Source organism: Lacrimispora sp. (assembly GCF_031982545.1).
Lineage (GTDB): Bacteria > Bacillota > Clostridia > Lachnospirales > Lachnospiraceae > Lacrimispora.
This window is the reverse complement of the sequence record NZ_DALYXB010000023.1, coordinates 1-57671: the sequence shown is the minus strand read 5'-3', so window position 1 is coordinate 57671 and position 57671 is coordinate 1. Positions and strand designations below refer to the sequence as shown.

The following is a 57671-nucleotide window of genomic DNA, read 5'->3' as shown; positions in this document are numbered from 1 at the left end:
CACTCACAGCTGTTAATGCGGCTCCATCCAGAATCGGTGGTATAGAAGCTTCCACTTCAATAAACATGACAGCCGGTACGGACTTCACTCTTGATTTAAATACAATCTTCGAAGACGCGGATGAGGATGCTCTGGCTTATATAGTAAAAGTAAACGAGGAAGCAGAGCAGACAACAAGCAACAGCTATTCCTACACACCGGCGGCACCGGGAACATATATGCTGGTATTTAGAGCCACTGACGGAAACGATGTCTCAACAGATACCTACACCGTGACCCTGAATGTGGAAGCACTAAATACGCCACCCTCAAGAAAGACCAGCGTAAATGCAAGCGTAACAGGCAGCGTCCCAGTTAAAAAAGCATACCCAATTAGCCTGAATACAATATTTGAGGATATTGACAATGATAATTTAACCTATAAGGTAAAGATAAACGGAGGAACGGAAGTGGCCGCTGATGAGAGCTATTCCTACACTCCCGCCGTAATAGGAACGGATACACTGGTATTTAGAGCCAATGATGGAAAAGCAGATTCCACAGATACCTATACGCTGGAACTTTCCGCGGTTAATACAATACCAGTGAGGAAAAACGGAGTGGGAGCTGTTCAGTCCCAAAATATTCAAGTCAATAACACATATACGCTTAATTTAAGTACTATATTTGAAGACGAGAACATGGATGCTCTCAGCTATAAAGTAAAAGTAAATGATGGAGCCGAAATGGCAGCTGATGAGAGCTATACCTTTACACCGCCATCAGTTGGAACTTATACACTCGTATTCAACGCCAATGACGGAATTAGTGATTCAACAGAGATCTACACCGTAACTCTTAATGTGAAAGCACCGAATACTGCTCCTGTAAGAAAGAGCGGATTAGAAGAAACGTCTACATGGGAAAACCCTGTCAACACTACAATTAATGTGACCTTAATGGATCTGTTTCAGGATGCAGACAATGATCCTCTGACCTACAAGGTAAAGATTGATGGTGGACCGGAAGAGACAGCAGACAATATCTTTTCTTATAAGCCCACCACCACAGGTTCGCATACCTTGGTATTTAAAGCGAATGATGGAATTGCAGATTCCACCGAAACTTATACCATAATCTTTATAGCAACCGAAAATCCTGTCATGTCAATTCCTTCCCCTGATCCTGTGACGGGAATTGCCAATGGTACAGCAAAAACAGCTTCTGCGCTTGGGCTGCCTGGACATTTAGATATTTCTACTTATACAGGTAATGTACCCGCGGATGTAATCTGGGATGTAGAAGCAAGCTCTTATGATCCAAATGAGAAAACAGAGCAGACCTTTGTTGTGGAAGGAACCGTGACATTGCCCTCGGGAGTCTATAATCCTGACGGTTTATCGCTGGATGTAACAATTAATGTAACTGTAAAAGCAGAAGTGCTGGTGGATAAGGTTCTGGAAAGTATTTCACCGTTGTCCCCTGTAACAGGAATTCCAAACGGTACAGCAAAAACAGCCACGGCACTTGGCCTGCCTGTAACTGTGGACCTTGAGACGGATAACGGAACCGTTTCCGCCAATGTAACCTGGAAGGTGGCAGCCAGCTCCTATGATCCAGACCTGAAAACAGCCCAGACCTTCGAGGTAGAAGGAACCGTGGCTCTTCCCGCCAAGGTGATTAACCCTAATGGTGTATCGCTGGATATTACAGTCGAAGTAACAGTCGATGCAGAGTCACTGAATGATAAAATCCTGGAAAAAGTTTATCCACTGCCTTCCATAAAAGGAATTACGAACGGAACTGCCAAAACAGTTACTGCCCTGGGAATTCCATCCAGAGTTACGCTGGGAACCGATGCCGGAAACGTCCAGGCGGATGTAATCTGGGATTTGGATTCCAGCTCCTATGATCCGCTCATCAGTGAAGAACAAACCTTTACCGTAGACGGAACCGTAGTACTGCCAGACAACGTTGCTAATCCCGATGGAATTTCTCTGGAAGTAACCATTCATTTAACAGTTCTGGAAGAAGAGGAAGAACAGGAGTATTATACCATTCGGATCAAAGTGACGAAAAGACCGGATAAAGTCAGCTATACACTGGGAGAGGATTTAGATACACAGGGGCTTGAGGTAACCGAATATCAGAAAGCCAGTCCCTCAAATGCAGTCAAAAAAACAGTTTTGTCAGAGGGTCAGTATGATCTGGAATATAATCTTACCAGAACAGGAACACGAACGGTTAAGGTTATTTATTACGCAGCCGACCGGTATGGAAATGAAAAAGAGTTTACAGATGAGTTTACAGTCAGAGTGAAAGAACCGCCGAGAGATGGCAGTGATGACGATGATGACAGAGACATTACAGAGCCTGGCATGCGAAAAGGTGGGGACGATGACCATTATTACCCCGGGAACTGGCAATCGGACCAAAATGGCTGGAGGTTTACTGGAAAAGATGGAAACAGCCCGGCAAACAGGTGGGTGTACACCGACTGGAAGGGATCAAACGACTGGTATTTTTTTGATGAAAAAGGTTATATGGTAACTGGTTGGTTTGAGTACAAAGGTAATAAGTATTATTTAAATCCGGTCAGTGACGGAAAGAAAGGCTATATGTATACCGGCTGGAATCTGATTGAAGGAAAATGGTATTATTTCAGTGAAGCAGCAGACGAAACAAAAGGTTCCATGCTTAAGGACGCCACAACTCCGGATGGGCATCGTGTGGGATCGGATGGGGAACGTATTTCTTAAAACAGAAGGATAAAATCTTCATTAACCCATTTGCACTGTAATAGCATATAAGATTCTTCAGATACGAAAAGGAAAGAGAGTATGCGGCAAGAAACTTGTCCGTCGGCTCTCTTTCCTTTCATTTACAAAGTGGTAAAATATTTATATTGCTATATTTTTCCAGAAATAGTAAAATAAACAAAAATGCATGGTATTTGAAACATGAGGGGTATCGGGTTCGGGGGAAAAATTAAAATATAATGAAAGAAAAACACAAGAAGAACAGAAGAGCCCTGTTATTTTTAATTTTGTCAGTATGTTTGATATCAGGGCTGGTAAGTATCCGGAATCAATATGTTTCCTATCCCATATCCGATGGATTTTTGGACCTGTCGGATAAAAATGTGGAAGATAAGGCAGTTCAGTTAAATGGTACATGGAAGTTTTATGAAGATACATTAGAGGATACCGTCCCCCAGACAGCAGGCAGCCTGGACGTTCCGGGAAGCTGGCGGGGAAAAGTAATGAATGGAAAGAAGCTGGCTAAGCACGGCGTCGGTATATATGAACTCCGTGTAAGCGTTCCATTGCCCGGTGATTACTGCATGAAGCTTAACTATGTTTCCAGTGCTTACCAGCTTTACATAAATAATAAAAAGATTATAGAAAACGGAAGAATCGGTGCAGATAAGAATAAAGAAATTCCAAGCTGGGCCCCGCAGTTTGTGTACTTTCATACAGATCAAAAAGATGTTGTGATCAGACTTAAAGTATCTAATTTTCATTGTAATAATGGGGGAATCGTACTTCCCGTCTATTTTGGAAAACAGGCGCCTCTGTTCCGGTTCCATCTTCTCAATCTGATGAAAAATATTGGATTTATTGGTATTCTCGCTGGAATGGCGTGCTATCTGTATGTTTTCAACTGGTGTTTGAATAAAAAAGCACAGTCTGTATCTCTGTGGATTTTTTGTATCTCTGTGCTGGTTTCTGCGTCTATTATAGATGGCGAGAGTCTGGTCAGTATTTTATCATTCCTCTCCATCGATGCAGTTCTGAAAATAGAGTATGTGTCCTTTATGGTTCAGATTACATCCATTCAGTTCTTTCTGTGGAGCATGTATCCGGAGCTGGGAACAACTCATCCGATCCGCTTTTTAAAGATTATGGATTTTTTCTATGCTGCAATTCTTATTTGTCTGCCAGTCATGCCTGCTTTGTACGACAATATGGTATTTATACCGATTCTGTTTATTAATGCGTTTTGTTATTTTTTGAAGATTTCCAGAGCGTTCCAGCTGAAAAAGCCCAATGCCGGACCGGTTTTGCTGGGCTTTTGTGTATATGTGATGTCTTGTGCCCTGCAGCTTGTGGATATCCAGCACAATATTGAAGTAAAATATTTAAGCGATTTTAATTTCTACTATTTCGGAGTGCTTTTTTTTCTTCTCAGTCAGGGATATGTTCTGGCAGTCAATGTGGAAGATACCTTCCGCCAGTCCGAACTGGCCCATGAAATGGAGATTGCCTCTTTACAGGCCCAGATTTCCCCTCATTTTCTGTTTAACATTCTTCATAACATCTACTATCTTATGGACACCAATGGGAAGACAGCAAAAAATATGCTCATGTGTCTGTCTGATTTTTTGAGAGTAAAATACCGGTTTGATTACAGAACTTATACTCTGTATCAGTTACGGGAGGAACTGGATCTGGTAAATGCTTATGTGGAACTGGAAAATGTGAGAATGAATGGTGCCTTAAAGCTTACCATCGATGCACCTGATGAGCTTCTCACAAACAAGATTCTCCCTCTTACCCTTCAGCCGCTTGTGGAGAATTGCATCAAGCATGGATATAGTTCGGGTGAGCTGAATATCCGTATCACGGTTATGCAAAAAGGGGAGATGCTGCTGATCAGTGTAGAGGATAACGGAAGAGGAATCAGACCCGAAATTCTTGAAAACGTTGGCAGGAGTGATGCTTCGAAAAGAGGAGTTGGAATCAGCAATATCAATTACCGGCTTAATATCTGTTTTCAAAGCCAGCTGGTCATTGAAAGCCAGTGGTTAATTGGAACAAAGATCAGTTTTCAGATACCAAAGAGGGGGTAATATGCAAGTATGCAGGTTGTAGTCATTGATGATGAAAAGAATTCAATTGAATATCTTACGGATATACTGAAGAAAAAAGAGGAATTTTCTTTGGCAGCGGCTTTTTCTGATTCCAGAGAGGGGCTGGCGTATTTACTAAAAAACCCATGCGACCTGTTGTTTCTGGATATTGATATGCCGGGAATTAACGGAATGTATATCGCTGAGCAGATCAGCAGCCTTTATCCCCAAACTAAAATCTGTTTTGTAACTGCGTATAATGGTTATGCAGCAAAGGCATTTGAATTAAATGCGGTGGATTATTTATTAAAGCCCTACACAGAAGAACGGTTTTACAAGTGCCTGAATAAATTAAAGAGTACCACAGCCGGACAAAATGTATACCAGGAGATCAGCGGACAGTATGATTATAATTTAGATATGATCTGCGGGTTCAACGAGGAAGACATTGTTCTGATTCCGGCGTCTGATATATTTTATATAGAAGCGTTACAAGGGGGTTGTATGATACATACCAGGGATCACGTATTCCGTGGAAATAAAACTCTGAATTTTTATGAGGAAAAGCTGAAAAAGAATTCATTTTTCCGCACTCATAAATGCTATCTGGCTAATTTATCCAGAGCAGACAGGTTCCGGCCACGGATTAATTATACCTATGATATGTATTTTAAGGACATTTCCGATGTAATACTGGTCAGTCGGAATAAAGTAAAAGAACTGAAACAATATTTTAATTAATTCAGGAGGAAAATACGATGGGTGAAAAAGTCAAAGTAAGTGAACTAAAGGCAGGAGATATCCTTTTACTGGAGCCGAATAACGAAAAGATATCCCAAATTATTGCCTGGGTTACCAGATCAGAAGTAAGCCATACCGCCTTAAGCTGCGGACCGGACAAGCCTGTAGGAACCGTGATTGAGGAAACGCCCCCCAATGCACTCGAGGACACCATCCTTACCAGAACAGCAAGAACCGCCTATGTGATGCGGTTAAATCCAGGAAATAACAATTGCCAGCCAGTCATAGATATTGCAGCCCGCTATGTCAGTGAGAAGCTGCCCTATGCACATGCCCAGCTTCCGTTTATCGGTCTTTATTGTATCACCAACAACATACTGGGTGATACAGGGCTTCAAGGCCTTGTAACAAGGATTGTGAAGCTTTCCATGGGTATCTTAATGGAACTGGAAGATGCCTTAATATACAAGGGCAGAGAAGCAATGATGTGCTCCCAGTTTGCTTATCATTGTTATAAGGAAGCAGGAGATGCGTATGAGATTCAATTAAAGGGCACTCCAGGGTTTCCCCTGCTTGACCGGATTATTGAAATCATACAAAAGGATCCTTCCAGCTATAACAACCGAATATTTCAGGCAGATGTGGAAAACAGCCCCGTATCCGACGAAAATGTGGATGAGGCAATTGACCAGCTATATGAAGCGCTTAGTAACAACCAGAATGAAACGGAGCTTTCGGCCTCTTATGAACTGTCGGATGACCTTATTATAGAAGTAACCCGTTTTTGCATTCAATTTGTAAAGACTTTTGCCAATGGAATAGACGGCGGTAACAATGATGCAGTACCTTATTTACAAAAGTTAGAGGATATGTATGAATACTTCATCTCTCCAGGAGACCTGTTAAAAAACACCTTAAACCTAACCTGTATCGGCACGGTTGATTACGACGGTTATCAGGGTTAAGGTAGTTTCTGATAACCTGTGATAAACCGTTTAACCCCACTGATTTACCAGTTAGGGCGGTTTTTCGCATCTTAGGGATATCCCCCCTCCAATTAAAAAAATGCAGATATAATGTAGCCAGCTGATAGTCACAAATCAGCTGGCTTCTTTTTGTACAAAAAACCACACAAAATAGCGGTTTCAGGAAGGCGGGGGAATGAAATGGATTATGAAAAAACTAAACAATGGCTGGATGATCATGGCGTAATACTGGAAGAAAGCTTCTACACTGCATTAAATAATCTGGCCAAAGACTATAAGAAAACAAATGATTTAAGGCTGCTCGAGGAGGTCTATCAGAAACTGGGAGTTAATAAACAGGCCGTTTCCTGGTGGAAAAATCACCCATGCAGCACTCAGACGAGGCAGTCCAAGATACAGTTGATCGCCTCTTGCGCAGAGATATTTCATTTAACAGCAGAGGAAACCGAGCTTCTGGCTAATAAGGCAGGTCTTTCACTAAGCAGTGATCATGATTTCAGCGGGTATTTCAGACAATTGTTAAATGGCAGGAGAGGAAGGTGCAAGTCCATCTGTGACGCGGCCAACGTCAGTGAACGGATGCTGCAATACATTAAGCGCTATAAACAGCCGTCGAAGGAGACATTGCTGGCGATTGCCATTTCTCTTGGACTTGGAATTGATGAAATACAGCATCTGCTTAAAAAAGCGGGATACGCGTTGTCTGCATCTCTTCCCAATGATGCAGTTGTCTGCTGGTTCCTTTCCGGTGACAGAAAGACGGATGGAACGATTCCAGTGCTGTTTTATATTAACGAAGTGCTAGACGAGCTTAAGCTCCCTCTTCTCATGACGAGGCTTAAAAACTCGTGAGTATAATAGTACAGAAAAATAGAACTCTTTTTTTCAGCCGGACTTAGTGCCGGCTTATTGAAGTTGGACTATCAATAAATAGATATATAGCATTATATATGTGAAAAATCTGACGAGATCAAAAGAGCGTGTGATAAATTAAAAAATTATCGGAAAAACCTTTATAATTAATATCAATTATGTCGACAATATAAGATTGATGGCAATCGCATATCTAGTGCCAGACTAATATGGACAGGGCATATGTAGTACTTCTTTTAAAAAGATCATAGATTAAAAGATTAAATTGGCTAAAATATAGTAAAAAATGTCGAATAATGCGATAAAATTCACTTTTCAAACACTTAGAAAGGACTTATATTGATTACAAGAAAAGCAGAAGAAGGAGGGGGTATCTTTATGACAGATGCTGAGAAACTGCGGATTGTAGAGATGGAGAATGAGAAGCTGATGGAAGAAAATTCGAGACTCCATAAAGTGATTGAAAGGTTGAATCAGACGCTGAACAGATTGATCGGACGTTACATAAGTACTGACAAAATCGCCTGACAGGGGGATGGCTAAGGAGTGCAGGGGGGCACTCCCGGAATGTCCCTGTCAGGGATCAATCCCCTTATGGGATTCATCCTGATCATTTATATTTAATCCTTTGTTTTTACGTACCATTTCCCAAATTGTCTGGTGCATCCATTCAATGGTTTTATTCAGTTTTTCATTTTCAATCTCCAGTTCGGTGATGCGGTCTCCCATTCGGGCAATGATTTCCCGGTTATTATTCACTTTGTGAGGCACAAGAATGCGCTTTACATAGGGAGACGATGAAGCAATGATTTGAGAGGAAAGCAATTCGTCCCTTTCTTCACAGGACAAATCCATGAAAGCCTGATAGCTGATGGACAAAGCAAGCATGTCCACCTTGCACTTTGGGCATACCGCATTCCTCTCCAGCTGATAATAACCATAATACCCGCATTTGGAACAATAGTACACGGACAGTTCTCTCATTGGTCTCCTCCTTTTTTTATAGATTGATAAACAATCTACTCCTATATATATAACGTTAAATCGACAAAAATATAACGCAAAAACAGGAATATCGATAAAAAAATTACTATTTAGGCATTTTGTATAGTTACAACTCTTATAATTGTTAAAAACAAATAAAAGCCCGCAGCTGTTACGCTGCGGGCTTTTTGGCAATTGAACGGATGTTTCATTTATAAAGGTGTTCTATTTACTGAATAATACCATTTACATCAACAACATAAACTTTTTCATTGGTGTCTTTGAAATCTCTGAAGCCTGCGCCAAGCTCTGGTTTTGCTGTGGATTTAGATGTGGAGGAAGCTTTCTGAAGAACACCGTTGGTATTCACCAGATAGTTTTTGCCGTTAAGTGTGAATGCCTCAACTCTTAAATCCGCATCAGCCTGTTTTCTTAAACCATACTCATAAAGTGTATCGTCAAGAATACCGTGGAAGCCCTGACCTTTCTTGCTTCCGGAAGTTACAAAGTACCAGATCTGATTGTCGCCTGAATCTTCATTCGTAATGGACTGTTTTCCAGTGTTGATCACGCCGTTGTCTGCGAAATAGAAGTTTGCAGTATTTCCGTCTTCCAGATTAACAACCTTAAGACCGGTCTGCATTTCACCTTTTGTATTAAATCCATATTTCTGGGAGTTTACAGTGAATAATTCAATACCCTTTTTCGCAAAGTAAGGAGCACCGTTTTTAAAGAAGAACCAGTGCTGTTCGCCTTCTGCGCTGATGCCCTCGATGCCTTCGATTTCTCTCCAGCCATCGACTCTTGCACCGCTCTCATCATAGTACTGATAGCCTGCTGCGGAAGTCTTGTTGTCAGTATTTTCGGCCGCTTCTGAAGGAGTTGCTGTTACAGGAAGTTTGTACCAGCCGGTCTGCATTTCGCCATTTACAAAGGTGAAGTAAGAACCGTTAATTTTTTTATCTACCTGATCTTTAACCATAACGCCGTCTTTGTCAAAATAGTACCAAGCATTTGTATGGTCGGAATCTTCTGTCGCACTTTCAAGCTCAAACCAGCCTGTTTTCTGTGCGCCGTCATTTTCGTTACCCAGGTAATAAGTAGAACCAGCGATTTCTACCTTGCCAGTAAGCATCTGACCCTGTTCGTCAAAATAATACCAGTTGTCATTGATCTTCTGCCATTTGGAAACGACTTCTTTTCCGTCTTTTCCGTAATAATGCCAGTAATTTTCCGGTGAATCAGGGGAGTCCCAGTAGCTGTCATTGGTAACAGATACCCAGTAATTGGATACTCTCTTTCCGCTCTCGTCTACATAGTACTCATCAACTTTCTGACCGACAGCGATTTCGCCATCCTCATTTAAGTAATACCAGTCTTCTCCGTACTTCTTCCAGGAATCAGTGGCGTAGTAATCACCCTCCTCATAGAATTTCCATGTACCGTTTTCTTCTACCCAGCCAGTTGCTTTGGCATAGACAGTAGAGGCTGTGTTTAAGATGCCCATCTGTGGGGCAGCTGCAGTTAAAATACCGGCAGCGGATAATACAGCCATCAATTTAATTTGCTTTTTCATAAATATGTTCTCTCCTTTTTTGCAGTAAGTTTTATCGTGGCCGAAAATCCATAGTTGCATTACTCTGCGATTATAACGTAAATGAAAGGAACAAAGAAAGTGTGGTTTGATGGCAGATATGGAAGGAGCTAACAGAACAGGAGAAAAGTTGTTGACAGGCAGGGGTTACCCTTAATGCGCCAAAACGCTGTAACCAAGAGAGTACCGGCAGTTGCCTGTAATAGAAGGCTGAGCGGGCAAACAAAGGTTACATAACTGGTAAAGTTGCCAAAGAAAGCATGTTTTTTGGAAAAATGGAAGCTTTTAGAAAGTAAGAAAACTTTAATAGGAAAATAAAGTACGGTGTGGTATAATCACAGACAGATAATTACCATTCCTTAATAAAGGAGAAAATAACATGAGAATGAAAATATCCAATTATATAGCCCAGAGGCTGGTGGAGCTTGGGATCTCCCAGGTGTTTACGGTAACAGGAGGAGGTGCCATGCATTTAAACGATGCATTGGGACATCAGGAAGGGCTTACCTGTCTCTATAATCATCATGAGCAGGCATGCGCCATTGCTGCCGAATCCTACGCCAGAATCAAGGGTCAGATAGCCGCTGTCTGTGTGACCACAGGCCCGGGGGGTACCAACGCCATAACCGGAGTTTTAGGCGGCTGGCTGGATTCCATTCCCATGCTGATTCTGTCAGGGCAGGTTCGCTACGATACCACCGCCAGATGGTCCGGCGTAGGAATCCGTGCCATGGGAGATCAGGAATTTGACATTACAAAAGCAGTTGACTGCATGACCAAATACAGCGAGATGGTGATTGATCCCATGCGAATCCGATACTGTCTGGAAAAAGCAGTTTATCTTGCGTATTCTGGCCGTCCGGGACCTGCCTGGTTAGACATCCCTTTGAATGTGCAGGGTGCTTACGCAGAAATTGACGATCTCATTGGCTTTGACCCGGAAGATTATGAAAATGGGGGAGACGGATGGGTTTCTGCCAATGATGCCAGGATAACTGAGGACGAGAGCGGTTTTGGAGAAAAACGTCAGATACTGCCCCCAAAGCCGGATAAGAAAGCAGTACGTGAGGTCCTTTTAAAGATGAAAGCTGCCGCCCGCCCTGTGATTAATGCAGGGAATGGTATCCGCATCGGACAGGCTCATGATGCCTTTATGCGTGTTGCAGAGAAGCTGGGCGTTCCTGTTGTAACCGGCTGGAACAGCCAGGACTGCATCTACGATGCCCACCCTCTTTATACCGGAAGAGGTGGTGGAATGGGAGACCGTCCCGGTAATTTCGCCATTCAAAACAGTGATCTGGTGCTTTCCCTGGCCAGCCGTTTAAGTATCCGTCAGGTTGGATATAATTTTGCAACCTGGGCCAGAGAGGCTTATGTGATTGTGAATGATATTGATCACGAGGAGTTAAAAAAACCATCTGTACATTCCGATATGCGGATTCATGCAGATGTGAAAGATCTGCTGGCAGTGATGGAAGATCTTTTGGATCATGAATTTATGGCAACCAGGGAAGATCCTCTCTTTAAAGGCGGAACAGGAATTGAATCCCTTACCTGGAATGAGACATGCCGCATGTGGAAAGAGACCTATCCAGTGGTTCTTCCAAAGCATTACAGCCAGGATGACCACAAGGAAGTAAACATTTATGCATTTATATATGAACTGAGCTCCCGTCTTCCTGAAAACAGGATTACCGTGGTTGGCAATGGATCAGCCTGTGTGGTAGGCGGTCATGCTTATGTGATAAAACCGGGCCAGCGCTTTATTTCCAATTCTGCTGTGGCCTCTATGGGATATGATCTGCCTGCAGCCATCGGTATTTCCAAGGCAGATCCGGGAGAAGACATCATTCTGGTGACAGGAGACGGAAGTATCCAGATGAATCTGCAGGAGCTGCAGACCATTATACATCATCGCCTTCCCATTAAGATATTCGTTATTAATAACGGCGGTTATCATTCCATTCGCCAGACCCAGAAGAATTATTTTGGAGAACCCCTTGTAGGAATCGGAGATGACAGCAGAGATTTAAGCTTCCCCGATATGGAGAAACTTTCTGCTGCATACGGTTATCCCTATGTCAGAGCCCGCCACAACGGTGAGATTGACCAGGCGCTCCTTCGCACCCTGTCTGTAAACGGTCCGGTGATTTGCGAAGTATTTGTCAGCAGAGATCAAAATTTTGAACCCAAATCAGCGGCAAAGCGGCTTCCCGATGGAACCATGGTTTCTCCTCCCTTAGAGGATTTGTCCCCGTTCCTTTCTGAGGAAGAGATGGATCGGAATATGATTATTCCCCGGATCAGGGACTAGATTTTTATACAGGGAGGAAATAAGGTGAACGTTGTTGTAACAGGAGCGACCAGCTTCCTGGGAAGAGCTGTGGCGGACTGCCTTTTAAAACAGGGCAGCAGGGTATATGCGGTGGTTCGCCCCGGTTCGGGGAATTTAAGACATCTTCCGTCAAATCAAGACGGTCTGGTAATAATAGAACGGGAACTTGGTGAGCTAGATACACTGGATCAGGTGATTGTTGGACCTTGTCAGGCTTTTTACCATTTTGGCTGGGATGGATCCGGAAGTGAGAACCGGATGAAACGGGAAGTCCAGCAGAAGAATGTGGTGGATGCTTTAAAGGCATTAGAGGGAGCCAGACGTTTAGGCTGCAGCCGTTTTCTCTTTAGCGGTTCCCAGGCAGAATACGGAATTCACAAAGGCCCCCTTTCTGAGGAAACTGACTGCAGCCCGGTTTCTGAATATGGAAAGGCAAAGCTGGACTTTTTAAAACAGGCAACAGAAAAGACGAACCAGTGGCAGCAGGAAGGGATATCATCCATGGAGTATATCCATGCGCGAATTTTCAGCGTGTATGGACCGGGAGATCATCCCTGGTCTCTGGTGGAAAGCTGTTTAAGAGCATTTGGTAGAGGAGAATACATTTCTCTAGGGGAATGCACCCAAATGTGGAATTTTTTATATCTGGAGGATTGCGTCCGGGCGCTGATACTTTTAATGGAACAGGAAAAAGAATCGGTTTCCGGAATTTATAATGTAGCAGCGCCGGAACGGGAAACAAAGCCCTTGCGGGAATACATACGGCAGATGTATGAAACCATGGGATTTCATGGCAGCTACAGCTACGGAAGAAGACGTCCCAATGCAGAGGGACTTGCAAATCTGATTCCGGACATCAGTAAGCTGGAGAAAGACACGGGATTTTCCCCTCTTGTAAGCTTTACTGAGGGAGTGAAAAAGACCTGCGGCTATTAAAAGGGATTGACATGGAGGAAATTTTGTGGTATGAGAGATAGGATTTGTATTGTATGCGGACAGGAGCTTAATGGGCAGCCTTTGATGACCCTGGATCACATGCCGGCTTCAGCACAGGATATCCCGGGTATGGAAGATCTGGCAGAAGACACAGGAATCAGTTTAAATCTGCATCAGTGCAGCTGCTGCGGTCTGGTTCAGTTTGATTGTGAGCCTGTACCATATTATAAGGACGTTATCCGGTCAGGCGGATTCAGCACCACTATGGTGGAACTAAGAAAACGCCAGTACCGGCATTTTATTGATTTCTGCCACCTGGAAGGAAAGAAGTTAATTGAGGCTGGCTGCGGTCAGGGAGAATTTCTTTCTGTTCTTTCCCGGTTTCCCGTTACTGCATGCGGGATTGAGCACAGGGAGAGCCTGGTTTCACTTGGGAAAGAAAAAGGACTGAACGTCTGGAAGCAGTTTGCAGGGGTGGGAGAGATCCTTATGTCTCCCGATGGAAGTACCAGTGGCCCGTATGATGGATTTTTGTCCTTTAACTATCTGGAACATCAGCCGGATCCGGTGGGGATGCTTTGCTGCATTGCAGATAATTTAACAGAGGATGGCGTGGGACTGATTACCGTGCCCAGCCTTGAATATATTCTGGAATACGATGGCTACTACGAACTGATCCGGGATCATATCGCTTATTATACCTTTGACACGCTTCGTTTTGCAGCAGATCAGGCCGGTTTCGAAGTGCTTGAAGAGGAGATGGTTAACCGGGACACCCTGTCCGTGATTGTCAGAAAGAAAAAGACTGTAAACGAGAACGCGGGAAGGAAAAATCCCGACAGACTGGATGTCTCCAGTCTGCTTAAAAGCCGGGTGGTCATCGATGAGGAACTGAAACGTCTGGTTGATGAATTAGAGTCAGAAGGAAAAAGCCTTGGGATCTGGGGAGCCAGTCATCAGGGATTTACCCTGGCATCCACAACGGTAATCGGGAATTTCGCCAGATATATTATCGATTCAGCATCCTTTAAACAGGGACGGTTTGCACCTGCTTCCCATTTGCCTATCGTCGCACCGGATCATTTCCTTACGGATCCGGTAGATGCCATTTTAATCGTGGCACCAGGCTATACAGAAGAGATCGCTAAATCCATTGTGGAAAAATTTGGACGGAATGTGGAGATTTTAGCGTTGAAATCCAATCATTTGGAAAGGATATAAGAAAAAAGTATGAAAGCATTTGTTTTAGTTGAACCGGGAGTAGTGGGCTGGCATGATGCGCCGGAGCCGGAGCTTACGCCTTATGGGGCGATTCTTCGACCTGTTGCTGTGACACCCTGCTCCTCAGACGTTCATACCGTTTACGGCGGAGGTTCAAGAAAAGCTCCGAATCTCATTTTGGGACATGAATGTGTGGCGGAGATTTTAGAAACCGGAGATCTGGTAAAAGATTTTAAGCCTGGAGAAATTGTTGCAGTTCCTGCCATAACACCCGACTGGAGAGCCATGGGCATTCAGGAAGGAAATTATAAGCATGCCTCTGCTCCGTTTTCCGGTCATCAGCTGGGAAGATCCATTCCCGGCGTATTTGCGGAACGTTTTCTCATACCAGATGCGGATACCACACTGGCAAAGATTCCTGAGGGAGTTACTCTGGAACAGGCTCTGATGTGTGTGGACGTTGTGACTACCGGCTTTACAGGAGCGGAATACGCAGATATTCAGTTTGGCGATACGGTAGTGGTTATGGGAATTGGTCCCATCGGTCTGATGGCCATTGAGGGCGCCAGACATTTGGGGGCAGCCCGGATCATTGCAGTGGGAACAAGACCTGTCTGTACCAGCCTTGCCCTGGAATATGGGGCGACAGAGGTTTTAAGCTATAAAAACGGCAATATCGTTGATCAGGTGATGGAACGGACCGGCGGTCTGGGCGCTGATGGCGTTATCATCTGCGGAGGCGGTGATGAGGTATTTACCCAGGCTGTTGATATGGCCAGATATGGAATTGGAACCATTTCCAATGTAAATTATTTCGGCGGTACGGGAAGTCTTGCTTTCCCTAAATTTTCGGGGGGCAGGGGTATGGCTGGAAAAACCATTCATACAGAACTGGCAAAAGGCGGAAGAATCCGGATTGAACGCCTTTTAAAGATGATACAGTACGGCAGAATTAATCCCCAGAAGCTGGTGACCCATCACCTGCATGGACTGGATGAAGTGGAGACTGCGCTCCAGATGATGAAAGAAAAACCTGCAGATTTAATAAAAGTGATGGTTAAGACAGATGGGAAGTGAACAGATGAAAACAATAAGCATTGTAGTTCCCTGTTATAATGAGGAAGAAAACGTAGAAGCCATGTATCAGGCCATATCAGGCGTTTTTAAAAGGGAATTGAACAAATACCGTTATGAACTGATTTTTATTGATAATGATTCCGCGGACAGAACCAGGGAGATCATCCGTAATTTGTGCTCAAAGGACCAGGGGGTAAAGGGAATCTTTAATGCGAAAAATTTTGGACAGTTCAACTCCCCATATTATGCCATGCTTCAGTCGGACGGCGACTGTACGATTTTGATGGCGGCAGATTTTCAGGACCCGGTGGAGATGATCCCCAGATACGTAAAAGAATGGGAAGACGGCTATAAAATCGTAATCGGAATTAAAAAGTCCAGCAAAGAAAGTAAGATCATGTACTGGCTGAGAAGCTGTTACTATAAGATGATTAAAAAACTGTCCGATGTGGAGCAGATCGAACATTTTACCGGATTTGGACTTTATGATAAGACATTTATTAGCGTTTTAAGACAGCTTGATGATCCCACTCCGTTTCTTCGGGGAATCGTGGCAGAACTTGGCTTCAAAAGAAAAGAGATTCCTTATGAGCAGCCCAAACGGCGGGCAGGAAAAACCAGCAATGATTTTTTTAAGCTCTATGATGCAGCCATGTTAAGCATTACTTCCTACACCAAGGTCGGACTTCGTGTGGCAACGATTTTCGGAAGTATCTGCTCCTTCGCCAGCATGATGGTTGCCCTGATTTATCTGATTTTAAAGCTGATTTACTGGGATCGTTTCCCTGCTGGAATGGCACCTCTCCTCATTGGTATGTGCTTTTTAGGATCCGTTCAGATATTTTTTATCGGTCTTGTAGGGGAGTATATTCTTTCCATCAATGCCCGCATTATGAAACGTCCTCTTGTGATTGAAGAAGAGCGGATTAATTTTACCTGCGGTGCAAAGGAAGATACAGATGAGGATCTGCTTCTTATGGCAGCCTCCATGGAGGATGGGAATCAGAGATGAAATATAAGATAGATGTTATGAGGATCCGGGACAATTCCATCGTATTAAACGGCTGGGTGATCGGAAGAACTCCACAGGAAGAGGTACAGTTCCAGGTGCTTGACGAGCAGGATACCCCTGTGGAATTCAAATACGTACCGGTACGCAGAGACGATGTAAGCCAGATTTATTTTAAGAAGACGGTTGAGAAAGATCTTGGATTTGACATTCGGATTCCATATGTCAGGGACAGTAAAAAAGACCGGACTCTGGTGATTAAATGTGAAAACAAATCAGTGGCGGTAAAGCTGAATGCAGATATTATTGAAAAGCAGAACAGCTCTTCCCACAAAAAGTCAGCAAAATTAAAGAGTATGATGAATAAGCAGACCCTGCAGTCTGCCATGGATTTTCTTGCAGAAAACGGACTTAAGGCCTTTGTCATCAAATCCAGACATAAACTTCAGGGCATTGACAGCGATTACGATTATCCGGAATGGGTATCCCTTACAAAAACAACGGAGGAAGAGCTGGCACAGCAGAAAGAGACCGTATTTGACTATATGCCAAGACTTTCCGTTGTCATACCTGCTTACAAAACACCAGAACGTTTCCTTTCTGCAATGCTTGATTCCCTTCTTGCCCAGACCTACACAAACTGGGAGGTTTGTGTGGCTGACGGAAGTCCAAAGGGAGAAGGTGTGGAGCGGGTATTAAAGCGCTACGCCATAAAGGATGAAAGATTCCGTTATGTGATACTGGGAGAAAACAAGGGCATTTCCGGCAATACCAATGCTGCTATTGAGATGGCTACCGGTGATTTCATTGTTCTTGCAGATCATGACGATACTCTGGCGCCTGATGCACTGTTTGAATGTGTAAAGGCCATTAATCAGGATCCTGAGATTGATGTGGTTTATACCGATGAAGATAAGCTTGATATCGATGGAGGGGAATTGTTTGAGCCCCATTTCAAACCTGACTTCAATCCGGATTTATTAACCAGTGTCAACTATATCTGCCATTTGTTTGTGGTAAACCATGAACTGCTTCTGGAAGTGGGATTATTTAAGGAAGAGTTTGACGGAGCCCAGGATTATGATTTTATTTTACGGTGTACGGAGAAGGCAAGGAAAATCTGTCATATTCCAAAAGCACTTTACCACTGGCGGTGCCATCAGGATTCAACAGCAAGTAATCCGGAAAGCAAACTCTATGCATTTGAAGCCGGCGCCAGAGCTGTGAAAGCCCATTATGACCGGTTGGGAATTCCTGTGAAGTCCGTTGAAAAGGGCATAGACTACGGCATCTACCACACTACATTTGAAATTACGGGAGATCCTCTGGTATCTGTGATTATTCCAAACAAGGACCACAGTGCAGACCTGGATTTATGCATGCGTTCCCTGATTGAAAAATCAACTTATAAGAATCTGGAATTCATTGTAGTGGAAAATAACAGCGCGGATCCGGCAACATTTGCCTACTATGAGAAGATTCAGAAAGAATTTGAATTTGTTCATGTTGTAACATGGGAAAGAGAATTTAATTATTCTGCCATTAATAATTTTGGTGTTACGTTTGCAAAGGGAGAGTACCTTTTGTTCTTAAATAACGATACGGAACTGATCAATCCCGAGAGTATTGAAGAGATGTTAGGATACTGCCAGAGAGAAGATGTAGGAATTACAGGAGTACGGCTTCTGTATTCCGATGATACCATTCAGCATGCCGGAGTCGTAGTTGGTTTCGGCGGAATCGCAGGCCATACCTTTATTGGTCTTCATAAGGCGGAGAGCAGTTATTTCAATCAGGCCATGTGCGCAAGAAATTACAGTGCGGTTACCGCTGCCTGTATGATGAGCAAGCGGTCCCTGTTCGATCAGGCAGGTGGATTTTCCGAAGATCTGGCGGTTGCATTTAATGACATTGATTACTGCATGAAGATTCGTTCCTTAAATAAACTGGTTGTTTACGCGCCCTATGCCCTGTTCTACCATTATGAGTCAAAGTCCAGAGGACTGGAGGACACACCAGAAAAGGTGGAACGCTTCAATCGGGAAATTAAGAAATTTTCAGATAAATGGCCGGATATTTTACGGGACGGTGATCCCTATTATAACCCCAATTTAACTCTTCGCAAATCCAATTTTGCACTGAGGGATTTAAAGAAAGAAAAAATAGGGGAACCCTATCAGTTAGAGGTTTAAGATGCAAAAGAAAGTAACAATCATTATTCCCAATTATAACGGATTAAAATTTATGGAACCCTGTTTTAAGGCCTTAAGAGCTCAAAGTGATCAGAACTTTGAGCTTCTTGTGGTGGATAACGGTTCCACTGATGGCAGTGTAAAATGGCTGGAAGACCATCAGATTCCCTCTATATTTTTAGAAGAGAACACGGGATTTTCCGGTGCCGTCAATATCGGAATCCGGGAATCCGTGACCCCCTATGTCATACTGCTAAACAATGATACGGAACCTCGGCCGGATTACGTAAAAGAGATGGTAAACGCCATCGAGGGTTCCCCTAAGATATTCTCCGTCAGCAGTAAGATGATTCAGCTTTACCATAAAGATCTGATGGATGATGCTGGAGATATGTACAGCGTATTGGGCTGGGCCTATCAACGGGGGGTGGGACAAAAAAGCAGCGGGTATCATAAAGCCTGCCGTGTATTTTCTGCCTGTGCCGGCGCAGCCATTTACCGGAGAGAAGTTTTTGATAAGATCGGAGGCTTTGATGAGGACCATTTCGCATATCTGGAGGATATTGATGTGGGATACCGGGCGAAGATCTGCGGCTACGAAAACTGGTATTGCCCCAAAGCTGTGGTTTACCATGTGGGGAGCGGAACCAGCGGTTCCAAATACAATTCCTTTAAAGTAAAGCTGGCTGCAAGAAACAATCTTTATCTGAATTATAAAAATATGCCTCTGCTCCAGTTAATCCTTAACTTTCTTCCCATTCTCGCCGGAATGGCAGTAAAATATATGTTTTTCCATCGGATTGGCTTCGCTTCTGATTATATGGAAGGAGTGAAGGAAGGGCTGAAAACTTTGAAAAAAACAAAGAAAGTCAGGTTTCAAATGTCCCGCCTTGGTAATTATATAAGAATTGAGGGAGAACTGATTTTGGGAACATTTCTCTATGTTTGGGAATTTATGAAAAGGAAACTAAAAATTGACAGGTCAATTTAAGAATATTTTAATGGCATCATATTGACATATCATGTATAATAAACGGGAAATTATCATGGAAGAGTATGGAGTCATGCAAGTAGGAAGGTTTTGCTGCTATGATTAAAGATAATCAAAAAAAATTTAATGGGTTTCATGTAGTATTAGATGGACTGGTCATAATTCTGTCTTATGTGATTGCCTGGCTGCTCCTTTTACTGGGCAACTGGTTATTCAGCCCCAATAAGCAGGTTCTGCCACCACAGTACTATTTTGCGGCGCTTCTCCTGATTTTGCCGACTTATCTGCTCCTTTACGGCATTTTCCAGCTGTATGCACCGAAGCGGGTTCAGGAAAGGCTATATGAGTTCACCAATATCTTAAAAGCCAATCTGCTGGGGCTTCTGCTTTTTACCCTCAGTCTGTTCTTGGTTAAGAAAAACCCGTATTTCAGTGAGTTTTCAACCAGAATGGTATTCTATTTCTTTGCTGCCAATGTCATATTGGAGACAGCGGAGCGAAATTTAATCCGTATGGCCCTTCATTCCATGCGTACCAAAGGATATAATCAGAAGCATATCCTTTTGATTGGGTACAGCCGCGCAGCGGAAGGTTTTATTGAACGGGTGCGTTTGAATCCTGAATGGGGTTATCAGATCAAAGGAATTCTTGACAATAAGAAAGAATGGGGTTATGAGTTTAAAGGAATCCATGTCATAGGAAAGGTAAGTGACTTAGATGAGATACTTGCCCTCAATTCCCTTGACGAAATTGCGATCACCCTAAGCATCAGCGAATATGCAGATTTAGAGCGGATTGTGGCTTCCTGTGAGAAATCAGGAGTTCACACCAAATTTATACCTGATTATAATAATATGATACCCACAAGGCCTTACATCGAAGACCTCCAGGGGCTTCCTGTGGTCAATATCCGGCGTGTGCCGCTGACTGACCCGGTAAACGCCATGTTAAAACGGGCGGTAGACATATTCGGGGCAGCCTTTGCTCTTTTGGTGTTTTCGCCGATTATGCTTCTTACTGCCATATTAATCAAGCTTACTGCTCCCGGTCCTCTTATCTATAAGCAGGAGAGAGTCGGGCTTCACAACCGGTCATTTCATATGTTCAAATTCCGGTCCATGGTGGTACAGGCTCCTTCAGAAGAAAAGATGAAGTGGACAACAAAACACGATTCCAGAGTTACCCCGGTGGGGCGTTTTATCAGAAAGACCAGTATCGATGAGATGCCGCAGTTTCTTAATGTGTTAAGGGGAGATATGAGTCTGGTGGGTCCAAGACCCGAACGGCCTCTTTTTGTAGAAAAATTTAAAGAGGAAATCCCAAGGTACATGATTAAGCATCAGGTACGCCCCGGAATCACAGGCTGGGCTCAGGTAAACGGGCTTCGGGGAGACACTTCCATTACAAAACGGATTGAACATGATCTTTATTATATTGAAAACTGGACACTGGGATTTGATATTAAGATCCTGTTCCTAACTATGTTCAAAGGGTTTATTAATAAAAATGCGTACTGATATCGGATACGACACAATTAGGATGAGGATAAGTAAATGAGAAATGATTTTGATGATGAATTAAACCGTGAAAGCACAAGAAAAGAAAGACGCGGTTCTGATTCGAAGCCAGATTCTGCCAGCAGCAGCGGGCAGCCCATGTTTAAGGGACAATCATCAGCAGGCAGACAGCAGGCATCGGCAGGCACAACACGCAGACAGCCGGAAGACGCTGCCAGACCCCAAAGGACAGGCGCAAGGCAGCCGGATGAAAACAGAGCCAGAACGTCCATGGAACAGGAAAACCGCAGAACCCGGGCCGCGAAAGAGGAAGGGAGAACTCCCGCAAGAGATCAGATCGTGATCGGAGACGGTGCTTCCAGACAACAGCCAAGAATTTCTCCTCAGGAGAAGGCCGCTGCAGCCAGCCGGTTAGCTGCTCATACAGAAAAAAAGAGACGGATCCGTAAATTCATAATCCTTGCAGTTGCAGAAATATTTACTCTCGCACTTATTTTCTCCTATGCATATGTGGCGAGGCTCATGGGTTCGATCCAGAAGCCCGATAATTTTAATGCAAATCAGGTACGCAACGAAGTAATGTCTCCAGAACAGAAGAAGCATATGACCGGATATCGGACCATAGCAGTATTTGGTGTTGACAGCCGGGATGGTAATGTTAATAAAGGTACCAATGCCGATGTTATTATGCTTTGTAATATAAACAGAGGTACTGGAGAAATAAAAATTGTATCTATTTTCCGTGATACATATTTAAACATCAATGAAGGAAATACTTATAATAAAATTAATGCAGCCTATGCAAACGGCGGTGCTGCCCAGGCACTTGCAGCAATTAACAGAAACTTAGATTTAGATGTCACAGAGTATGTGACCTTCAACTGGAAGTCTGTGGCAGATGGAATTAACATGCTGGACGGTGTGGATATCGATATCAGCAAGGCAGAATTCCGTTATATTAACTCCTTTATTACAGAGACTGTTGAGAAAACCGGAGTCCCATCCGTTCATTTAAAATCAGCTGGTCTCAATCATTTAGATGGTGTTCAGGCTGTTGCCTACGCCAGACTCAGAAAGATGGATACAGACTTTGCAAGAACAGAGCGTCAGCGCCTTGTAATTCAGAAATCCTTTGAAAAGGCAAAGAAAGCGGATCTGGGACTGCTTAACAGAATTCTTCTTATGGAAGTTGACCAGATTGGCTCTAATTTAACATTCAGTGATTTTACTGAACTGTTATTAGATATTGGTAAGTATCACATTGGTGAAACAGGCGGCTTCCCATATGCCCGCGGCGACATGGACATAGGTAAAAAAGGTGACTGTGTAATTCCTCAGACGTTGGAAACAAACGTAGCACAGCTGCATAAATTCCTTTTCGACAAGGACAGCTATGAGCCCTCCGATATGGTGAAAAAGATCAGTGCCAAGATTGCGGCTGATTCCGGCATGTATAAGCAGGGAACAAGCGTGGATCATGTGCCCACGGACAAGGGATATGATGGCGGAGACAAAACCAAACCGGCGGTAAAGGAGACGAAGAGTACAGAGGCAGAAGAGACCAGCAAAGAGGAAACTGTGGATGCCACTGACGAATTCGGAAACCCTGTAAAGACTACTGAAAGCTCTGAAAATGTCACAGGCCCCACAAAAGAAACCAAGCCTTCAGAAACCACCAAAGGCACTGGAAAACCAGGAGAAACAAAACCAACCACCTCAGGAACCACTGAGACAACTACTGCATCGGCAGGACCTGGAACCAGCGAGACAACCAAGGCATCTGTTCCTGAGGAAACGACGACGACAGGTCCTGGTGAAACTCCTACGAAACAGCAGTCCGGTACGTCTCCCACCACTGCAGCAGCAGCTCCGGGAGGCAATACGGATACAGTTGTAGTTCCTGCACCTCCAGTCAATTAAATTTAAAATTTAACACAAAATCCCTGCACACAGCGCTTTACAAAACGCTCTTTTTGCAGGGATTTTTTCAATTCACATATTCAATATAGATTTATCACAGAATGGTCACATTTCATTGGTAGACTTTGTTTATCAGATGAGATAACAAACATACATGAAAGGAGATTGATGTTATGTATGACGAAAATGACAATATTGAAACAGGCAGGGTAAACCCGGAAGCCAATAAAGAAGAAACCGTAACAACCAATTTTATAATGAGAGATCCCGAACCGGAAAAGGAACAGTCTCAGAACACCATTCCCCATTATCAGGAATACCGTTATCAGAGAACACCGGACCAGACCCCTTATGAGGAAGAAGGAAAGAAGCGAAAAAAAGGCAATTTCGGAAAAAAGACAGCAGCAGTTGTTGGAAGTGCTCTGGTCTTTGGAATCGTTGCCGGCAGCACCATTGTGGGAATCAACTGGGCAGCAGGCTCCTATGCTCAAAATAAATCAGTAGAAATAAGCCGTGCGGAAACCCTTCCCACAACACCAGCAGGCGACTCACTTCCAGCTTCCAATACATCCAGTATTTCCACAATCAATGACGTTTCTCCTATCGTTGACAAAGCAATGCCATCGGTAGTTGCCATTACAAGCAAGGTGGTCTATGAAAGCCAGACATGGTTTGGCCCCATGCAGCAGGAAGGAGAAGGAAGCGGTTCCGGAATTGTTGTTGGCAAAAACGACGATGAGCTTTTAATTGTTACCAACAACCATGTGGTTCAGGGAGCCAAGGAGTTAAAAGTTACCTTTATTGACCAGACAGCTGTAGATGCAGCCATTAAAGGAACCGATGCAGACAGTGACTTAGCAGTGATAGCAGTTCCATTAAAAAATATCTCCTCTGACACATTATCCAAAATAGCCATTGCCTCACTTGGAAAATCCGAAACATTAAAAGTAGGTCAGGGCGTTATTGCCATCGGTAATGCACTTGGATACGGCCAGTCCGTAACCGTAGGTTATATCAGTGCACTTGACCGTGCTGTACAGACAGAAGACGGAACAAACCGTGATCTGCTTCAGACCGATGCAGCCATTAACCCAGGTAACAGCGGCGGTGCACTTTTAAATATGCAGGGAGAAGTAATCGGCATTAACTCAGCTAAATATTCCTCTACAGAAGTAGAAGGTATGGGATACGCCATTCCCATCTCCAAAGCCCAGACAATCATAGACGGTTTAATAACCAAGAAGACCAGAACTCAGGTTGCAGACAATGATCAGGGCTATTTAGGAATCCAGTGCAAGAACATTGATTCCACCACCAGCCAGCAGCTGGGTATGCCTCAGGGCGTGTTTATCTACAAAATTGTAGAAGGCGGAGCAGCTTCCCAGTCTGATCTTCGTGAAAAAGACATTATCACCAAATTCGACGGACAGGGAATTAAAACCTATGATGACTTAACAAGCATGCTTAAATACTATGCAGGAGGAACAAAAGTATCTCTGACTGTACAGTCTCTTGAAAACGGCCAGTATGTAGAGCGTAACGTTGACATCACCCTTGGCAAAAAACCAGCGGACGCCAATCAGCAATAACAAATAAAAAATCAACTCCCGGAATCCTCAGAGGAATTCCGGGAGCTTTTTCATTTCATTAAAAAACTCTAAACTGTCTGTCTCCTCTTGTACGACTCTTTTAAATGCTTTATAATAATCTGATATACAGTATAGAATTACAGACAAAAGGAGATTATACTTTGAACGATAAAGATTTTCTGGAGGAGAAGATGGAAGACAATAAGATCCAAAACTCTGATATTGATAAAGAAAAAAAAGAAGACGAATCAGAATACGAAAAAATATGTTACGTATGCCGCAGACCGGAAAGCAAGGCAGGTTCCATGGTATCCATGCCAGGAGGCATGAACCTATGCCACGACTGTATGCAGAAAGCCTTTGATTCCGTCACTCAGGGAGGTCTTGACCTAAGCAAGCTCCCCGGCATGCCCTACATGAACTTAAACCTCAACGATCTTGGAAGCTTAAACAAAGATCTGGAGATCCCCAAAAAACAAAAAATCAAAAAGAGATCTGACAAAGAGCCCAAAAAGCAGCTGGAGCGAAAAGACATCCCAGCTCCCCATACCGTCCGTCAGAAGCTTGACGAATACATCATCGGCCAGGAGCAGGCGAAAAAAGCCATATCCGTAGCGGTCTACAATCACTATAAGCGTGTATACCTTGCAGACACAGTTCAAAATGACGAAGATGCCGTTCAAATCGAGAAATCCAACATTCTGATGATCGGACCAACCGGCAGCGGCAAGACCTATCTGGTAAAGACACTGGCCAGACTCTTAGATGTCCCCCTTGCAATCGCTGATGCCACCTCCTTAACAGAGGCCGGTTACATCGGTGATGACATTGAAAGCGTAGTTTCAAAACTTCTATCTGCTGCAGATAACGATGTAGAGCGAGCAGAACGTGGAATCATCTTCATCGATGAAATTGACAAAATTGCAAAAAAGAAGAATACCAGCAGCAGAGATGTAAGCGGTGAATCCGTCCAGCAGGAACTATTAAAGCTACTGGAAGGGAGCACTGTGGAAGTACCTGTAGGCGCGAACCAGAAGAATGCCATGACTCCCATGACAACCGTACGCACCGAGAACATTCTGTTCATCTGCGGCGGTGCCTTCCCTGATCTGGAAGATATTATCAAAGAGCGTCTCAAAGAAAAGACCTCCATAGGATTTTCCTCCGAATTAAAAGACAAGTACGACAAGGATGCCAACATACTCTCCCGTGTAACCAACGAAGACCTAAAAAAATTCGGTATGATACCCGAGTTTCTCGGACGACTCCCCATCACGGTCACCCTGGAAACCTTAACCAAAGAACTATTAGTCCGGGTATTAAACGAGCCAAGGAATGCCATATTAAAACAGTACCAGAAGCTTTTGGAGCTGGACGAAGTAAAACTGGTATTTGAAGACGAAGCTCTGGAATGGATTGCAGAAGAGGCACTGGAAAAAAAGACCGGTGCAAGAGCCCTCCGTGCCATCATAGAGAGCTTCATGCTGGACATCATGTATGAGATTCCCAAAGACCCCAACATCGGTTCCGTCATCATCACCAGAGCTTACTTAGATAAAAACGGAGGCCCTCTCATCCAGATGAGAGGATAGAAGAAAGGAGAGTGAAACATGCTTTATATCGGTATCATAGGTATCCTTGCGGCTCTCGACTTATTCATCAAGCAGGCCATAGAACAGCAAAACGAATCAGACTTCCCCAAAGAATTACAGAAAAGCGGCGGTAAGATCCTTCTATACAAGAATCACAATCCCGGCTTTTCCTTTGGCTATTTAAAAGACCACCCGGAACTTGTCTCCATGATTCCCCTGGCAGTTGCCTCCTTCATCGGAGGAATGCTGGCATGTCTCTTAAAAAGCAAAGGAAAAACAGCAGAAAAGCTGGCCTTTTCCATCGCCCTCGGAGGCGCAATCAGCAATTTATACGACCGTCTGGTCCGCCATTACGTCGTAGATTATTTCAGCATTCAGTACGGAAAACTGAAAAAAGTGGTCTTTAACCTGGGCGATTTCTTCATCTTTCTGGGCGCCGGCCTCATTGTCATCATTGAAACAATACGTGCATTCAAAGAGCGCTAAACCAAAAAAAACGGCTGTCTTCTTGACACAGCCGTTTTTCTATTGTACAATCATTCATAAAATATAAAAAACAGGAGTTGATTTTTTTGGATTCGAGTGACTATATACAGTTGCTTATGTTAATTTTATTAGTTTCATTATCAGCATTTTTCTCATCCGCTGAGACAGCACTTACGACGGTGAACCGGATCAGGGTCAGAACTCTGGCAGAAGCAGGCAACAAGAATGCCATCACGCTTACAAAGATACTGGAAAACCAGGGCAAGATGCTCAGCGCAATTCTCGTTGGAAACAATGTGGCAAATTTAACCGCCTCTTCTTTGTCCACCACACTTGTCATGAGTATATGGGGAAATAAGGCGATCAGCATTGGAACCGGCATTCTGACCCTTGTAATATTGGTTTTTGGTGAAATTTCCCCTAAAACCATTTCAACCTTATATTCCGAAACGATTGCTTTAAAATATGCAAAAATCATCTACGCATTTATGACAATCATGACACCAGTCATCTACGTAGTACACATCCTGTCCTCCAGCTTTTTGCGTTTCATTCACGTGAACCCCAACAAAAAGCAGGATTCCATTACAGAAGATGAACTGAGAACCATCGTAGATGTAAGCCATGAAGAGGGTGTAATTGAATCAGAAGAAAGAAAGATGATTAACAATGTATTTGATTTCGGTGATTCCGTAGCCAGGGACATCATGATACCCCGTATTGATATGACTTTAGTAGACGTAAATGCCACATACGAAGAACTGATCGATATTTTCCGTGAAGAGATGTACACCAGAATTCCTGTGTACGAAGAGACCAATGACAATGTAATTGGAATCATCAACATGAAAGACCTTCTTTTAACCGACAACAGTACGGATTTCAATATCCGTAATTTCCTAAGAGAGCCCCTCTATACATATGAGTACAAAAAAACAGCTGAACTCATGATAGAGATGCGCCAGACCTGCAACAATGTGGTTATCGTACTGGACGAGTACGGTGCGACAGCCGGCATGATCACTCTGGAGGATTTACTGGAGGAGATTGTAGGAGAGATCAGAGACGAATACGATGAAGACGAAGAGAACGAGCTGGTAGAAGTGGCCCCCCAGGAATATCTTGTGGAAGGCTCCATGAAACTTGACGACCTAAACGACAGACTTAATCTTGAACTGGAATCAGAGGACTACGATTCCATAGCCGGATTAATCATCGGACTCTTAGACCGTCTACCCGAGCAGGGAGAAGAAGTAGTTTGCAATGATATCAGGCTGGTAGTAGAATCCCTGGATAAGAATCGAATTGATAAAGTGAGGATGTATCTGGGGGTTGAAGAAACAGGACAGACCAAGAGGGGCTGAGCCGGAGTTTCGGCGGGAGAACTTCTAAGACCGGACAGGCACAAAAAACATGGGATCGGAAACACTTCACCCGAATTTCTGAAAGAAATTCGCGCTCAGGGTTTCCTCAGAAATTGGCTCTGAAGCCAATTTCTGCCCATGTTTTTTGCACCTCTCCGGCCTAAGAAGTTCTAACCCCGCCTCCAAACCGCCTCCGCCCCTCTTGGCCTGTCCCGTTTCCCTCGACTCCGCAGAAACCCCCACTGTAAAAAAACTCCTCCACGTCTTCAATCCTAACGAAGTACAGGTGCTTATTATCTCATCTGGTCTGCGACGCTTTTTCCCAGATGGAGAATCAATGTTGAACAGAAAATGAGGAGTCCGGTCCCCGGATACAGCGATTTGTGGAGGGTGTCGATAGGTGTAAGGGAGAGGAAGTGCAAAAATGAGGACAAAAAACGGACTCACAAAGTCCGTTTTTTAGGCGCCCTGAGTCGGGTTTTCATCAAGAAAACCCGACGAATGGTGCCGGTGTCCTTATTTTTGTGCTTTCTCTCCCTTACACCTATCCCGCCCGAAACCATGAGCGTATCAGGGGACCGGACTCCTCATTTTCCGCCAGCCCCCCATTATCCTCCATCTCTAAACCCGTCTTCCCCACTAACTAAGCATCCCCCCCGCAGTCCCACTAGCTGCGCAGATCGCCATGGTAGTCAGTATCTGATTCATCGACCCGTTAATCCCTCTGTTCAGCATAAAGGAAACTGCCAGCAGCACAAGGAAATACAAAAGACCCAGTAACAGGCCCCAGAAGAATCTCCTCTGCTTTATGCTCTTCCCCATGAGAATCCCTCCAAAGAGACAGGTGATAACGTAAACTGCATTGACACCCAGCCGGATCTGACCTTCCTTCAGCCGGAATCTATAAAGCGCTAAGGCCAGGATCACCAGCAGGACTCCGGTCAATATGTAGGTGACAAGCAGATTTCTAAGTGTGACCTGAAGCTTTGATTTTTCCATGTTTTTTCTCCTTATGTCTTGTCTTCTGGTTCAGTATATTCGTCCATCAGGGAGGATATTCGAATATATTGGCGGTTGAAAAAAATGTTTCAGCTCCTCCCTGAGGGGGCAATTCATCTTGCACTGGTTAAAAACATGTGGTATAATCTCAAAGAATTAGGCAAATACAGGAGGTGTAAGTTTATGAAACACGTAAAAACATTAAGTTCCAGTACATTAAAAGAATCTATGAAAAAAGGCGGCTGCGGTGAGTGCCAGACTTCCTGTCAGTCAGCTTGTAAAACATCCTGTACAGTAGGTAACCAGAGCTGCGAGAACAGCAATCGCTAGTATAAAACTGTATAGTACAGCCATAAGGCAGATAAGCACATGCCCCTGCGGTCGTTAGACGGTAGGGGTTGCTTCGCTTGTCTGCTAAATATGATTACGGGTTTAAATCTTAATTAAGGAGAATACAAGTGATCCATCAATATATTAATAATGGCTTCCATATTATTATGGATGTCAACAGCGGGTCTGTTCATTCGGTTGATCCGGTTATGTATGATGCTGTAAAGATTGCAGCACCGCTGGTGCCGGATATGGAAAAGGCCGCGGCGCTTCCAAAGGAAGCGGAAGAGAAAGTGCTTTTGGAGCTTTTAAGTACCTATGAAGAGGCTGAGGTGAGAGAGGCTCTGGAAGAAATTCAGTTTCTGATTGATGAAGGGGAACTGTTTACCAAGGATATTTACCATGATTATGTGGTTGATTTTAAAAAGAGAAAGACCGTTGTAAAGGCTCTTTGCTTACATATTGCTCATGACTGCAACCTTGCATGCAAGTACTGCTTTGCGGAAGAAGGGGAGTATCATGGACGCCGTGCACTGATGTCGTTTGAGGTTGGTAAGAAGGCACTGGATTTTCTGATTGCCAATTCCGGCAACCGTAAAAATCTGGAAGTGGACTTTTTTGGCGGCGAACCGCTGATGAACTGGGACGTTGTAAAACAACTTGTTGAATACGGGCGCTCAAAAGAGAAAGAATATAATAAGAACTTTCGTTTTACCATGACTACTAACGGCGTGCTTTTAAATGATGAGATTATGGAATACTGTAATCGGGAAATGAGCAATGTGGTGTTAAGTCTTGATGGACGGAAGGATGTTAATGACCAGATGCGGCCATTCCGGAATGGGAAGGGAAGCTATGAGCTGATTGTTCCTAAATTTCAGAAATTTGCAAAACTGAGAGGGGAAAAGGATTATTATATCCGGGGTACGTTTACACGGAATAATATGGATTTCTCAAAAGATGTTCTGGAGTTTGCGGATCTTGGGTTCGAGAGCATGTCCATTGAACCGGTTGTGGCTCAGGATGAAGAGGATTATTCCATCAGACAGGAGGATATTCCGGCTATTTTAGAGGAGTATGATAAGCTGGCTGTTGAGTATATTAAGAGACAGAAGGAAGGAAGAGGATTTAATTTCTTCCACTTTAATATTGATCTGACTCAGGGACCCTGTGTGGCTAAGAGATTGTCTGGCTGCGGTTCAGGAACCGAGTATCTGGCGGTTACGCCATGGGGTGATTTCTATCCATGCCACCAATTTGTCGGAGAAGAGGAATTTCTTCTGGGCAATGTAGATACAGGTGTGACAAACACGCAGATCCGCGATGAATTTAAACTTTGCAACGTTTATGCAAAAGACAAATGCCGGGATTGCTACGCAAGGTTTTATTGCAGCGGGGGCTGTGCAGCTAACTCCTATAATTTTCATGGAAGCATTACGGATGCGTATGATACCGGCTGCGAGATGCAGAAGAAACGGATTGAGTGTGCGATCATGATTAAGGCAGCATTGGCTGAAGAATAAGACTGAAAGTTCCAGCTTTCAGACTTAAACTTGTTTTATTCCAAAAGTGAAGGAGAAAAGTCATGAAAAGTAACAAAGGCAAGGGCCTGTTAGGGCTGATTTTTGCACTGGTGATGGTTGGGTTATTCGGTTATTTTGGATATACTACCATGGGTGACATTAAGCTTGGACTTGATCTGGCGGGGGGCGTCAGCATTACCTATCAGGCAAAAGAAGAAAAACCAAGTGAAGAGGACATGAAGGATACCATCTACAAACTGCAGCAGAGAGTTCAAAACTACAGCACTGAGGCAGAGGTATATCAGGAGGGTGACAACCGTATTAACGTTGATATCCCAGGCGTTTCAGATGCCAATGCAATTCTTGAAGAACTTGGAAAACCTGGTTCCTTAACATTTACAGATGAAGCCGGAAAAGTTATTTTAAATGGTAATCAGGTGTCTACTGCAAAACCTGTAATTACTGAAAATAACGGCATCAAGCAATATATGGTGGATTTAACGTTTACTGATGACGGAAAAAAGGTATTTGGTGATGTAACCACTGCTAACGTTGGAAAACGAATTGCGATTATCTATGACGGAAAGATGTACTCAAACCCCGTTGTTCAGGAACCAATTACCCAGGGTCAGTGCCAGATCAGCGGAATGAGCTCTTATGAAGAAGCGGAAACACTGGCTTCTACCATTCGCATTGGATCTCTTTCTCTCGAACTGGAAGAATTACGTTCCAATGTAGTGGGTGCAAAACTGGGACAGGAAGCGGTCGATACCAGCTTAAAAGCGGGTGTAATCGGATTTGCCATTGTGGCTGTATTTATGATTCTTGTCTATTTGCTTCCGGGAGTTGCTTCTGTAATCGCACTGTCTATTTATGTAGGTGTGATCTTAATTTTGTTAGAGGCGTTTGAGGTGACTCTTACTCTTCCTGGAATTGCAGGTATTATTCTGTCCATTGGCATGGCGGTGGATGCAAACGTAATTATCTTTACCCGTATCAAAGAAGAGATTGGATATGGAAAAAATGTAAAAAGTGCCATCGAGGCTGGCTTTCATAAAGCGTTGTCTGCGATCATCGATGGAAATGTTACAACATTAATTGCAGCAGCTGTGCTGTTCTGGAGAGGATCTGGTACAGTAAAAGGCTTTGCTTCCACGCTTGCCATCGGTATCGTACTTTCCATGATAACTGCACTGTTTGTGACAAAGTTCGTATTAAACAGTCTGTTTAAACTGGGATTTGAAAATGAAAAAATGTATGGTATCAAAAAGGATAAAAAGTCCATCGATTTTGTTTCAAAGCGTATGATCTGGTTTTCTGCCTCACTCATTGTTATTGTTATAGGTCTTGCATGGCTTGGAGTGAATCGGTCCCAGACCGGAAGTATTTTAAATTACAGCATGGAGTTTAAAGGCGGTACTTCTACAAATGTGACATTTAATGAAGACATGACTCTGGAAAAGATCTCTTCTGATGTGGTTCCGGTGGTTGAGCAGATTACCAAAGATGCCGATGTACAGACTCAGAAGGTAGCAGGTTCAAACGAAGTTATTATTAAAACAAGAACATTAACTGTGGATGAAAGAGAAGCTTTGAATAAATCCATGGTAGAGCATTTTGGAGTAGAATCAGAAAAGATCACTGCAGAGAGCATCTCCGGAGCAATCAGCCAGGAAATGAAGCGTGATGCAATTGTGGCTGTTATTATAGCTACCATCTGTATGCTTCTGTATATCTGGTTCCGGTTTAAGGATATTCGGTTTGCAAGCAGTGCGGTACTGGCACTGGTTCATGATGTGTTGGTTGTACTTGCTTTTTATGCAATCTTAAAATGGTCTGTAGGCTCAACATTTATTGCCTGCATGCTTACGATTGTAGGTTATTCCATCAATGCCACCATTGTTATTTTTGACCGTATCCGTGAAAACTTAAAGACTCAGAGTAAGCTGGAGCTTGCTGAGATCGTTAACTTAAGTATCACTCAGACATTTACCAGAAGTATTAATACCTCTCTTACCACATTTATCATGGTATTTGTTCTGTTTATTATGGGAGTTTCCTCCATTCGGGAGTTTGCCCTTCCACTTATGGTGGGTATTGTATGCGGTACCTATTCTTCCGTATGCATCACAGGATCCCTTTGGTATATTATGACGGTGAATAAGGGGAAAAAGAATTCTGGTGTGAAAGCAACTGTGAAAAAAAGCAAAAAATAAAAGTAAGGAATTGTAAATGAACTATAAAATCATTGCAAAAGACGGACGTGCAAAACGGGCGGAAGTGACTACGGTGCATGGAACAATCCAGACGCCGGTGTTTATGAATGTGGGAACGGTAGCAGCCATTAAAGGCGCTGTGTCCACCGATGATCTGAGGGAAATTAAAACCCAGGTGGAGCTTTCCAATACCTATCATCTTCATGTACGTACAGGCGACCGGTTAATTAAGGAGTTTGGCGGTCTTCACCAGTTTATGAACTGGGACCGCCCCATTCTTACAGACTCTGGCGGCTTTCAGGTGTTTTCTCTGACTGGTCTTAGAAAGATTAAGGAAGAGGGTGTGTACTTCCAGTCCCATATTGATGGACACAAGATCTTTATGGGTCCGGAAGAGAGCATGCAGATCCAGTCCAATCTGGCATCTACCATCGCTATGGCATTCGATGAATGCCCTCCTCATCCGGCTACCAGGGAATATATGCAAAACAGTGTGGACCGTACCACCAGATGGCTGGAGAGGTGCAGGAGAGAGATGGCAAAGTTAAATGAGCTGCCTGATACCATTAATAAAGATCAGCTGCTCTTTGGTATTAATCAGGGCGGAACGTTTGAAGATATCAGAATAGCCCATGCCAAAACCATATCTGCCATGGATCTTGATGGATATGCTCTGGGCGGTCTAGCAGTAGGAGAGAGTCACTCGGAGATGTACCGGATTCTTGATGAGACGGTGCCTTATCTGCCTGAGAATAAGCCAACTTACCTGATGGGAGTCGGAACTCCGGCTAATATCCTGGAGGCTGTGGATCGGGGCGTGGATTTCTTTGACTGTGTTTATCCGTCAAGAAATGGCCGTCACGGTCACGTTTATACAAACCATGGAAAATTAAATTTATTTAATTCCAAATTTGAACTGGATCATAAGCCGATTGAAGAAGGGTGCCAGTGCCCCACCTGCCGTTCCTACAGCAGAGCTTACATCAGGCATTTATTAAAAGCAAAAGAAATGCTTGGCATGAGATTATGTGTCTTGCATAATCTATATTTTTATAATACAATGATGGAAGAGATTCGCGAAGCAATCGAGAATCACCGTTATGGAGAGTATAAGGAGAGGAAACTGTCCGGCATGATGGCCGGTGGTTCCCAGGCATAAGGCCCCCTTTTAGGACAGGCAGACGGCAGATCGATATTTAAGGAGGAAACGGTTATGTTATTAGCAACAGGCGGTACGATGGGCATGGGTTTCTGGGTAATTTACATTGCAGTAATCTTTGGCTTCATGTATTTTATTGCGATCAGACCACAGAAGAAAGAGAAAAAAAGACAGCAGGAGATGTTCTCCAGTATTGCAGTCGGTGACAGTATATTAACCAGCAGCGGATTTTATGGAGTTATTATCGATATGACAGATGATACCGTTATCGTTGAATTCGGCAATAATAAAAACTGCAGAATTCCTATGCAGAAGTCACAGATTGCACAGGTTGAAAAGCCAGAAGCATAAAAAATTATTACCCGGAAAAGGATTTCTTTTTCCGGGTTTTTTCTATACGGGGTTGACAGGTGCTTTTCTATGAGATATACTTCAAAAGTAAACGGTTCAATAATGAACTATTAAAAGCGTTGTAATAGCTGCCATAGTATACAGTGCGGAAATTTTCTCATATGATTTAGTAAGGGTGTTGTTATGAATGAGTCTATAACCAGTATGCCAGGAGAAAAAATGAGACAGGAAGAAGAGTGCTGTCTGGCATGTTTTGTAAAAATCGATAAGGTATACCAGAAGCTCTGCAGCCAGTCTGTATCAGAATATGGTTTCACTCCTAATGAGATAGTAGTTATGATGTTTCTGGCAAATAGTGAGGGATTGAAGAGTGCTTCGGAGATTGCGCAGTATAGAAATATCTCCAAGGGCCTGATCGCAAGATCTGTAGATTCTCTCAGTGAGAAAGGATATTTAACAGCAGACAGAGATAAAAATGACAGAAGGCTGGTCCGCCTCCGGCTTACGGAGAAAAGCGAGAAAATTGTGGAACGGATCAGACGGTGCAGGAAGGAATTTGTGGAAGAACTTCACAGAGACATTCCCGAAGAAGATCTTAAAATTCTTCACCGCACCGCGTCAATCATGAATCAGAATGTGGAGAGCTTTTTAAATAAATCCTCCGTCAAGACCGATGATCTGACCGGTTAGATAGGAGTTTTTATAACCCAGGTGATAGACAAGATCTGCCACCTCTTCCGCATTTCCCAGTCTTCCGGCTGGAATCTCATCAATGAGAGCGATTAATTCATCTTCACTTAAAAACTGATTCATCTCCGTATCGATGGCTCCGCATGCCACTGCATTGACCTGGATATTACTTGGGGCCAGCTCTTTGGCAAGAGCTTTGGTGAATGCATTAATCCCACCCTTGGTGGCGGAATAGGCTACTTCACAGGATGCACCCGAGACACCCCAGATAGAGGAGATGTTTATGATTTTGCCCTGCTTGCGTTCCAGCATTCCCGGAATTGCCAGCTTGGAACAATGAAAGGCAGAGGTTAAATTGGTCCGTATCATTCGGTCCCAGGCTTCTGTCGTCATATCCTGAAGGAGTCCGATGTAGGAGATCCCTGCATTATTAACCAGTACATCCAGAGAACCAAACTGTTTTTTTATCATCTGGAAGAGTTCCTGGCATTGATTCATATCTCCCATATCACCCATATAGGAAAGGCAGGAGATCTGATAGGACTCCAGTTCCTTCCTGGTCTGCAAAAGGCGGTCTTCATTATGAAGACAGTTAATGACCACATTGTATCCTTTTTTTGCAAATTTGACAGCAATGGCCTTTCCGATTCCACGGGAAGCGCCAGTTACAAGTACTGTTTTTCTAGACATAAAACCACCCTTTCTGTCGTTATGTGATGCTATTATTTTAACAAATTCTGCTTTAAAATGCAACGAGGGCATTGCATACAAAAAGATGGGTGAGATATAATGATTACAAAAGAATCTGTAATACAAAATAAAGAAAGCAGGTAGATAAAATGAATGAGATTTATGACGTTGTGATTATAGGGTCAGGTCCGGCAGGTCTTACTGCTGCAGTATATGGAAAAAGAGCTGAACTAAAGATGGTAGTGATTGAAAAAGAAGTCGCCAGTGGCGGCCAGATTCTCAATACCTACGAAGTCGATAATTATCCGGGGCTTCCCGGAATTAACGGATTTGACCTGGGTATGAAATTTCGGGATCATGCAGAAAAACTGGGAGCAGATTTTGTTACAGACGAAGTGCTTCGTATTGAGGCAGCAGACGGAGAATTTACCGTTGTAGGTCAGGAAAAGTCCTATGTGACAAAATCAGTCATTATCTCAACAGGAGCTCTGTACAGAAAACTCAGCGTCGTTGGAGAGAAAGAACTGACCGGAATGGGTGTTTCCTATTGTGCAACTTGTGACGGAGCATTTTTCCGAAACAAGGTAGCCGCCGTTGTAGGCGGAGGCGATGTGGCAATCGAAGACGCCATATTCCTTTCCAGAATGTGCAAGAAGGTGTACTTAATTCACAGAAGAGATGAATTACGTGGAGCAAAGACACTGCAGACACAATTATTTAATCAGGAGAATGTTGAAATCATCTGGGATACAGTAGTCGAAGAAATAGAAGGCGGAGACCAGGTTGAGTCTCTTACCATAAAGAATTCCAAAACGGAAGAAACAAGCAGACTTTCCGTTGACGGTGTGTTTATTGCAGTGGGAATTAATCCACAGAGCGAAGCCTTTGATAACCTTGTGGAAATGGATCATGGTTACATTAAGGCAGGAGAGGACTGCGAGACCAATATTCCCGGTATTTTTGCGGCAGGTGATGTCCGGACCAAACAGTTAAGACAGGTATCCACGGCAGTTTCAGACGGAGCCAATGCAATTACAAGTGTAGAACGTTATCTGACTAGATACGGAAAATAAAAACTGATTAAAATAAATCCTCCGATAAGGGTATGCATTCCCTTAACCGGAGGATTTTTGCTAATCGTTAAATCCCTGTTTTTCTGATTCATAGGTATCAAAAGGATTTCTGGAAGAAACTGCTTCCTTGTTTTGGATCCCTGCTTTTTTCTGAGCGGAGGATGCCTCTGCTTTCAATTGCTGTATCTGCTTGTCTAATTCCTTAATTCTTTTTTCCAGCTCTTTGTATTTTTCACTTTGCTGCAGCGCGAAAGGATTTCTTTCTTTATCCAGCTGCCCTTCCAGCTTCCCCTTTTCCTTATCCAGGGTTTTTATCTGCTGTTCCATATCGCTGTTGCTGCCCTGTTCTGACTGGGAAACCGGGTCTGTTTGGGCTGGGGATTGGGCTGGATATGTCCCTATATTGTTGATATTCATCGTAATGCCTCCTTTTTGCTCAAGATACTATGAATATATAAAGGATAGCGATGAGTTTCAAGAGCGATGCATTGAGATGTCGTCTGAGTGTTGTGGAATGAGGAAAAGTACATTTAAACGAAAGGTTTCAGGAGTTTTTTCAATATGGACTCTGCCATGGTATTTTTCAACAACAGCTTTTATACTTTGAAGTCCGATGCCGGTTCCGCCGACTGGAAAAAAAACGTCAGAACGGCTGTTTTTGATGTCAATCATAAGAAATTCGCCTTTCTGGACTGTTTTAAGAGATAGAAATGGCCTGGTTTGATTTCCCGCAATACAGGCCTTTACAGCATTATCCACAGCATTGGAGAATAGGATACACAAATCCATATCATCGATAATACAGTTGTCAGGTATTTTTACGGTGCAGTCAACATCAATTCCCTTTTGGTGTGCAATTCCCAATTTATTTGTTAACAGGATATTTAATACATCATTTCCTGTCTGGCATGGAAAGGTAAGCTGGTCGGATAGAGTGGTCAGTTTCTCAAGATAATCCATAGCCTTTTCTGTTTCTCCTGTTTTTAAAAAGCCTCCAAGAACGGTCCAGTGACCATTTAAGTCATGACGGAACGTTCTTGTCATTTCATATCGCATCTGCATTTCATGGACCGAGTCAGCCTGAGCAATTACCTGCTGTTCCAGAAGCTTATTGCGCATCTGAAATGCGAAACCTTCCAATAATTCTTTATAAGCAAAAAGAACTGCAAACAGGCAAAAATAGGCTGCTATCTGAATGACCAGCATGGTCCAGTCATTTACATCAGGAGAAATTCTGGTTCCATCTGTACTGACGGTAACCGTGTTTCCGTATACTGCAAAAACATGCTGCATGACCAGAAGCACAAAGAGGATTGGCAGCATCAGAATCAGAATATAACGCTGCATGGGAACTTTTCTGTCTTGCAGCCATGTCAGGACAAGCCGATAGGAGAAAAATACAATTATCATGACAAACAGACCGCTTATAGTTGTAAGAACCATTGTATAGGGAAACAGGACTTTTAAGATGATGCTTAACAATGACTGAACTATGCCGTTAACAACTTGCATGATGCAGATGGCAAGTATGGCTGCAGTAGCGGACATTGCCGGAGCACATTTTAAAACCAGCCAGCCGAATAAAAAAAATGTTCCCAGTTCCATAAGGGTAGACAGAGGAAATGGAGCCCGGATGAATATCTCAATGGAAGACAACAGGTATAAGATCAGAATGTAAGAGGCAAAAGAATACCATTTTACTTTCTGGTTTGAAAATCTGCTGAAAAACCAGACTTCCATACAGGCCAGACAGGCATTTAAAAAGCAAAAAAAGTAAATAAAATCGTACCACCTGTTGAACAGTTCCGTAAATGGCATCTATCTGTCCCCTTTCTTCATATAATTTAACATTGCTTCCATGAACGCCTGCACGCGAAGCCTTGAAACGGGTATGTTATTCCCGTTAACCAGTTTCGCCTGGCCATTTTCATATCCGCAGACGGCCTTAAGATTAACAAGATAGCTGCGATGACAGCAGAAGAAATCCGGTTCCAGCTGTTTTGCCAATGAGTTAATCTTATAATAGTAGTCGATAATTTCATGCTTCGTGTGAACGAAGATTTTTCTGTTAATCGCTTCGCAGTATAAAATATCCGTAAATGGTATTGATTTACACCAGGCTCCTTTCTGAATGGTTAAAACGGCTGCTTTTTTATCCCGGACATGTTGTAGAACCCGGGCCATTGTGGATTGAAAGCGCTGACTGTCTAAAGGCTTTAACAGATAATCGGAAGCTTCTACGGTAAAGGCATCATAGACATATTCTTTAAGGACTGTAACAAATATAAGGTAGCTTTCCAAACCAGACTTCCTGATTTGTTTTGCCGCTTCCAAACCAGTCATATTGCCCATCTGTATATCCAGAAAAATAATATCAAAGGATTCTTCACTTTTAAGCAGGTCCTCAGCACAGAAAAATGTATGAATCTCAGCTTTATGGCCAGTCTCATTCATATAATCGGATATCCTGTTTTTTAACTCCAGTATCATTTTGTCATCATCATCACATGCCGCAATATTAATCAAGATCAGTACCTCAGTATCAAATAGTATAAGAAGCCACATTAAGGATACCTTTGATGTTTAAAAAGTTCAAGTAATATGTTGTGAAATGAAGTCAGAGTGAATTGATATGTCGGGCAAAAAAAAAATAAGGGTGGAAACCGATTGTGGTTTCCACCCTTAACTGACTTTATTTATAGTAATTCCGGCTCAATCAATCCGTAAGTGCCGCCTTTTCTTCTATACACCACATTTACTTCGTCGGTATCTCCATTGAGGAATACGTAGAAGCTGTGTCCAAGAAGCTCCATCTGTACACAGGCTTCTTCCGGATCCATGGGTTTTACAGCAAACTTCTTTGTTTTGACAATTTCCACATCGTCATCGACTGCACTTTCATCTTCCAAAAATGCTGTTGAAAAGGAGGGAGCGTTTAATTTTTTGTCGATTAACTTGTTTTTATATTTTTTCAACTGGCGTTCCAGGATCTCTTCTACCAGATCAATGGAAACGTACATATCATTACTTGATTCTTCAGCTCGAATTATATGTCCTTTCACTGGAATAGTAACTTCAATTTTCTGAATATCTTTCTGCACGCTGAGTCTTACTGTTGCCTCTGTAGCAGGTGCGAAAAAACGGTCCAGTTTACCAAGCTTGTCCTCAACTGCCTCCCGTAACCCTGCTGTCACCTCAATATTTCTTCCTGTAATTGTAAAACGCATAAGTCATCAGCTCCTTTTTCTTGAGATAGGAATAGTATAGCATATTTATTAGAATAATTCAATTATGTTGTAAAGTATTAAGATAATTTAAGAAAAGATTTTGTAAAAAGACTCTTCTTATATTTTATCAATTTATTGAAAAACTATAGATCAGGTTAAAAAAAAGTCAAGGGAAAAATGGATTTTTTCGTCGAAAAAGAAAATTTTATGACAAGTATACAAAAATTAACGTATTTGTCATTGTGATGGGAATGCTGGGATTATGTGGAGAATAAATGTGGATAATGTGGATAACTCGGTGTATAAGTGATTTTTTTCGCAAATTCGAGGGTTGGAGGTGGGGATAAAAATGGGGGAAAAATACACAATCCAATGTGGATAATGTGGAAAAGTCGGGAATCGAACAAATTTTTTGTGCAATGTGTCAGGTTAACCATAATTTTAACTTAAATTTGCTGGAGGTTGCCGAAGAAAATGGAAGTACCTGGTAATATAAGGTCAGATTATTACCAGAATGTTAATTTTTTATGAATTCGTTGAATTAAAGGCAGGTTAGTGCTACAATATACAGGATTGTACGGTGTATATTGAAAGATAGAGTAGGAGAATAAATCATGAACTTGGTTCAAAAAATATTTGGAACTCATAGTGAAAGAGAATTGAAAATCATTAATCCCATTGCGGATAAAATAGAATCTCTGCGCCCGACCATGGTTGCACTTACGGATGAGGAATTAAAAAACAACACGAAGCTTTTTAAGGAAAGACTGGCAGCAGGGGAAACTCTTGATGATATCTTGCCTGAAGCGTTCGCAACTGTAAGAGAAGCAGGCAGGCGAGTTCTTAATATGGAACATTTCCGTGTGCAGTTAATCGGTGGTGTAGTTTTACACCAGGGTCGTATCGCGGAGATGAGAACTGGTGAAGGAAAAACTCTGGTATCCACATGTCCGGCTTATTTAAATGCTCTGGCAGGGAACGGTGTACAGATTGTAACCGTTAACGACTATCTGGCAAAGCGTGATGCGGAGTGGATGGGAAGAATCCATGAGTTTCTAGGAATGACAGTAGGCGTTGTACTAAACGATATGAGCTCAGATGAGAGACGTGATGCTTATAACTGTGATATTACCTATGTAACCAACAATGAGCTTGGTTTTGATTATTTAAGAGATAACATGGCCATCTATAAAGAACAGATGGTTTTAAGAAATTTAGATTTCTGTATTATTGATGAGGTTGACTCTGTTTTAATTGATGAGGCCAGAACACCTCTTATCATTTCCGGACAGAGCGGCAAATCCACAAAGCTCTATGAAGTCTGCGATATTCTTGCACGCCAGTTAGAAAAGGGCGAAGCTTCCGGCGAGTTTTCCAAGATGGGTGCCATTATGGGAGAAGAAATCACTGAGTCCGGTGATTTTATTGTGGATGAGAAGGACAAGGTTGTCAACTTAACAGAGCAGGGTGTGGAAAAAGTAGAGCAGTTCTTCCACATCGAGAACCTGTCAGACCCACAGAACTTAGAGATCCAGCATAACATCATTCTGGCTCTCCGTGCCAATTATCTGATGTTTCGGGATAAGGACTATGTGGTAAAAGACGATGAGGTTCTCATTGTAGATGAATTTACAGGACGTATTATGCCGGGCAGACGGTATTCCGATGGTCTTCACCAGGCAATTGAAGCGAAAGAGCATGTGAATGTCCGCAGAGAGAGCAAAACTCTTGCGACCATCACATTCCAGAACTTCTTCAATAAATACAACAAAAAAGCGGGTATGACGGGTACTGCTCTTACAGAGGAGAAGGAATTCAGGAATACCTATGGAATGGATGCCATTTCAATCCCCACAAACCGTGACATCGCCCGTATTGACCAGGAAGATGCGGTTTATAAGACTAAGAAGGAAAAATTTGAAGCAGTATGCGACGAAGTGGCAGCTGCTTATGAAAAGGGTCAGCCAGTACTGGTTGGTACCATAACCATTGATACATCTGAGATGTTAAGCGGTATGTTAAAACGCAGAGGTATTCCTCATAAAGTCTTAAATGCAAAGTACCATGAGCTTGAGGCTGAGATCGTTGCTGACGCAGGTGTGCATAAAGCAGTTACCATTGCCACCAACATGGCAGGCCGTGGTACGGATATTAAGCTTGATGATGAATCCAAAGCTGCCGGAGGTCTTAAGATCATCGGTACAGAGCGTCATGAGTCACGCCGTATTGATAATCAGCTGCGTGGTCGTTCCGGCCGTCAGGGAGATCCGGGTGAGTCCAGGTTCTATATCTCTCTGGAAGATGATTTAATGCGTCTGTTTGGTTCTGAACGTTTAGTAGGCATGTTTAATGCACTTGGTGTACCGGAAGGCGAGCAGATTGAGCATAAGATGCTTTCCAATGCCATTGAAAAAGCTCAGATGAAGATCGAGACCAACAACTATGGTATCCGTGAGAATCTTTTAAAATACGATGAGGTCATGAACGAACAGCGTGAAGTCATTTACGCAGAAAGAAGAAAAGTTCTTGACGGAGACAACATGCGTGACGTTGTCTTAAAGATGGTTACTGATATTGTGGAGAATGCTGTGGATCTGTCTATCAGTGACGAACAGACTCCGGAAGAATGGGATTTAAATGAATTAAATACTCTTCTTCTGCCAGTTATCCCTCTTCAGCCAATCACCATTCCGGAAGACGGAAAAGTGAGAAAGAATGAGCTGAAGCATATGCTGAAAGAAGAAGCCATTAAGCTTTATGAAACCAAAGAGGCAGAGTTCCCTGAGGGAGAACAGATCCGTGAAATCGAGCGGGTGATTCTCTTAAAGGTAATTGATAATAAATGGATGTCCCATATTGACGATATGGACCAGCTGCGCCAGGGAATCGGTCTTCAGGCTTATGGCCAGAGAGATCCTCTTGTAGAATATAAGATGAGCGGCTATCAGATGTTTGATGAGATGACAGCAGCAATCCGGGAAGATACCGTACGTATCCTCTTCCACATCAGAGTTGAGCAGAAGGTGGAACGTGAACCGGCTGCCAAAGTGACAGGAACCAACAAGGATGACAGCTCAGTGAAAGCACCGGTGAAAAAGGCTGATAATAAGGTCTATCCCAATGATCCATGTCCATGCGGTTCCGGCAAAAAGTATAAGCAGTGTTGCGGACGCAAACTAGTATAGTATTTTTATGAGATTGGAGTCCGCTCCCTTTTAAGGGATTGGACCCCAATTTTGTATTTATAAATTAAAAATCGAAAGTGGGTGACACAGTGGTAGAGTTAGATCAGTACAAATACGAATTATCGTCGTATGAAAAACCATTAGTGGAAGTGAGGGATTCACTTTGACCTGGATAACAAGTTAAAGCGAATTGATGAGTTAGACAAGTCTATGGAAGAGCCAGGCTTCTGGGAAGATCCGGAAAAGTCGGGTAAGATCGTCCAGCTTGCAAAGAATTTAAAAGATACGGTACAAGGCTACAAAGAATTAGAACAGCAGTATGAAGACATCGGGGTCATGATCCAGATGGGCAACGAAGAAAACGATGCTTCCCTGATTCCGGAAATAGCCCAGATGCTTGCTGAATTGAAAGAAAATCTGGAAGAGATGCGTATTAATACGCTGCTTTCCGGTGAATATGACAGCCACAACGCCATATTAAAGCTGAATGCCGGTGCTGGCGGAACCGAATCCTGCGACTGGTGCAGCATGCTTTACCGCATGTTCTGCCGCTGGGCGGAGAAAAAGGGCTTTCAGACGGAAGTTCTTGATTATCTTGACGGTGATGAAGCCGGTATTAAATCCGTAACCATACAGATTAATGGTGTCAATGCGTTTGGTTATTTAAAGTCAGAAAAAGGGGTTCACCGTCTGGTACGTATTTCTCCGTTTAATGCGGCTGGAAAGCGTCAGACTTCCTTTGTATCCTGCGATGTTATGCCGGATATTGAAGAGGACCTTGATGTGGATATTAACGATGAGGATTTAAGAATTGATACTTACCGCTCCAGCGGAGCAGGTGGACAGCATATCAATAAAACCTCATCCGCCATTCGAATCACTCACCTTCCTACGGGAATTGTGGTGCAGTGCCAGAATGAGCGGTCTCAGTTCCAGAACAAGGATAAGGCGATGCAGATGTTAAAAGCAAAGCTTTATATGTTAAAGCAGCAGGAGAATGCGGAGAAACTTTCCGGTATCCGTGGAGATGTAACGGAGATCGGCTGGGGAAACCAGATTCGTTCCTATGTACTGCAACCCTATACCATGGTGAAAGACCACAGGACCAATTCCGAGACAGGGAATGTAAACAGTGTCCTCGACGGAGCGCTGGATCAGTTTATGTACGCATATCTTCGATGGTTAAGTACCGGAGCAAAAGCTGGTGAGGATTCTGCAGAAATCTAGTTTTTTCATGCATTTTTTTAAATACCGAATAAAATAAACTCAAAAATAGTTGCATACCATGCACAAATATGATAATATCTTCCCTATGAGCACAGATGTATTTCCGATGCGGACACAGAAGGGAAGATATTTTTTTATGGAAGATAAAAGTAAATATTTTGTGGTAAAGCAGAAAGCTGTACCTGAAGTATTGCTGAAAGTTGTTGAGGCAAAAAAATTATTAGAGTCGGAACGGGTAATCACCGTACAGGAGGCAACTGACCGGGTTGGAATCAGCCGCAGTTCCTTTTACAAATACAAAGATGATATCTTTCCGTTTTACGACAATGCCAAGGGAAAGACCATCACACTGGTTATGCAGATGGATGACGAACCTGGTCTTCTTTCGGATTTGCTTCATGTGGTAGCTGTGTACCGCGCGAATATATTAACCATTCATCAGAGTATTCCGGTCAATGGCGTTGCCACCCTCACACTTAGCGTGGAGGTTCTTGAAACAACAGGCAATGTTTCAAAGATGGTTGAGGATATAGAAGAAAAGGATGGAGTCCACTACGTAAAAATTTTAGCCAGGGAGTGAGAATATGATGAATGTTGCAGTTATGGGCTATGGTACCATTGGATCAGGAGTTGTTGAAATTCTGGAACAGAACAAAGATATAATTGCCAGACAGACCGGTGACACGGTGAATGTGAAATATATTCTCGATTTAAGAGAATTCCCCGGTACACCGATTGAAAAAAAGATTGTTCATGATTTTTCCGTCATTGAAAAGGACCCGGAGGTATCCATGGTAATTGAAACCATGGGAGGTTTAAACCCGGCTTATCCTTTTGTGAAAGCAAGCCTTCAGGCAGGCAAGCATGTGGCCACCTCCAACAAGGCGCTGGTAGCAGCATATGGAACGGAACTTTTAAAAATAGCAGAAGAGAATCAGGTTAACTTTCTCTTTGAGGCAAGCGTAGGAGGCGGTATTCCCATAATCCGTCCTTTGTATACTTCACTTGCCGGTGAGAAAATTGAAGAAATAACCGGTATATTAAATGGTACCACCAACTACATACTGACTAAAATGGACAAAGCCGGAGAGACTTTTGAAGAGGCACTGAGCAAAGCCCAGGAACTGGGATATGCGGAGCGCAATCCGGAGGCAGATGTGGAAGGACATGATACCTGCAGGAAAATTGCCATATTAACTGCTCTGGCTTCGGGACACGAAGTGAATTACGAGCATATTTATACAGAAGGGATTACTAATATAACGGATGTGGATTTCCGTTATGCAGACGCTCTTGGAACTTCTGTTAAATTATTTGGATCCAGCAGAATCAATGATCAGGGAGTTCATGCGTTTGTAGCTCCGGTTATGATAGGAAAGGATCATCCGCTGTATTCTGTAAATGACGTATACAACGGCATTCTGGTAAAGGGAAATATGCTGGGCACTTCCATGTTTTATGGAAGCGGAGCCGGAAAACTTCCCACAGCCAGTGCAGTTGTAGCAGATATTATTGAAGCCCTTAAAAACCCAGGTCATCATGTGAGGATGGGATGGGATGGAAATCGCCTTAACATCTCTGCCATGGACAGCGTTTCCTTCCGGTATTTTGTAAGAATCAAGGGAATTGCTGCAAAGCGGCTTGCGGAAGCAGAGGCTGCTTTTGGAAAGGTAGAAGTAACAGAGCTGGACCACATGGATGAATTCGCAGTCATGACAGGGGTTATGACTGAGGAGGAGTACCGTTTAAGAGCGAAAAAGCTGTCAGGAATCAGACAGCGCATCCGCGCAGAAATTTAATTTTCGCCAGGAGGCATCAATGTTAGTTGTTAAAAAATTTGGCGGTAGTTCCGTCGCAGACAAAGAAAGAATATTCAATGTAGCAAAACGCTGCATTGAGGATTATGAAAAAGGCAATCAGGTAGTTGTGGTATTATCCGCTATGGGAAAGACAACAGATGGTCTGATTGCCAAAGCTCATGAGATAAACCCCAATCCTCCAAAGAGAGAACTGGATATGCTTCTGGCAACCGGAGAGCAGGTGAGCGTGGCACTGATGTCCATGGCCATGAATGCTCTCGGCGTACCGTCTGTATCGTTAAACGCGTCGCAGGTAGCAATGCATACCTCTTCCGCTTATGGAATGGCTAAATTAAAGAAAATTGATACGGAACGGATCCAGCATGAACTGGAAGCGAAGAAAATTGTTATTATCACAGGTTTTCAGGGTATTAATAAATATGAGGATCTGACAACTCTTGGACGAGGGGGATCAGATACCACGGCTGTGGCTCTGGCTGCCGCGCTCCATGCCGATGCGTGTGAGATTTACACAGATGTGGATGGAGTTTACACCGCAGATCCGCGAATTGTTCCCCATGCCAGAAAGCTATTGGAGGTTTCCTACGATGAGATGCTTGAATTTGCTTCTCTGGGAGCCAAAGTGCTTCACAACCGTTCGGTAGAGATGGCGAAACGCTATGGAGTACAGCTGGTTGTACGATCAAGTCTGAACAGAGAAGAAGGTACCATCATCAAGGAGGAAACAAAATTGGAAAGAATGCTGGTGAGCGGAGTTGCCGCAGATAAAAATGTAGCCCGTATTTCCGTAATCGGGGTTAAGAATGAGCCTGGAGTCGCATTTAAAATATTTAATCTTCTGGCAAAACACAACATTAACGTTGATATCATTATCCAGTCCATTGGCAGAGAAGAAAGAAAAGACATCTCCTTTACGGTGGCGAAGCAGGATTTAAAAGAAACCATGGATCTTTTAAACGAACATAAGGATGGGATTACAGCCCAGAATGTAACCAGTGAAGAGGATGTGGCAAAGCTTTCTATCATCGGCGCAGGGATGACCAGTAATCCAGGAGTTGCTGCAAAGATGTTTGAAGCCCTTTATAATGCCAATATTAACATCAAGATGATTGCAACATCTGAAATAAGGATTACGGTCCTCATTCATGAAGAGGACGTAAACCGCGCCATGAGAACGGTTCACGATGCCTTTGATCTTGCAGATTAAACGAAGGTGGAACGAATGATCTGGTTAAGAAAAATTTGGAAAATAGGATCCGTCTGTATCTTTCATTCCCTCACCGGGCTCTACTGTCCCGGCTGCGGGGGAACGAGAGCAGTGCGGACTTTGTTACAGGGGGACCTGCGGATGAGCGTTCAGTATCATCCGCTGGTCCTTTATACTGTTATCGCTGTTTTGGCGGAGGGTATCATCCGGTATTTATCAAAAAAAAGAAAGCACCCGTTGGACCATAAAAAAAGGGAACGGATACTTATTCTTATTGGAGCTGCAATTGTAGTGATAAACTGGATCTTCAAGAACTATATGCTGGTAGTGAAAGGAATTGATCTTTTACCGCCATTATAATAATTATCTGCCTACGCCGCCCGTGGGCATCAGCGCCTGGGTGGTGGCTTCAAATACCTGTCTGAAATACAGCCCTAAAGGGGTGTTGGTATCCATGACATCATAGACAAATATAATGAACAATGCCAGTAACAGGCCACAGACAGCAGATATAATGGAAAGGATCAGTCCAAGCTGTGCCTGGTGGCTGAAGGGCTTTCCTTTTTTTGATAATATAGCAAGAGCAATGCCTGTGAGACCAAAAATCAGACCTGCCGGCAGATTCCAGATACTGAATAAGGGAAGGCAGTCTGTCAGCAGTCCCAGGCCGCCTAAAAGGACAGACCAGAATGCCAGGAACGAACCTGTATTCGGAGTTTGCGGAAGCATTCCTTTATTGCTGTTATAATTTTCTCCCATTGGTGTTTACCTCGTATGTGTATAGTACAGAAGTCATCCAGGATTTTCCTGAACTGAATCTGTATTTTATGATTGTAGCACGAAAAGACCGCTGTGTCCAGACGGGTATTGCATAACGGGGAATGATGAATTATAATAGTTGAATTGAACCAACTATGAAAAATAAGAGGTACAGCATGGATATAATAAAGATTTTGCAGGAAGAACTTTCCATTTCCAGAAATCAGGTGGAAGAGACAATCAGACTTATTGATGAGGGGAATACCATTCCTTTTATAGCCAGATACCGAAAAGAGGTAACCGGTTCTTTAAATGATGAAGTTCTGCGTAATTTAGATGAAAGGCTTCGTTATTTAAGGAATTTAGAGGAGCGGAAAGAACAGGTACTATCATCTATCAGAGAACAGGAGAAGCTGACTCCGGAACTGGAAAAGAAGATTCTGGAAGCCCAGACACTGGTTGCCGTGGAAGATTTATACCGCCCTTATAAGCAGAAAAGGCGGACGAGGGCTACTATCGCCAAGGAAAAAGGATTAGAACCATTAGCAGATCTCATCATCCTTCAGATGATTAAGACCCCGCTTCTGGAAGCAGCATCGGACTATATTTCGGAAGAAAAAGGCGTGACCACTGCCCAGGAAGCAATTGACGGGGCAAAGGATATTCTGGCAGAGCGGATTTCCGATCAGGCGGAGTACCGCACTTATATCCGGAATGCAACCATGAATCAGGGAAGCCTTTTATCTGCTGCAAAGGATGAGGAAGCAGAGTCTGTATATGAAATGTATTATAATTATGAAGAACCTTTAAAGAAGGCAGCAGGACACCGGATTCTCGCCATTAACAGAGGCGAAAAGGAAAAGATCCTTACTGTGAAGGTGACGGCACCGGAAGAAGTAATTCTTCGTTTTCTGGAAAAGCAGGTGATTATTCGGGACAATCCTGTTACTTCTCCCCTATTAAAGGAAGTTGTAAAAGACAGCTATGACCGTCTCATCGCACCGGCAATTGAGCGGGAGGTACGTAACGATTTAACGGAAACAGCGGAGAATGGAGCAATCCGTGTATTTGGCAAAAATTTAGAGCAGCTTCTTATGCAGCCTCCCATTGTAGGAAGAGTGGTTCTTGGCTGGGATCCGGCTTTTCGTACCGGATGTAAGCTGGCAGTTGTCGATGAAACGGGAAAAGTGCTGGATACCGTTGTAATCTATCCCACTGCACCTCAAAATAAAGTGGAAGAAGCCAAGACTGTTTTAAAGAAGCTGATTAAGAAATACGGAATTTCTCTGATTTCTGTGGGAAATGGAACTGCCTCAAGAGAATCGGAGACCATAATTGTAGAATTATTAAAAGAGATCCCGGAGCCGGTTCAGTATATTATTGTGAATGAAGCAGGAGCTTCTGTTTATTCTGCCAGCAAGCTGGCAACAGAGGAATTCCCTAATTTTGATGTAGGCCAGAGAAGTGCAGCCTCCATTGCCAGAAGGCTGCAGGATCCTCTTGCAGAGCTGGTAAAGATTGATCCCAAGTCCATTGGTGTGGGTCAGTACCAGCATGATATGAACCAGAAGCATTTAAGTGAAGCATTACAGGGAGTTGTGGAAGACAGCGTAAATAAAGTAGGTGTTGATTTAAATACGGCATCTGCTTCTCTTCTGGAGTATATATCCGGTATTTCAAAACCCATAGCAAAGAATATTGTGGTTTACCGGGAGGAGAACGGTGCATTTGAAAGCAGGAGCCAGCTGTTAAAGGTCGCAAAGCTTGGACCAAAAGCATTCGAACAATGTGCCGGCTTCATGAGAATTCAGGGAGGAAAGAATCCTCTTGATTTAACCAGCGTTCATCCGGAGTCCTATGATGCGGCTAAAAAGCTGCTGAAAAAATTGGGATATGAGGCAAAAGAGCTGATGAACGGGGGGTTAAACGGAATCAGTAAAAAGATTCATAATTATAAAGAACTGGCTGAAGAATTAGAGACTGGTGAAATCACCCTCCGGGATATTGTAAAGGAACTGGAAAAGCCCGCAAGAGATCCTCGTGACGAGATGCCAAAACCAATATTACGCACGGATGTTATGGAGATAAAGGATTTACAGCCCGGGATGGTTTTAAAGGGAACGGTTCGAAATGTAATCGACTTCGGTGCTTTTGTGGATATTGGAGTTCATCAGGATGGACTGGTTCACATTTCCCAGATATCGGACAAATTTATTAAACATCCCTTAGAAGCCGTCAGCGTAGGAGATATCGTTGAGGTAAAGGTAATAAGCGTAGACGTTCCCAAAAAGAGAATCGCTCTCACCATGAAATTCTAAGCAGATACAGTGAAATGCTGTATAAAAGGAGGAAAATGTGGAACAGAAAAATCCGCTTATATTAGATGTGAGACTGACTGCAAAAGATCTCTGGAAATTTTCCATGTACCATTCATACCGGGGATTCCAGGGGATTTTCAGTTTTCTTTTCAGTGCCGCTGCTCTTTATGTGCTCATTGCAACCTGGACGACCTCATCCCGTCCGTATCGGATCCTGATTCTTGTCTGTGCGCTGATGTTCACGGTCTGGCAGCCTTTCGTCCTCTATACGAAGGCAGCAAGACAGGCAAAAAAATCTGCCATTCGTGATGGTATGACCCTTTCTTTTTCAGCAGAAGGAATTGTGGTAACCCAGGGGCAGGAGAAGCTGGAATTATTATGGGAAGATGTGATGGTGGTAAAACGTATCGGCAAACTGCTGATTATTTATATGGACCGGATTCATGCCTATCTGCTTCCGGATTCTGTTGCAGGCGAGAAAGCACCGGAAATACTGGCATTAATGAAAGAAAATCTGCCTCCGGAGAGGCGAAAGAGGATATAAAAGATGGTAATAGAAAGCTGGAAACCAGAAGATACCTTTGAATTAGGAAAGAAACTGGGAGAGGAAGCGGCTCCTTCCACCATATTTTGCTTAAATGGAGATCTGGGGGTGGGGAAAACCGTATTCACCCAGGGGTTTGCCGCCGGACTTGGCATTACAGAACCGGTGGACAGTCCAACCTTTACCATAGTAAAGCAATATGACGACGGACGCCTTCCGTTTTATCATTTTGATGTATACCGGATTGGTGACGTCAGTGAAATGGACGAGATCGGCTATGAAGACTGCTTTTACGGGGAAGGTGTCACGTTAATTGAATGGTCCGGACTGATCGAAGAGATTCTTCCCAGGCAGGTTATTACAGTAACCATTGAAAAAGATTTGGAAAAAGGATTTGACTATAGAAAAATCACCGTGGAGGGAATGTAAATGAACATATTAGGAATTGAAAGTTCGTCTCTTGTTGCATCGGTCGCCCTTCTTTCGGATGACATATTGACTGCAGAATACACGGTTAATTTTAAAAAGACCCATTCCCAGACACTGCTTCCCATGCTTGACGAGATTGTAACCATGACGGGAGTCAGTCTGGAAAACGTTGATGCCATCGCAGTTTCAGCAGGACCAGGCTCCTTTACCGGACTTCGGATCGGTTCTGCCACAGGAAAGGGTCTGGGACTTGCGCTGAAAAAACCGCTTATTTCTGTTCCTACAATCGATGCAATGGCCTATGAGTTCTACGGCTGCGCTTCTATTATATGCCCAATTATGGATGCCAGAAGAAACCAGGTCTATACCGGTATATATGATAACCGCACCGGATTCTCCATCGTGAAAGAATCCTGCGCCATGGATATCAGAGATTTAATTGAAGAACTTAATTCCATGGGAGAGCGTGTGATTTTCTCAGGAGACGGTATACCGGCATATAAAGAAAGTATAGAAGAATTCATGAAGGTTCCCTTTGAATTTGCACCCGCACATTTAAGCAGACAGCGTGCAGGTGCAGTAGCAGCTTATGGAGCCCGTCTGTTCCTTGAGGGGAAAACGGTAACGGCAGCGGAGCATGCTCCCGATTATCTGCGAAAGCCCCAGGCAGAGCGTGAAAGAGAAGAGGCATTAAAAGGAGAGTAAGATGATTGGTGAGATGACTCCGGAGGATGTTTTAGGCGTACTGGAAATAGAAATGCAGTGCTTTTCCGATCCGTGGTCTTATGAGATGATTAAAAAGGGATTAGAAAGCAGTCTTGATACCTGGCTGGTGCTTTGGGAAGAAGGAGCAGCAGCGGGATACTGTGTTTTCCGGACAATAGCAGATGAATGCGAGTTGCTTCGGATCGCAGTCCTTCCTGAACTCAGGGGGAGGGGCCTTTCCAAGAAACTTATGGACCAGATGGTTTTTTATTCCAGACAAAAGAAAGTAAAATCAATATTTTTAGAGGTAAGAGAAAGTAATGACAGGGCAAGAAACCTTTATAAATCCTATGGATTTGTGGAGGAGGGGATCCGAAAACATTACTACCTCAATCCCAGTGAAAATGCGGTCCTTATGGTCTGTTACCATATTTGAAACATTTACCACTAAAAATAGGGCATAACACCGTTTATAATGTAGGGGTATCCAGTAAGGATGCCCTTTTTTCTATCCTGGTGTGCAGGGAGGTGGAAAAAGGGATTTTTCTGGAAAATGTGAAAAAGGAACGCCTTGCAGGCATACCATTATGCCCGGAAAGAAAAGCATGGGCGGTAAAAGGAAAGGTGAGAGTAAGATGAGAAAGTACAAAAACGGCGGTCAGCTAGAAACAGTTGTTTGCAACTGCTGCGGCAAAAAAATTATTGTGTCAGAAGGGATTGCCAGGGAAGGGGTCATAAGCATCAATCACGCATGGGACTTCTTTTCAGAGAAAGATGGGGAGATCCATCATTTTGATTTATGTGAAACCTGTTACGATGCATTGATATCTGAGTTTAAGATACCGGTGGAGGTAGAGGAACAGCTGGAATATTTATAGTTGCTAATTCCCTCTGCTTTGTGTTATGATTTTATGTGGCAGTTTTTTGTTCTGCCCACTGAATGAGACAAAAGCGAGGAAATTCTATGTTGGATATATGTTTGCTGGGAACCGGGGGCATGATGCCTCTGCCATACCGCTGGCTGACAGCCATGATGGCACGGTGTGATGGCAGCAATCTTTTGATTGACTGCGGGGAAGGAACTCAGATTGCATTAAAAGAAAAGGGCTGGAGCCCAAAACCCATTGATATTATCTGCTTTACCCATTATCATGCGGACCACATCAGTGGTCTGCCCGGACTACTTTTGACAATGGGAAATGCAGAGAGGACAGAACCCTTAACTCTGATTGGTCCGAAAGGGCTTGAGCGGGTGGTGGGAGCACTTCGTACCATTGCGCCGGAGCTTCCTTTTGAACTTAAATTCATTGAACTCTCCGAAAACAGAGAGCAGATAACCATGGCGCCTTACGTAATTGATGCATACCGCGTCAATCATAACGTTGTCTGCTATGGTTATTCCATTTCTATTCCAAGAACCGGAAGATTTGATGTGGACCGGGCCAAAGAGGCAGAGATTCCTCAAAAATTCTGGAGTCGTCTTCAAAAGGGTCAAACCATCGATTATGATGGTAAGATTCTGACGCCTGATCTTGTTTTAGGGCCGGACAGGCGTGGCCTTAAGGTGACTTACTGTACAGATACCAGACCCGTACCGGTGATTGCTGAGTATGCAAAAGATGCCGATCTTTTCATATGCGAAGGCATGTACGGCGAAGATGGAAAAGAGGCAAAGGCAAGGGAATACCGCCATATGACATTTTATGAGGCTGCCAGACTTGCAAAAGAAGCACAGCCAAGACAGATGTGGCTGACCCATTACAGTCCCTCTTTAACCAGACCGGAAGATTTTATGGACAAGGTTCGTGAGATTTTCCCCAGGGCAAAAGCAGCAAGAGATGCCTGGACGCTGGAACTGGAATTTGATGAGGAATGAGGGAATGGCGATGAAAAAAAATCATACAGAAGAAGATGTCTATATACTTGCAATTGAAAGTTCCTGTGACGAGACGGCAGCAGCGGTAGTGAAGAACGGAAGGGAGATATTGTCCAATGTAATCTCCTCCCAGATTGATCTTCATACCTTATATGGTGGAGTCGTTCCCGAAATTGCTTCCAGAAAGCATATTGAAAAGATCAACCAGGTCATAGAGTCCGCCCTTTTGGAGTCTGGGCTTACACTTGAGAATATGGATGCCATTGGGGTTACCTACGGCCCCGGACTTGTGGGAGCACTTTTAGTTGGAGTGGCGGAAGCAAAGGCAATGGCTTATGCAGCAAACAAGCCATTAGTCGGAGTCCATCATATAGAAGGTCATGTATCCGCTAATTTTATTGAGCATCCAGACCTGGAACCGCCTTTTATGTGTCTGATTGTATCAGGCGGCCATACACATCTGGTGATTGTAAGGGATTATGGAGAGTTTGAAATACTTGGAAGAACCAGAGATGATGCGGCTGGCGAAGCATTTGACAAGGTGGCAAGAGCTGTGGGGCTTGGATATCCAGGCGGACCAAAAGTTGACAAGGCAGCAAAAGAGGGAAATCCGCAGGCAATAAAATTTCCGAGAGCAAAAGTAGACGGAAATAGATACGATTTTAGCTTTAGCGGGTTAAAGTCTGCTGTATTAAACCACATTAATCATGCCAATATGATGGGAGAGGAAATCAATGTACCCGATCTTCTGGCATCATTCCAGAATGCTGTGGTTGATGTTCTGGTATCCCATACCGTTGATGCTGCAAAAGAATATGGCTTTAAAAAAGTTGCCATAGCAGGGGGCGTGGCGTCTAACTCTGCTCTTCGAAAAGGCATGAAAGAAGCCTGTGAAAAAAATGGAATTGAATTTTATTATCCTTCTCCCATTTATTGTACTGATAATGCTGCCATGATTGGAACAGCGGCATATTATGAATTTATTAACGGAGCCAGGGCTGGCTGGGATTTAAATGCAGTTCCCAATCTGAAACTGGGAGAAAGGTAACCGGACTATGGAAAGAACAGCAGCAGTCGTCCTGGCAGCAGGAAAAGGCTCCCGCATGGAAAGTACAATCCACAAACAGTATATGGAGCTGTGCGGCAAACCCCTTCTTTATCATACCTTAAGAGCCTTTGAAGAAAGCTCAGTGGATGAGGTTGTTCTGGTAACTGGTCCCGGCGAGGTTTCTTTCTGCAGAACAGAGATTGTGGACCGTTATGGATTTCACAAGATAACGGACGTAACAGAAGGCGGGAAAGAGAGATATCACTCCGTATATGCCGGACTGAAAGCAGTAAAGAACTGCTCCTATGTTCTTATTCATGATGGCGCAAGACCCTGTGTTACCAAAGAAATTATTGATACATCAAAAGCTGCGGCAATAAAATATGGAGCTTGTGTGATCGGCATGCCTGTTAAGGATACCATTAAGATATCTGATGAAAATGGATATGCCGCATTAACTCCGGATCGTGCAAGCCTTTGGCAGATCCAGACACCTCAGGCATTCCGATATGATCTGGTTTTTAAGGCATATCAAAGACTGATGGAATCGGAATGTTTTCAAAAAGGGGTTACGGACGATGCGATGGTGGTAGAATCCATGACAGAAGAAAAGGTGAAGTTAATAAAGGGCGATTATACTAATATAAAGGTAACTACACCGGAGGACTTAGAGATCGCCAGCGTATTTCTTAACAGAATATATGGAAAAAAATAAAAGGAATGCTGTAGGAGCAGCTTCCTTTTTATTTTTTTCCACCTGTTTTTAATAGATCCTTAACTATCAGATGTAGGTGCTCAAGCTGCTCTCGATTTAAATGCTGTGCATCATCCATAAGTTCTTTGACTTTGGCAGGACTGGTTACATCGCGGGAAAAGAATTCAGCTGGTTCAATATCCAGATACTCACATATATAAAAGAAACCCATCATGGACGGAAGCGCCCGTCCATTTTCTATTTTATGGATATATGTGGGATTCTGTCCGAGAGAAAGACTCATATCACGTGCGGACACACCCTTTTGAGCTCTGAGCTCTGAGAGGCGTTTGGAAAAATTGAAGTCTATATACATGGGTAACTCCTCCTGATTCCATAGTATTGCATTAAATGAAATATGTGTAGTAAATAATGCATTCCATCACTTGACATGTTGCATTCATTACAATATTATTATTTATATAGAGTATTTAATGTATGATCAGGCTAAGAAATCCTTTATTAGGACTACATGGCTATTAGATAGTATCAGCTGTTTCGTCAGATGAAAAGTAGGAAAGAAGGTACAATAGATGGAAACTGGAAAAACCAGGAATGAAACGGATACAGGCACCAGGGAAGGTTTGCTGGAACGAATTGCATCAGAATTAGGCTGCATGTATTTATCGGATCTGCGGGGAAGCACAGGTAAAGCAAGATTCCGGATCGTCGTTTCTAATATTCCCGCAATTGATTATTCAGTAAAAGTATGGCAGGATGCGCTTTATTATATAACAGGAATAGAAGAAAACTTTAGCACTGCTGAGCAGGCAAAGCAACGTCTTTTAGAGCATTTGTAGTAGGGTTAAAAATAATTTGAAAATTATGTAAAAAAATGTTGACAGATGATACAAACAATGATAAACTATCCAAGTTGCCGCTGATGAAGACGGTAAATGAGAGAAAAAAAGCTCCAAGAGATTTGAAAGAAAATAGAAAAAAGTGCTTGACAAAAACACGAACTTCTATTAAAATGTAAAAGCGCGTTTGGAGAGGTATCGAAGTGGTCATAACGAGGCGGTCTTGAAAACCGTTTGTCCGCAAGGGCGCGTGGGTTCGAATCCCACCCTCTCCGTTGGCAGGTTTTAGCCGCTAATAAATATAAAAATCAGCTAATTGCAGAAGTACCCAAGCGGCTGAAGGGGCTCCCCTGGAAAGGGAGTAGGCCGTTAGTAGCGGCGCGAGGGTTCAAATCCCTCCTTCTGCGTCAGCATTGAGAAGAGACAAGCGTTTCTGCGAGATGCAAACAGCACTTTGAAAACAGAAGATTGAACAGTATGTAAAACCCTGAAAATTCTAATAA

General features: G+C 43.3%; 52 protein-coding genes and 2 tRNA genes (1 of these 54 running past the window's edge). 44 read left to right on the top strand and 10 right to left on the bottom strand.

Translation table 11 applies throughout. The features are described 5' to 3' along the window. The 6 genes from ABS301_RS25305 to ABS301_RS25280 all read left to right on the top strand — a co-directional run. On the top strand, positions 1-2738 hold the 3' portion of the coding sequence (locus ABS301_RS25305; RefSeq protein WP_349674813.1) for a hypothetical protein. It extends 1390 nt beyond the left edge of the window; 2738 of the gene's 4128 nt are visible here — the last part of the coding sequence; its start codon lies off the left edge, out of view; it ends in the stop codon at positions 2736-2738. Between the two features lie 239 nt (positions 2739-2977). Continuing rightward, entirely contained in the window at positions 2978-4831 is a 1854-nt protein-coding gene (locus tag ABS301_RS25300; RefSeq protein ID WP_349674812.1) for a sensor histidine kinase, read from the top strand. A 9-nt stretch (positions 4832-4840) separates the two neighbouring features. Then, positions 4841-5572 carry a LytR/AlgR family response regulator transcription factor gene (locus tag ABS301_RS25295; RefSeq protein WP_349674811.1) on the top strand — a complete coding sequence of 244 codons (732 nt, stop codon included), beginning with the start codon at positions 4841-4843 and terminating at the stop codon, positions 5570-5572. Positions 5573-5589: 17 nt separating this feature from the next. Beyond that, complete coding sequence (locus tag ABS301_RS25290) at positions 5590-6537, top strand: hypothetical protein (RefSeq protein WP_349674810.1); 948 nt, start codon at positions 5590-5592, stop codon at positions 6535-6537. 201 nt (positions 6538-6738) lie between these two features. Beyond that, complete coding sequence (locus ABS301_RS25285) at positions 6739-7410, top strand: hypothetical protein (RefSeq protein WP_349674809.1); 672 nt, start codon at positions 6739-6741, stop codon at positions 7408-7410. A 399-nt stretch (positions 7411-7809) separates the two neighbouring features. Beyond that, the gene (locus ABS301_RS25280; RefSeq protein WP_170072174.1) at positions 7810-7959 is read left to right on the top strand and encodes a hypothetical protein; all 150 of its coding nucleotides are present in this window, start codon (positions 7810-7812) and stop codon (positions 7957-7959) included. Between the two features lie 48 nt (positions 7960-8007). Here the strand turns inward: ABS301_RS25280 and ABS301_RS25275 are convergent, their stop codons facing one another. Next, positions 8008-8415, bottom strand: coding sequence for a hypothetical protein (locus tag ABS301_RS25275; protein WP_349674808.1), 408 nt, complete (start codon positions 8413-8415; stop codon positions 8008-8010). Positions 8416-8644: 229 nt separating this feature from the next. Beyond that, a complete protein-coding gene (locus ABS301_RS25270; protein ID WP_349674807.1) occupies positions 8645-9991 on the bottom strand; it encodes a cell wall-binding protein in 1347 nt (448 codons plus the stop codon). A 397-nt stretch (positions 9992-10388) separates the two neighbouring features. On the opposite strand from ABS301_RS25270, the gene ABS301_RS25265 reads away from it, so the two are divergent. From ABS301_RS25265 to ABS301_RS25205, 13 genes are all read left to right on the top strand, one after another. Further along, a complete protein-coding gene (locus tag ABS301_RS25265) occupies positions 10389-12323 on the top strand; it encodes a thiamine pyrophosphate-binding protein (RefSeq protein ID WP_349674806.1) in 1935 nt (644 codons plus the stop codon). Positions 12324-12347: 24 nt separating this feature from the next. Continuing rightward, positions 12348-13280: an NAD-dependent epimerase/dehydratase family protein gene (locus tag ABS301_RS25260; RefSeq protein WP_349674805.1), complete on the top strand. Its 933-nt coding sequence runs from the start codon at positions 12348-12350 to the stop codon at positions 13278-13280. Between the two features lie 30 nt (positions 13281-13310). Further along, the gene (locus tag ABS301_RS25255) at positions 13311-14501 is read left to right on the top strand and encodes a class I SAM-dependent methyltransferase (RefSeq protein ID WP_349674804.1); all 1191 of its coding nucleotides are present in this window, start codon (positions 13311-13313) and stop codon (positions 14499-14501) included. A 9-nt stretch (positions 14502-14510) separates the two neighbouring features. Beyond that, on the top strand, positions 14511-15578 hold the full coding sequence (locus tag ABS301_RS25250) for a zinc-binding dehydrogenase (protein ID WP_349674803.1): 1068 nt from the start codon (positions 14511-14513) through the stop codon (positions 15576-15578). A gap of 4 nt (positions 15579-15582) precedes the next feature. Continuing rightward, the gene (locus tag ABS301_RS25245) at positions 15583-16590 is read left to right on the top strand and encodes a glycosyltransferase family 2 protein (RefSeq protein WP_349674802.1); all 1008 of its coding nucleotides are present in this window, start codon (positions 15583-15585) and stop codon (positions 16588-16590) included. Further along, positions 16587-18779: a glycosyltransferase family 2 protein gene (locus ABS301_RS25240; RefSeq protein WP_349674801.1), complete on the top strand. Its 2193-nt coding sequence runs from the start codon at positions 16587-16589 to the stop codon at positions 18777-18779. Before ABS301_RS25245 ends, ABS301_RS25240 begins: the two co-directional genes overlap by 4 nt. 1 nt (position 18780) lies before the next feature. Then, positions 18781-19770 (top strand): glycosyltransferase family 2 protein, encoded by a 990-nt coding sequence (locus ABS301_RS25235; protein WP_349674800.1) that lies wholly within the window; start codon positions 18781-18783, stop codon positions 19768-19770. A 98-nt stretch (positions 19771-19868) separates the two neighbouring features. After that, positions 19869-21287: an undecaprenyl-phosphate glucose phosphotransferase gene (locus ABS301_RS25230; RefSeq protein WP_349674799.1), complete on the top strand. Its 1419-nt coding sequence runs from the start codon at positions 19869-19871 to the stop codon at positions 21285-21287. Between the two features lie 36 nt (positions 21288-21323). Then, positions 21324-23207, top strand: coding sequence for an LCP family protein (locus ABS301_RS25225; RefSeq protein WP_349674798.1), 1884 nt, complete (start codon positions 21324-21326; stop codon positions 23205-23207). Between the two features lie 173 nt (positions 23208-23380). Next, positions 23381-24796, top strand: coding sequence for a S1C family serine protease (locus ABS301_RS25220; RefSeq protein ID WP_349674797.1), 1416 nt, complete (start codon positions 23381-23383; stop codon positions 24794-24796). Positions 24797-24987: 191 nt separating this feature from the next. Further along, positions 24988-26388, top strand: a complete 1401-nt coding sequence (gene clpX, locus ABS301_RS25215; protein ID WP_349674817.1) for an ATP-dependent Clp protease ATP-binding subunit ClpX — start codon at positions 24988-24990, stop codon at positions 26386-26388. Between the two features lie 18 nt (positions 26389-26406). Further along, complete coding sequence (locus ABS301_RS25210; RefSeq protein ID WP_349674796.1) at positions 26407-26874, top strand: signal peptidase II; 468 nt, start codon at positions 26407-26409, stop codon at positions 26872-26874. An 86-nt stretch (positions 26875-26960) separates the two neighbouring features. Beyond that, positions 26961-28238, top strand: coding sequence for an HlyC/CorC family transporter (locus ABS301_RS25205; RefSeq protein ID WP_349674795.1), 1278 nt, complete (start codon positions 26961-26963; stop codon positions 28236-28238). Between the two features lie 639 nt (positions 28239-28877). Here ABS301_RS25205 and ABS301_RS25200 read toward each other — a convergent pair. Then, positions 28878-29237, bottom strand: coding sequence for a TIGR04086 family membrane protein (locus tag ABS301_RS25200; RefSeq protein ID WP_170824178.1), 360 nt, complete (start codon positions 29235-29237; stop codon positions 28878-28880). 183 nt (positions 29238-29420) lie between these two features. Between ABS301_RS25200 and scfA the strand changes: the two genes are divergently transcribed. The 6 genes from scfA to ABS301_RS25170 all read left to right on the top strand — a co-directional run bounded on the left by scfA (position 29421) and on the right by ABS301_RS25170 (position 35506). Then, complete coding sequence (gene scfA / locus ABS301_RS25195) at positions 29421-29567, top strand: six-cysteine ranthipeptide SCIFF (RefSeq protein WP_097003442.1); 147 nt, start codon at positions 29421-29423, stop codon at positions 29565-29567. 128 nt (positions 29568-29695) lie between these two features. Then, the gene (gene scfB / locus ABS301_RS25190) at positions 29696-31090 is read left to right on the top strand and encodes a thioether cross-link-forming SCIFF peptide maturase (RefSeq protein ID WP_349674794.1); all 1395 of its coding nucleotides are present in this window, start codon (positions 29696-29698) and stop codon (positions 31088-31090) included. Positions 31091-31152: 62 nt separating this feature from the next. After that, positions 31153-33306 (top strand): protein translocase subunit SecD, encoded by a 2154-nt coding sequence (secD, locus tag ABS301_RS25185; RefSeq protein WP_349674793.1) that lies wholly within the window; start codon positions 31153-31155, stop codon positions 33304-33306. 16 nt (positions 33307-33322) lie between these two features. Continuing rightward, complete coding sequence (gene tgt, locus ABS301_RS25180; RefSeq protein ID WP_349674792.1) at positions 33323-34465, top strand: tRNA guanosine(34) transglycosylase Tgt; 1143 nt, start codon at positions 33323-33325, stop codon at positions 34463-34465. 54 nt (positions 34466-34519) lie between these two features. Further along, positions 34520-34816, top strand: coding sequence for a preprotein translocase subunit YajC (gene yajC / locus ABS301_RS25175; protein ID WP_502877689.1), 297 nt, complete (start codon positions 34520-34522; stop codon positions 34814-34816). A 219-nt stretch (positions 34817-35035) separates the two neighbouring features. Continuing rightward, positions 35036-35506, top strand: a complete 471-nt coding sequence (locus ABS301_RS25170) for a MarR family winged helix-turn-helix transcriptional regulator (protein WP_349674791.1) — start codon at positions 35036-35038, stop codon at positions 35504-35506. Here ABS301_RS25170 and ymfI read toward each other — a convergent pair. Further along, positions 35465-36196 carry an elongation factor P 5-aminopentanone reductase gene (gene ymfI, locus ABS301_RS25165; protein WP_349674790.1) on the bottom strand — a complete coding sequence of 244 codons (732 nt, stop codon included), beginning with the start codon at positions 36194-36196 and terminating at the stop codon, positions 35465-35467. The genes ABS301_RS25170 and ymfI overlap by 42 nt on opposite strands. Before the next feature lie 149 nt (positions 36197-36345). Between ymfI and trxB the strand changes: the two genes are divergently transcribed. After that, positions 36346-37269, top strand: a complete 924-nt coding sequence (gene trxB, locus ABS301_RS25160; RefSeq protein WP_349674789.1) for a thioredoxin-disulfide reductase — start codon at positions 36346-36348, stop codon at positions 37267-37269. A 60-nt stretch (positions 37270-37329) separates the two neighbouring features. Here the strand turns inward: trxB and ABS301_RS25155 are convergent, their stop codons facing one another. The 4 genes from ABS301_RS25155 to hpf all read right to left on the bottom strand — a co-directional run bounded on the left by ABS301_RS25155 (position 37330) and on the right by hpf (position 40496). Next, on the bottom strand, positions 37330-37686 hold the full coding sequence (locus tag ABS301_RS25155; RefSeq protein WP_349674788.1) for a FlxA-like family protein: 357 nt from the start codon (positions 37684-37686) through the stop codon (positions 37330-37332). A 57-nt stretch (positions 37687-37743) separates the two neighbouring features. Then, positions 37744-39087, bottom strand: coding sequence for a sensor histidine kinase (locus ABS301_RS25150; RefSeq protein WP_349674787.1), 1344 nt, complete (start codon positions 39085-39087; stop codon positions 37744-37746). Further along, positions 39088-39795 (bottom strand): LytR/AlgR family response regulator transcription factor, encoded by a 708-nt coding sequence (locus tag ABS301_RS25145; protein WP_349674786.1) that lies wholly within the window; start codon positions 39793-39795, stop codon positions 39088-39090. A 170-nt stretch (positions 39796-39965) separates the two neighbouring features. After that, positions 39966-40496 (bottom strand): ribosome hibernation-promoting factor, HPF/YfiA family, encoded by a 531-nt coding sequence (gene hpf, locus ABS301_RS25140; protein WP_349674785.1) that lies wholly within the window; start codon positions 40494-40496, stop codon positions 39966-39968. Between the two features lie 614 nt (positions 40497-41110). Here hpf and secA point away from each other — a divergent pair. The 6 genes from secA to ABS301_RS25110 all read left to right on the top strand — a co-directional run bounded on the left by secA (position 41111) and on the right by ABS301_RS25110 (position 48295). Beyond that, positions 41111-43681, top strand: coding sequence for a preprotein translocase subunit SecA (gene secA / locus ABS301_RS25135; RefSeq protein WP_349674784.1), 2571 nt, complete (start codon positions 41111-41113; stop codon positions 43679-43681). An 89-nt stretch (positions 43682-43770) separates the two neighbouring features. Further along, a protein-coding gene (prfB, locus tag ABS301_RS25130) for a peptide chain release factor 2 (RefSeq protein WP_104434534.1) occupies positions 43771-44908 on the top strand; the annotation gives its coding sequence in 2 pieces (ribosomal slippage) (positions 43771-43845 and positions 43847-44908; 1137 coding nt in all). A 136-nt stretch (positions 44909-45044) separates the two neighbouring features. Next, a complete protein-coding gene (locus ABS301_RS25125) occupies positions 45045-45488 on the top strand; it encodes an ACT domain-containing protein (RefSeq protein WP_349674783.1) in 444 nt (147 codons plus the stop codon). A 4-nt stretch (positions 45489-45492) separates the two neighbouring features. Beyond that, the gene (locus tag ABS301_RS25120) at positions 45493-46707 is read left to right on the top strand and encodes a homoserine dehydrogenase (RefSeq protein ID WP_349674782.1); all 1215 of its coding nucleotides are present in this window, start codon (positions 45493-45495) and stop codon (positions 46705-46707) included. 19 nt (positions 46708-46726) lie between these two features. After that, entirely contained in the window at positions 46727-47935 is a 1209-nt protein-coding gene (locus ABS301_RS25115) for an aspartate kinase (protein ID WP_349674781.1), read from the top strand. A 15-nt stretch (positions 47936-47950) separates the two neighbouring features. Further along, positions 47951-48295, top strand: a complete 345-nt coding sequence (locus tag ABS301_RS25110; RefSeq protein WP_349674780.1) for a DUF2752 domain-containing protein — start codon at positions 47951-47953, stop codon at positions 48293-48295. A 3-nt stretch (positions 48296-48298) separates the two neighbouring features. Here the strand turns inward: ABS301_RS25110 and ABS301_RS25105 are convergent, their stop codons facing one another. Then, complete coding sequence (locus ABS301_RS25105; protein ID WP_104434544.1) at positions 48299-48694, bottom strand: sodium:solute symporter; 396 nt, start codon at positions 48692-48694, stop codon at positions 48299-48301. Positions 48695-48870: 176 nt separating this feature from the next. On the opposite strand from ABS301_RS25105, the gene ABS301_RS25100 reads away from it, so the two are divergent. The 9 genes from ABS301_RS25100 (at position 48871) to ispD (ending at position 56329) form a co-directional block, all read left to right on the top strand. Next, complete coding sequence (locus ABS301_RS25100; protein WP_349674779.1) at positions 48871-51012, top strand: Tex family protein; 2142 nt, start codon at positions 48871-48873, stop codon at positions 51010-51012. A gap of 37 nt (positions 51013-51049) precedes the next feature. Beyond that, positions 51050-51556, top strand: a complete 507-nt coding sequence (locus ABS301_RS25095) for a YcxB family protein (RefSeq protein WP_349674778.1) — start codon at positions 51050-51052, stop codon at positions 51554-51556. Positions 51557-51559: 3 nt separating this feature from the next. Then, on the top strand, positions 51560-51985 hold the full coding sequence (gene tsaE / locus ABS301_RS25090) for a tRNA (adenosine(37)-N6)-threonylcarbamoyltransferase complex ATPase subunit type 1 TsaE (RefSeq protein ID WP_349674777.1): 426 nt from the start codon (positions 51560-51562) through the stop codon (positions 51983-51985). After that, a complete protein-coding gene (tsaB, locus tag ABS301_RS25085) occupies positions 51986-52690 on the top strand; it encodes a tRNA (adenosine(37)-N6)-threonylcarbamoyltransferase complex dimerization subunit type 1 TsaB (protein ID WP_349674776.1) in 705 nt (234 codons plus the stop codon). It abuts the gene before it with no gap. 1 nt (position 52691) lies between these two features. Continuing rightward, positions 52692-53126, top strand: coding sequence for a ribosomal protein S18-alanine N-acetyltransferase (rimI, locus tag ABS301_RS25080; RefSeq protein ID WP_349674775.1), 435 nt, complete (start codon positions 52692-52694; stop codon positions 53124-53126). 199 nt (positions 53127-53325) lie between these two features. Next, complete coding sequence (locus tag ABS301_RS25075; RefSeq protein WP_104434554.1) at positions 53326-53568, top strand: hypothetical protein; 243 nt, start codon at positions 53326-53328, stop codon at positions 53566-53568. Between the two features lie 86 nt (positions 53569-53654). Further along, a complete protein-coding gene (locus ABS301_RS25070; RefSeq protein WP_349674774.1) occupies positions 53655-54566 on the top strand; it encodes a ribonuclease Z in 912 nt (303 codons plus the stop codon). A gap of 10 nt (positions 54567-54576) precedes the next feature. Then, positions 54577-55614, top strand: a complete 1038-nt coding sequence (gene tsaD, locus ABS301_RS25065) for a tRNA (adenosine(37)-N6)-threonylcarbamoyltransferase complex transferase subunit TsaD (protein WP_349674773.1) — start codon at positions 54577-54579, stop codon at positions 55612-55614. A 7-nt stretch (positions 55615-55621) separates the two neighbouring features. Then, the gene (gene ispD, locus ABS301_RS25060; RefSeq protein ID WP_349674772.1) at positions 55622-56329 is read left to right on the top strand and encodes a 2-C-methyl-D-erythritol 4-phosphate cytidylyltransferase; all 708 of its coding nucleotides are present in this window, start codon (positions 55622-55624) and stop codon (positions 56327-56329) included. A gap of 28 nt (positions 56330-56357) precedes the next feature. On the opposite strand, the gene ABS301_RS25055 is transcribed toward ispD, so the two are convergent. Next, complete coding sequence (locus ABS301_RS25055; RefSeq protein ID WP_170824198.1) at positions 56358-56684, bottom strand: helix-turn-helix domain-containing protein; 327 nt, start codon at positions 56682-56684, stop codon at positions 56358-56360. A 217-nt stretch (positions 56685-56901) separates the two neighbouring features. Between ABS301_RS25055 and ABS301_RS25050 the strand changes: the two genes are divergently transcribed. From ABS301_RS25050 to ABS301_RS25040, 3 genes are all read left to right on the top strand, one after another. Continuing rightward, positions 56902-57168, top strand: a complete 267-nt coding sequence (locus ABS301_RS25050) for a hypothetical protein (protein WP_104434564.1) — start codon at positions 56902-56904, stop codon at positions 57166-57168. 189 nt (positions 57169-57357) lie between these two features. Next, positions 57358-57443: transfer RNA gene (locus ABS301_RS25045), tRNA-Ser, on the top strand. A gap of 43 nt (positions 57444-57486) precedes the next feature. Continuing rightward, a tRNA-Ser gene (locus ABS301_RS25040) sits at positions 57487-57575 on the top strand. Positions 57576-57671: the final 96 nt, after the last annotated feature.

Coding starts and splice junctions, on each gene's coding strand:
- ABS301_RS25300 (WP_349674812.1), top strand. CDS start 2,978: ATGAAAGAAAAACACAAGAAGAACAGAAGAGCCCTGTTATTTTTAATT.
- ABS301_RS25295 (WP_349674811.1), top strand. CDS start 4,841: ATGCAGGTTGTAGTCATTGATGATGAAAAGAATTCAATTGAATATCTT.
- ABS301_RS25290 (WP_349674810.1), top strand. CDS start 5,590: ATGGGTGAAAAAGTCAAAGTAAGTGAACTAAAGGCAGGAGATATCCTT.
- ABS301_RS25285 (WP_349674809.1), top strand. CDS start 6,739: ATGGATTATGAAAAAACTAAACAATGGCTGGATGATCATGGCGTAATA.
- ABS301_RS25280 (WP_170072174.1), top strand. CDS start 7,810: ATGACAGATGCTGAGAAACTGCGGATTGTAGAGATGGAGAATGAGAAG.
- ABS301_RS25275 (WP_349674808.1), bottom strand. CDS start 8,415: ATGAGAGAACTGTCCGTGTACTATTGTTCCAAATGCGGGTATTATGGT.
- ABS301_RS25270 (WP_349674807.1), bottom strand. CDS start 9,991: ATGAAAAAGCAAATTAAATTGATGGCTGTATTATCCGCTGCCGGTATT.
- ABS301_RS25265 (WP_349674806.1), top strand. CDS start 10,389: ATGAGAATGAAAATATCCAATTATATAGCCCAGAGGCTGGTGGAGCTT.
- ABS301_RS25255 (WP_349674804.1), top strand. CDS start 13,311: ATGAGAGATAGGATTTGTATTGTATGCGGACAGGAGCTTAATGGGCAG.
- ABS301_RS25250 (WP_349674803.1), top strand. CDS start 14,511: ATGAAAGCATTTGTTTTAGTTGAACCGGGAGTAGTGGGCTGGCATGAT.
- ABS301_RS25245 (WP_349674802.1), top strand. CDS start 15,583: ATGAAAACAATAAGCATTGTAGTTCCCTGTTATAATGAGGAAGAAAAC.
- ABS301_RS25240 (WP_349674801.1), top strand. CDS start 16,587: ATGAAATATAAGATAGATGTTATGAGGATCCGGGACAATTCCATCGTA.
- ABS301_RS25235 (WP_349674800.1), top strand. CDS start 18,781: ATGCAAAAGAAAGTAACAATCATTATTCCCAATTATAACGGATTAAAA.
- ABS301_RS25230 (WP_349674799.1), top strand. CDS start 19,869: ATGATTAAAGATAATCAAAAAAAATTTAATGGGTTTCATGTAGTATTA.
- ABS301_RS25225 (WP_349674798.1), top strand. CDS start 21,324: ATGAGAAATGATTTTGATGATGAATTAAACCGTGAAAGCACAAGAAAA.
- ABS301_RS25220 (WP_349674797.1), top strand. CDS start 23,381: ATGTATGACGAAAATGACAATATTGAAACAGGCAGGGTAAACCCGGAA.
- clpX (WP_349674817.1), top strand. CDS start 24,988: ATGGAAGACAATAAGATCCAAAACTCTGATATTGATAAAGAAAAAAAA.
- ABS301_RS25210 (WP_349674796.1), top strand. CDS start 26,407: ATGCTTTATATCGGTATCATAGGTATCCTTGCGGCTCTCGACTTATTC.
- ABS301_RS25200 (WP_170824178.1), bottom strand. CDS start 29,237: ATGGAAAAATCAAAGCTTCAGGTCACACTTAGAAATCTGCTTGTCACC.
- scfA (WP_097003442.1), top strand. CDS start 29,421: ATGAAACACGTAAAAACATTAAGTTCCAGTACATTAAAAGAATCTATG.
- secD (WP_349674793.1), top strand. CDS start 31,153: ATGAAAAGTAACAAAGGCAAGGGCCTGTTAGGGCTGATTTTTGCACTG.
- tgt (WP_349674792.1), top strand. CDS start 33,323: ATGAACTATAAAATCATTGCAAAAGACGGACGTGCAAAACGGGCGGAA.
- yajC (WP_502877689.1), top strand. CDS start 34,520: ATGTTATTAGCAACAGGCGGTACGATGGGCATGGGTTTCTGGGTAATT.
- ABS301_RS25170 (WP_349674791.1), top strand. CDS start 35,036: ATGAGACAGGAAGAAGAGTGCTGTCTGGCATGTTTTGTAAAAATCGAT.
- ymfI (WP_349674790.1), bottom strand. CDS start 36,196: ATGTCTAGAAAAACAGTACTTGTAACTGGCGCTTCCCGTGGAATCGGA.
- trxB (WP_349674789.1), top strand. CDS start 36,346: ATGAATGAGATTTATGACGTTGTGATTATAGGGTCAGGTCCGGCAGGT.
- ABS301_RS25155 (WP_349674788.1), bottom strand. CDS start 37,686: ATGAATATCAACAATATAGGGACATATCCAGCCCAATCCCCAGCCCAA.
- ABS301_RS25150 (WP_349674787.1), bottom strand. CDS start 39,087: ATGCCATTTACGGAACTGTTCAACAGGTGGTACGATTTTATTTACTTT.
- hpf (WP_349674785.1), bottom strand. CDS start 40,496: ATGCGTTTTACAATTACAGGAAGAAATATTGAGGTGACAGCAGGGTTA.
- secA (WP_349674784.1), top strand. CDS start 41,111: ATGAACTTGGTTCAAAAAATATTTGGAACTCATAGTGAAAGAGAATTG.
- ABS301_RS25125 (WP_349674783.1), top strand. CDS start 45,045: ATGGAAGATAAAAGTAAATATTTTGTGGTAAAGCAGAAAGCTGTACCT.
- ABS301_RS25120 (WP_349674782.1), top strand. CDS start 45,493: ATGATGAATGTTGCAGTTATGGGCTATGGTACCATTGGATCAGGAGTT.
- ABS301_RS25115 (WP_349674781.1), top strand. CDS start 46,727: ATGTTAGTTGTTAAAAAATTTGGCGGTAGTTCCGTCGCAGACAAAGAA.
- ABS301_RS25110 (WP_349674780.1), top strand. CDS start 47,951: ATGATCTGGTTAAGAAAAATTTGGAAAATAGGATCCGTCTGTATCTTT.
- ABS301_RS25105 (WP_104434544.1), bottom strand. CDS start 48,694: ATGGGAGAAAATTATAACAGCAATAAAGGAATGCTTCCGCAAACTCCG.
- ABS301_RS25100 (WP_349674779.1), top strand. CDS start 48,871: ATGGATATAATAAAGATTTTGCAGGAAGAACTTTCCATTTCCAGAAAT.
- tsaE (WP_349674777.1), top strand. CDS start 51,560: ATGGTAATAGAAAGCTGGAAACCAGAAGATACCTTTGAATTAGGAAAG.
- tsaB (WP_349674776.1), top strand. CDS start 51,986: ATGAACATATTAGGAATTGAAAGTTCGTCTCTTGTTGCATCGGTCGCC.
- rimI (WP_349674775.1), top strand. CDS start 52,692: ATGATTGGTGAGATGACTCCGGAGGATGTTTTAGGCGTACTGGAAATA.
- ABS301_RS25075 (WP_104434554.1), top strand. CDS start 53,326: ATGAGAAAGTACAAAAACGGCGGTCAGCTAGAAACAGTTGTTTGCAAC.
- ABS301_RS25070 (WP_349674774.1), top strand. CDS start 53,655: ATGTTGGATATATGTTTGCTGGGAACCGGGGGCATGATGCCTCTGCCA.
- tsaD (WP_349674773.1), top strand. CDS start 54,577: ATGAAAAAAAATCATACAGAAGAAGATGTCTATATACTTGCAATTGAA.
- ispD (WP_349674772.1), top strand. CDS start 55,622: ATGGAAAGAACAGCAGCAGTCGTCCTGGCAGCAGGAAAAGGCTCCCGC.
- ABS301_RS25055 (WP_170824198.1), bottom strand. CDS start 56,684: ATGTATATAGACTTCAATTTTTCCAAACGCCTCTCAGAGCTCAGAGCT.
- ABS301_RS25050 (WP_104434564.1), top strand. CDS start 56,902: ATGGAAACTGGAAAAACCAGGAATGAAACGGATACAGGCACCAGGGAA.